The sequence below is a fragment of the Haloferax namakaokahaiae genome, from assembly GCF_042663225.1.
GTDB classification, from domain to species: domain Archaea; phylum Halobacteriota; class Halobacteria; order Halobacteriales; family Haloferacaceae; genus Haloferax; species Haloferax namakaokahaiae.
In genome coordinates, this window is sequence record NZ_JBHTAA010000001.1 from 828736 (window position 1) to 885179 (window position 56444).

Annotated in this window: 56 protein-coding genes (2 of these 56 only partly in view); 34 read left to right on the forward strand and 22 right to left on the reverse strand. The window is 62.3% G+C overall.

Going from position 1 to position 56444, the window contains the following annotated elements; translation table 11 throughout:
- The 4 genes from ACFQJC_RS04445 to dgoD form a co-directional block, all read left to right on the forward strand.
- Positions 1-66, forward strand: partial view of a carbohydrate ABC transporter permease gene (locus ACFQJC_RS04445; RefSeq protein ID WP_390222044.1) — the final stretch only. 873 nt of this gene lie to the left of the window's left edge; the window shows 66 of its 939 coding nt (coding positions 874-939); its start codon lies off the left edge, out of view; it ends in the stop codon at positions 64-66.
- The gene (locus ACFQJC_RS04450; protein WP_390222045.1) at positions 66-944 is read left to right on the forward strand and encodes a carbohydrate ABC transporter permease; all 879 of its coding nucleotides are present in this window, start codon (positions 66-68) and stop codon (positions 942-944) included. Before ACFQJC_RS04445 ends, ACFQJC_RS04450 begins: the two co-directional genes overlap by 1 nt.
- Before the next feature lie 103 nt (positions 945-1047).
- Entirely contained in the window at positions 1048-2211 is a 1164-nt protein-coding gene (locus ACFQJC_RS04455) for an ABC transporter ATP-binding protein (RefSeq protein ID WP_390222046.1), read from the forward strand.
- A gap of 108 nt (positions 2212-2319) precedes the next feature.
- Positions 2320-3471, forward strand: a complete 1152-nt coding sequence (gene dgoD, locus ACFQJC_RS04460) for a galactonate dehydratase (RefSeq protein WP_390222047.1) — start codon at positions 2320-2322, stop codon at positions 3469-3471.
- A 346-nt stretch (positions 3472-3817) separates the two neighbouring features.
- Here the strand turns inward: dgoD and ACFQJC_RS04465 are convergent, their stop codons facing one another.
- The 6 genes from ACFQJC_RS04465 to ACFQJC_RS04490 all read right to left on the reverse strand — a co-directional run bounded on the left by ACFQJC_RS04465 (position 3818) and on the right by ACFQJC_RS04490 (position 9698).
- The gene (locus ACFQJC_RS04465) at positions 3818-4897 is read right to left on the reverse strand and encodes a TrmB family transcriptional regulator (protein ID WP_390222048.1); all 1080 of its coding nucleotides are present in this window, start codon (positions 4895-4897) and stop codon (positions 3818-3820) included.
- 85 nt (positions 4898-4982) lie between these two features.
- Complete coding sequence (locus ACFQJC_RS04470) at positions 4983-5183, reverse strand: hypothetical protein (RefSeq protein ID WP_390222049.1); 201 nt, start codon at positions 5181-5183, stop codon at positions 4983-4985.
- Between the two features lie 2 nt (positions 5184-5185).
- Positions 5186-6367, reverse strand: coding sequence for an ABC transporter ATP-binding protein (locus ACFQJC_RS04475; RefSeq protein WP_390222050.1), 1182 nt, complete (start codon positions 6365-6367; stop codon positions 5186-5188).
- A gap of 6 nt (positions 6368-6373) precedes the next feature.
- Complete coding sequence (locus tag ACFQJC_RS04480) at positions 6374-7303, reverse strand: carbohydrate ABC transporter permease (protein WP_390222051.1); 930 nt, start codon at positions 7301-7303, stop codon at positions 6374-6376.
- 1 nt (position 7304) lies between these two features.
- Positions 7305-8267: a carbohydrate ABC transporter permease gene (locus tag ACFQJC_RS04485; RefSeq protein ID WP_390222052.1), complete on the reverse strand. Its 963-nt coding sequence runs from the start codon at positions 8265-8267 to the stop codon at positions 7305-7307.
- A 9-nt stretch (positions 8268-8276) separates the two neighbouring features.
- Positions 8277-9698, reverse strand: coding sequence for an extracellular solute-binding protein (locus tag ACFQJC_RS04490; RefSeq protein ID WP_390222335.1), 1422 nt, complete (start codon positions 9696-9698; stop codon positions 8277-8279).
- A gap of 335 nt (positions 9699-10033) precedes the next feature.
- Between ACFQJC_RS04490 and ACFQJC_RS04495 the strand changes: the two genes are divergently transcribed.
- From ACFQJC_RS04495 to ddh, 3 genes are all read left to right on the forward strand, one after another.
- Positions 10034-11731: a glycoside hydrolase family 13 protein gene (locus tag ACFQJC_RS04495; protein WP_390222053.1), complete on the forward strand. Its 1698-nt coding sequence runs from the start codon at positions 10034-10036 to the stop codon at positions 11729-11731.
- 193 nt (positions 11732-11924) lie between these two features.
- Entirely contained in the window at positions 11925-12695 is a 771-nt protein-coding gene (locus tag ACFQJC_RS04500) for a DUF3179 domain-containing (seleno)protein (protein ID WP_390222054.1), read from the forward strand.
- Between the two features lie 89 nt (positions 12696-12784).
- Entirely contained in the window at positions 12785-13711 is a 927-nt protein-coding gene (gene ddh / locus ACFQJC_RS04505) for a D-2-hydroxyacid dehydrogenase (protein WP_390222055.1), read from the forward strand.
- Between the two features lie 16 nt (positions 13712-13727).
- On the opposite strand, the gene engB is transcribed toward ddh, so the two are convergent.
- On the reverse strand, positions 13728-14345 hold the full coding sequence (gene engB, locus ACFQJC_RS04510) for a GTP-binding protein EngB (protein ID WP_390222056.1): 618 nt from the start codon (positions 14343-14345) through the stop codon (positions 13728-13730).
- A 139-nt stretch (positions 14346-14484) separates the two neighbouring features.
- On the reverse strand, positions 14485-14871 hold the full coding sequence (locus ACFQJC_RS04515; protein WP_390222057.1) for an ArsR family transcriptional regulator: 387 nt from the start codon (positions 14869-14871) through the stop codon (positions 14485-14487).
- Positions 14872-15177: 306 nt separating this feature from the next.
- Here ACFQJC_RS04515 and ACFQJC_RS04520 point away from each other — a divergent pair, with 306 nt between their 5' ends.
- Positions 15178-15843 carry a helix-turn-helix domain-containing protein gene (locus ACFQJC_RS04520; protein WP_390222058.1) on the forward strand — a complete coding sequence of 222 codons (666 nt, stop codon included), beginning with the start codon at positions 15178-15180 and terminating at the stop codon, positions 15841-15843.
- Positions 15844-15849: 6 nt separating this feature from the next.
- Here ACFQJC_RS04520 and ACFQJC_RS04525 read toward each other — a convergent pair whose 3' ends face one another.
- Positions 15850-16338 carry a GNAT family N-acetyltransferase gene (locus tag ACFQJC_RS04525; protein ID WP_390222059.1) on the reverse strand — a complete coding sequence of 163 codons (489 nt, stop codon included), beginning with the start codon at positions 16336-16338 and terminating at the stop codon, positions 15850-15852.
- 84 nt (positions 16339-16422) lie between these two features.
- Between ACFQJC_RS04525 and ACFQJC_RS04530 the strand changes: the two genes are divergently transcribed.
- The 3 genes from ACFQJC_RS04530 to ACFQJC_RS04540 all read left to right on the forward strand — a co-directional run bounded on the left by ACFQJC_RS04530 (position 16423) and on the right by ACFQJC_RS04540 (position 19352).
- The gene (locus ACFQJC_RS04530; RefSeq protein ID WP_390222060.1) at positions 16423-17145 is read left to right on the forward strand and encodes a 5-formyltetrahydrofolate cyclo-ligase; all 723 of its coding nucleotides are present in this window, start codon (positions 16423-16425) and stop codon (positions 17143-17145) included.
- A 37-nt stretch (positions 17146-17182) separates the two neighbouring features.
- Positions 17183-18487: a TIGR00341 family protein gene (locus ACFQJC_RS04535; protein ID WP_390222061.1), complete on the forward strand. Its 1305-nt coding sequence runs from the start codon at positions 17183-17185 to the stop codon at positions 18485-18487.
- A 91-nt stretch (positions 18488-18578) separates the two neighbouring features.
- Positions 18579-19352, forward strand: a complete 774-nt coding sequence (locus ACFQJC_RS04540; RefSeq protein WP_390222062.1) for an SIMPL domain-containing protein — start codon at positions 18579-18581, stop codon at positions 19350-19352.
- Positions 19353-19379: 27 nt separating this feature from the next.
- Here the strand turns inward: ACFQJC_RS04540 and ACFQJC_RS04545 are convergent, their stop codons facing one another.
- A complete protein-coding gene (locus ACFQJC_RS04545; RefSeq protein ID WP_390222063.1) occupies positions 19380-21146 on the reverse strand; it encodes a hybrid sensor histidine kinase/response regulator in 1767 nt (588 codons plus the stop codon).
- A gap of 159 nt (positions 21147-21305) precedes the next feature.
- Positions 21306-22283 carry an NOG1 family protein gene (locus tag ACFQJC_RS04550; protein WP_390222064.1) on the reverse strand — a complete coding sequence of 326 codons (978 nt, stop codon included), beginning with the start codon at positions 22281-22283 and terminating at the stop codon, positions 21306-21308.
- Between the two features lie 144 nt (positions 22284-22427).
- Here ACFQJC_RS04550 and ACFQJC_RS04555 point away from each other — a divergent pair, with 144 nt between their 5' ends.
- On the forward strand, positions 22428-22790 hold the full coding sequence (locus ACFQJC_RS04555; protein WP_390222065.1) for a DUF5518 domain-containing protein: 363 nt from the start codon (positions 22428-22430) through the stop codon (positions 22788-22790).
- A 92-nt stretch (positions 22791-22882) separates the two neighbouring features.
- Here ACFQJC_RS04555 and ACFQJC_RS04560 read toward each other — a convergent pair whose 3' ends face one another.
- Together ACFQJC_RS04560 and ACFQJC_RS04565 are read right to left on the reverse strand one after the other, a co-directional pair.
- Positions 22883-23416, reverse strand: coding sequence for a type 1 glutamine amidotransferase domain-containing protein (locus ACFQJC_RS04560; protein WP_390222066.1), 534 nt, complete (start codon positions 23414-23416; stop codon positions 22883-22885).
- A 289-nt stretch (positions 23417-23705) separates the two neighbouring features.
- Complete coding sequence (locus ACFQJC_RS04565; protein WP_390222067.1) at positions 23706-24203, reverse strand: DUF367 family protein; 498 nt, start codon at positions 24201-24203, stop codon at positions 23706-23708.
- 81 nt (positions 24204-24284) lie between these two features.
- On the opposite strand from ACFQJC_RS04565, the gene ACFQJC_RS04570 reads away from it, so the two are divergent.
- Positions 24285-24653, forward strand: coding sequence for a nuclear transport factor 2 family protein (locus tag ACFQJC_RS04570; protein ID WP_390222068.1), 369 nt, complete (start codon positions 24285-24287; stop codon positions 24651-24653).
- Positions 24654-24671: 18 nt separating this feature from the next.
- On the opposite strand, the gene serS is transcribed toward ACFQJC_RS04570, so the two are convergent.
- The gene (serS, locus tag ACFQJC_RS04575) at positions 24672-26051 is read right to left on the reverse strand and encodes a serine--tRNA ligase (RefSeq protein ID WP_390222069.1); all 1380 of its coding nucleotides are present in this window, start codon (positions 26049-26051) and stop codon (positions 24672-24674) included.
- A gap of 99 nt (positions 26052-26150) precedes the next feature.
- Between serS and ACFQJC_RS04580 the strand changes: the two genes are divergently transcribed.
- The 5 genes from ACFQJC_RS04580 (at position 26151) to ACFQJC_RS04600 (ending at position 34226) form a co-directional block, all read left to right on the forward strand.
- On the forward strand, positions 26151-27062 hold the full coding sequence (locus tag ACFQJC_RS04580) for an MBL fold metallo-hydrolase (protein WP_390222070.1): 912 nt from the start codon (positions 26151-26153) through the stop codon (positions 27060-27062).
- Positions 27063-27167: 105 nt separating this feature from the next.
- Positions 27168-29171 (forward strand): AMP-dependent synthetase/ligase, encoded by a 2004-nt coding sequence (locus tag ACFQJC_RS04585; protein ID WP_390222071.1) that lies wholly within the window; start codon positions 27168-27170, stop codon positions 29169-29171.
- Positions 29172-29294: 123 nt separating this feature from the next.
- Positions 29295-31202, forward strand: a complete 1908-nt coding sequence (locus ACFQJC_RS04590; RefSeq protein WP_390222072.1) for a cation:proton antiporter domain-containing protein — start codon at positions 29295-29297, stop codon at positions 31200-31202.
- Positions 31203-31378: 176 nt separating this feature from the next.
- Complete coding sequence (locus ACFQJC_RS04595) at positions 31379-33073, forward strand: aldehyde ferredoxin oxidoreductase family protein (RefSeq protein WP_390222073.1); 1695 nt, start codon at positions 31379-31381, stop codon at positions 33071-33073.
- Positions 33074-33569: 496 nt separating this feature from the next.
- Positions 33570-34226 carry a hypothetical protein gene (locus tag ACFQJC_RS04600; RefSeq protein ID WP_390222074.1) on the forward strand — a complete coding sequence of 219 codons (657 nt, stop codon included), beginning with the start codon at positions 33570-33572 and terminating at the stop codon, positions 34224-34226.
- A gap of 27 nt (positions 34227-34253) precedes the next feature.
- On the opposite strand, the gene ACFQJC_RS04605 is transcribed toward ACFQJC_RS04600, so the two are convergent.
- The 5 genes from ACFQJC_RS04605 to nasA all read right to left on the reverse strand — a co-directional run bounded on the left by ACFQJC_RS04605 (position 34254) and on the right by nasA (position 41651).
- Complete coding sequence (locus ACFQJC_RS04605) at positions 34254-35387, reverse strand: thiolase family protein (protein ID WP_390222075.1); 1134 nt, start codon at positions 35385-35387, stop codon at positions 34254-34256.
- 194 nt (positions 35388-35581) lie between these two features.
- Positions 35582-37345 carry a nitrite/sulfite reductase gene (locus tag ACFQJC_RS04610; RefSeq protein ID WP_390222076.1) on the reverse strand — a complete coding sequence of 588 codons (1764 nt, stop codon included), beginning with the start codon at positions 37343-37345 and terminating at the stop codon, positions 35582-35584.
- A gap of 263 nt (positions 37346-37608) precedes the next feature.
- Complete coding sequence (locus tag ACFQJC_RS04615) at positions 37609-38241, reverse strand: molybdenum cofactor guanylyltransferase (RefSeq protein WP_390222077.1); 633 nt, start codon at positions 38239-38241, stop codon at positions 37609-37611.
- A gap of 3 nt (positions 38242-38244) precedes the next feature.
- Positions 38245-39546 (reverse strand): MFS transporter, encoded by a 1302-nt coding sequence (locus ACFQJC_RS04620; protein ID WP_390222336.1) that lies wholly within the window; start codon positions 39544-39546, stop codon positions 38245-38247.
- A 14-nt stretch (positions 39547-39560) separates the two neighbouring features.
- On the reverse strand, positions 39561-41651 hold the full coding sequence (gene nasA, locus ACFQJC_RS04625) for an assimilatory nitrate reductase NasA (protein WP_390222078.1): 2091 nt from the start codon (positions 41649-41651) through the stop codon (positions 39561-39563).
- 352 nt (positions 41652-42003) lie between these two features.
- On the opposite strand from nasA, the gene ACFQJC_RS04630 reads away from it, so the two are divergent.
- From ACFQJC_RS04630 to ACFQJC_RS04640, 3 genes are read left to right on the forward strand one after another with little or no spacing between them, the layout of a single operon-like run.
- On the forward strand, positions 42004-43422 hold the full coding sequence (locus ACFQJC_RS04630) for an ATP-binding protein (protein WP_390222079.1): 1419 nt from the start codon (positions 42004-42006) through the stop codon (positions 43420-43422).
- Positions 43423-43474: 52 nt separating this feature from the next.
- Positions 43475-44299, forward strand: coding sequence for an MBL fold metallo-hydrolase (locus ACFQJC_RS04635; RefSeq protein WP_390222080.1), 825 nt, complete (start codon positions 43475-43477; stop codon positions 44297-44299).
- Positions 44296-44481 (forward strand): hypothetical protein, encoded by a 186-nt coding sequence (locus ACFQJC_RS04640; protein WP_390222081.1) that lies wholly within the window; start codon positions 44296-44298, stop codon positions 44479-44481. The genes ACFQJC_RS04635 and ACFQJC_RS04640 overlap by 4 nt, the downstream gene beginning before the upstream one ends.
- On the opposite strand, the gene ACFQJC_RS04645 is transcribed toward ACFQJC_RS04640, so the two are convergent.
- Positions 44482-45465: a DUF5787 family protein gene (locus ACFQJC_RS04645; protein ID WP_390222082.1), complete on the reverse strand. Its 984-nt coding sequence runs from the start codon at positions 45463-45465 to the stop codon at positions 44482-44484. It lies immediately after the preceding gene.
- A gap of 108 nt (positions 45466-45573) precedes the next feature.
- On the opposite strand from ACFQJC_RS04645, the gene ACFQJC_RS04650 reads away from it, so the two are divergent.
- The 10 genes from ACFQJC_RS04650 to ACFQJC_RS04695 all read left to right on the forward strand — a co-directional run bounded on the left by ACFQJC_RS04650 (position 45574) and on the right by ACFQJC_RS04695 (position 52589).
- Positions 45574-46383 carry a DUF6517 family protein gene (locus tag ACFQJC_RS04650; protein ID WP_390222083.1) on the forward strand — a complete coding sequence of 270 codons (810 nt, stop codon included), beginning with the start codon at positions 45574-45576 and terminating at the stop codon, positions 46381-46383.
- A gap of 129 nt (positions 46384-46512) precedes the next feature.
- A complete protein-coding gene (locus ACFQJC_RS04655) occupies positions 46513-47745 on the forward strand; it encodes a translation initiation factor IF-2 subunit gamma (protein ID WP_390222084.1) in 1233 nt (410 codons plus the stop codon).
- 22 nt (positions 47746-47767) lie between these two features.
- The gene (locus tag ACFQJC_RS04660; RefSeq protein WP_390222085.1) at positions 47768-48136 is read left to right on the forward strand and encodes a DUF188 domain-containing protein; all 369 of its coding nucleotides are present in this window, start codon (positions 47768-47770) and stop codon (positions 48134-48136) included.
- 7 nt (positions 48137-48143) lie between these two features.
- Complete coding sequence (locus ACFQJC_RS04665) at positions 48144-48716, forward strand: DNA-directed RNA polymerase (RefSeq protein WP_390222086.1); 573 nt, start codon at positions 48144-48146, stop codon at positions 48714-48716.
- Positions 48716-48913 carry a transcription elongation factor subunit Spt4 gene (spt4, locus tag ACFQJC_RS04670; protein WP_390222087.1) on the forward strand — a complete coding sequence of 66 codons (198 nt, stop codon included), beginning with the start codon at positions 48716-48718 and terminating at the stop codon, positions 48911-48913. The genes ACFQJC_RS04665 and spt4 overlap by 1 nt, the downstream gene beginning before the upstream one ends.
- Before the next feature lies 1 nt (position 48914).
- The gene (locus ACFQJC_RS04675) at positions 48915-49454 is read left to right on the forward strand and encodes a GTP-dependent dephospho-CoA kinase family protein (RefSeq protein ID WP_390222088.1); all 540 of its coding nucleotides are present in this window, start codon (positions 48915-48917) and stop codon (positions 49452-49454) included.
- Positions 49455-49514: 60 nt separating this feature from the next.
- Positions 49515-49832, forward strand: a complete 318-nt coding sequence (locus ACFQJC_RS04680; RefSeq protein WP_390222089.1) for a 30S ribosomal protein S24e — start codon at positions 49515-49517, stop codon at positions 49830-49832.
- Positions 49833-49868: 36 nt separating this feature from the next.
- Positions 49869-51521 (forward strand): bifunctional N(6)-L-threonylcarbamoyladenine synthase/serine/threonine protein kinase, encoded by a 1653-nt coding sequence (locus ACFQJC_RS04685; protein WP_390222090.1) that lies wholly within the window; start codon positions 49869-49871, stop codon positions 51519-51521.
- Positions 51522-51623: 102 nt separating this feature from the next.
- Positions 51624-51902: a DUF5808 domain-containing protein gene (locus tag ACFQJC_RS04690; protein WP_390222091.1), complete on the forward strand. Its 279-nt coding sequence runs from the start codon at positions 51624-51626 to the stop codon at positions 51900-51902.
- A gap of 51 nt (positions 51903-51953) precedes the next feature.
- Positions 51954-52589: a non-canonical purine NTP pyrophosphatase gene (locus ACFQJC_RS04695; protein WP_390222092.1), complete on the forward strand. Its 636-nt coding sequence runs from the start codon at positions 51954-51956 to the stop codon at positions 52587-52589.
- A gap of 87 nt (positions 52590-52676) precedes the next feature.
- Here ACFQJC_RS04695 and ACFQJC_RS04700 read toward each other — a convergent pair whose 3' ends face one another.
- Positions 52677-53471, reverse strand: a complete 795-nt coding sequence (locus tag ACFQJC_RS04700) for an alpha/beta fold hydrolase (protein ID WP_390222093.1) — start codon at positions 53469-53471, stop codon at positions 52677-52679.
- Between the two features lie 110 nt (positions 53472-53581).
- On the opposite strand from ACFQJC_RS04700, the gene ACFQJC_RS04705 reads away from it, so the two are divergent.
- Positions 53582-53971, forward strand: a complete 390-nt coding sequence (locus ACFQJC_RS04705; RefSeq protein ID WP_390222094.1) for an ACT domain-containing protein — start codon at positions 53582-53584, stop codon at positions 53969-53971.
- Positions 53972-54011: 40 nt separating this feature from the next.
- Here the strand turns inward: ACFQJC_RS04705 and ACFQJC_RS04710 are convergent, their stop codons facing one another.
- Positions 54012-54488: a PIN domain-containing protein gene (locus ACFQJC_RS04710; RefSeq protein WP_390222095.1), complete on the reverse strand. Its 477-nt coding sequence runs from the start codon at positions 54486-54488 to the stop codon at positions 54012-54014.
- A gap of 245 nt (positions 54489-54733) precedes the next feature.
- Here ACFQJC_RS04710 and ACFQJC_RS04715 point away from each other — a divergent pair, with 245 nt between their 5' ends.
- Together ACFQJC_RS04715 and ACFQJC_RS04720 are read left to right on the forward strand one after the other, a co-directional pair.
- Entirely contained in the window at positions 54734-55750 is a 1017-nt protein-coding gene (locus tag ACFQJC_RS04715; RefSeq protein ID WP_390222096.1) for an ABC transporter substrate-binding protein, read from the forward strand.
- Between the two features lie 24 nt (positions 55751-55774).
- On the forward strand, positions 55775-56444 hold the 5' portion of the coding sequence (locus ACFQJC_RS04720) for an ABC transporter permease (RefSeq protein WP_390222097.1). Its footprint extends 23 nt past the window's final position; the window shows 670 of its 693 coding nt (coding positions 1-670); its start codon is at positions 55775-55777; the stop codon falls past the right edge of the window.

Here is a 56444-nt window from a genome sequence, read left to right on the forward strand (position 1 = left end):
GTCCTCGTCGTCGCGCTGTGTAACGTCATCATCGCCAAAGTCGGCTTCGAGGGGGTGTGGAACTGATGGCGACGCAGGATATCGACACCGCGACCGGGTCGCAGTGGCTCGACACGGAGACGCGCGAGACGGTCGTTCGGGTCGTCCGCCACGCCGTCTTGCTCCTGTGGTCGTTCGTCGTGTTGTTCCCCCTCTACTGGTTGGCGTCGATGTCGCTGAAACCCCCGGGAGAAGCGAACTCGCTGCCCCCGGACTGGGTGTTCCTGCCGACGGTGTACAACTACATCCAACTCGCACAGAGCGGCGAGTTCCTCGCGGCGTTCGCCAACAGCGTCGTCATGGTGTCGGCGTCCGTGATTCTCGTCCTGCTCATCGGCGTCCCCGCCGCGTACGTCCTCTCGCGGTACGACATCCCGATGCAACGCGACGTGCTCGTGTGGATACTCTCCTCGCGGATGCTCCCGCCGATCGCCGTCGTCATCCCCTTCTTCGTCATCTTCCGGTCGCTCAACCTGTTCGATACGCGACTCGGGATGGTGTTCATGTACGTCAGCATCAACCTCTCGCTGGTGGTGTGGGTGATGAAGGCGTTCTTCGACGGCATTCCGGAGACGCTGGAAGAGGCCGCCCGCGTCGATGGCGCGACCCGGTTTCAGTCGTTCCTGAAGGTCGTCCTCCCGGCGGCCAAACCCGGCATCTTCTCCGTTGCGATTATCAGCTTCATCTTCGCGTGGATCGAACTGCTGTTCGGTCTCGTCCTGACGAACTTCAAAGCGGTCCCCGTGACGCTGTTCGTCTACTCGTTTATCGGCTCTCGGTCTATCGAATGGGGGATGCTCGCGGCCGCCTCGACGGCGATGATCATCCCCATCGTCATCTTCCTGATTGCGGTGAACAAGTACCTCGCCGCTGGACTCAGCTTCGGTGTGGTGATCAAAGAATGAACTCGACTTCACATTGGCAGGACGCATCGTTCACGAAACACGCATCGTTCACGAAACAGCCTCACGCGGCGGGAGTACGCGGCCGCGAGACGGAGGAGCACTAATGGCCCGTATCACTCTCGACGACGTGACGAAACGGTTCGGAGACGATGGAGACGCCGTCGTCGCAGTTGACGACGTCTCACTCGATATTGCCGACGGCGAGTTCGTCGTCTTCGTCGGCCCCTCGGGCAGTGGAAAATCGACGCTGATGCGGACCGTCGCAGGTCTCGAAACGCAGTCCGAGGGCGATGTCTACATCGGCGACACCCTCGTGAATCAACTCGGCCCGCGTGCGCGAGACATCGCGATGGTGTTCCAGAACTACGCGCTGTACCCCAATATGACCGTCGAGGAGAACATGTCCTTCGGGCTGAAGATGTCTACGGACCTCTCGAAATCGGAGATTGCAGACCAAGTGGCGTCTGCCGCCGAGATGATGGGCATCGGGAAGTTGCTCGACAACAAACCCGGCGAACTCTCCGGCGGCCAACAACAGCGCGTCGCGCTGGGTCGGGCAATCGTCCGCGACCCGAACGTGTTCTTGATGGACGAACCGCTGTCGAACTTAGATGCGAAGCTTCGGGCGTCGATGCGGACCGAGATAAATCGCCTCCAGAACGAACTCGGCGTGACGACGCTGTACGTCACCCACGACCAGACGGAGGCGATGACGATGGGCGACCGACTCGTCGTGCTCAACTTCGGCGAACTCCAGCAAGTCGGGACGCCACTCGAATGCTTCTACCGCCCGGCGAACCGATTCGTCGCCGGGTTCATCGGGTCGCCGTCAATGAACTTCTTCGAAGGGACCGTCGGAAGCGGAACGCTCGTCGCCGACGGGTTCGAATACGAACTCTCCGAGTCGATGCGGTCGAGCGTCGGCGACCGAACGAAGGTGACACTGGGCGCTCGCCCAGAGGACTTCGACCTCTCGGAGGACTCCGTGTCGAACGGCTTCGAAGTGGCCGTGGACGTCGTCGAACCGATGGGGAGCATCTCCTACGTCTACGTCCGCCCGGTCGAGCAGTCCCACGACGAGACGTTCGTCGTCGAAGTCGATGGACAGCGACCCATCTCCGAGGGCGACCATCTGTACGCACGGGTGTCGCCGACCGACATCCACCTCTTCGATACCCAGTCGGGTGAGACGATTCACCAGCGAACACTCACGGACGAAGCCGAAGAAGTGCTCTCACGACGCCCCGAGAGCGCCGTCTCGAAGTGAACTGATGACCGTTGCGGGCGTACAGCAGCGTTGTTGCGAGCACACGGGCTTACAAGCTCGTTCCAATCTCTCCCCCGCATTGAAGTAGATAGTATCAGAGTAGCAACCATGCACGTCACCGACTACGAGTTGTTCGCCGTCCCCCCGCGGTGGCTGTTGCTCAAATTGGAGACGAGTGACGGACTCGTCGGCTGGGGCGAACCCATCGTCCAGGGCCGTCTCAGAACAGTTCGAGCGGCCGTTGAGGAACTCGTAGAGGTGTATCTCCTCGGGAAAGACCCGCTCCGAACCGGGTATCACTGGCGGAAGATGTACCAAGGCGGCTACTACCGGGGCGGACCAGTGCTCATGAGCGCCCTCGCCGGTATCGACCACGCGCTGTGGGACATCAAAGGAAAGCACTACGGCGCGCCGGTCTATGAGTTGCTCGGGGGCCACGTCCGCGACCAAGTGATGGTCCACCAGTGGGTCGGTGGCGACTCGCCCGGCGAAGTCGCAAGCGAGGCTATCGAACGCCGGAATCAGGGCTACAAGGCCATCAAGATGAACGCGACCGCCGAGTTCGCGCCGCTCGAACCACCGAGTGCGGTCGAAACCGCACGGAAGCGCGTCGCCGCGGTTCGCAAAGCCGTCGGCGACGACCTCCACGTCGGCGTCGATTTCCACGGGCGCGTCTCGAAGCCCATGGCGTCGCAACTCGTCGATGCGCTCGACCCCTACGGGCTGATGTTCATCGACCAACCCGTCTTACCCGAACATTCCGAACTCCTCGAATCGCTCGCCGAGCGAACGACGACGCCAATCGCCACTGGAGAGCGCTTCTACTCTCGGTACGACTTCAAACCACTCCTCACGAACGGTGCCGTCTCGGTCATCCAACCGGATGTCACCCACGTCGGCGGGATAACCGAACTTCGGAAAGTGGCGACGATGGCCGACGCGTTCGACGTCGCCGTCGTGCCGCACTGCCCGCTGAGTCCGGTCGCCTTCGCGGCGAGTCTTCAGGTCGTCTTCGCCTCGCACAACGCCGTCATGCAAGAACAAGACCTCGGTCTCGACGACCCCACAGAGAGCGTCGGTCTCCGATACCTTGACGACCCCGAAACCTTCGACTTCCGAGACGGGTACGTCGCTCGCCCGCCCGACCCCGGACTGGGTATCGAAGTCGATGAAGAATACGTCCGCGAACGGTCACAGGCAGAAGTCAACTGGTACAACCCCGTCTGGCATCACGAAGACGGGGGCATCGCCGAGTGGTAGCGGGCCTGCCAAAGCGTGAGGTTCTTTTGCCGTTGTCACCGACCGCTAGCCGGTGGCGATGAAGAAAGTTACCCCCTCTTAGCCCCTTGTGATGAGGACCTTTGGCCGAGCCACCATCTTACTGAAAACGTCGATAACATAGAGACAGGATAGCCTGAGATCTATCTGTCCTCCGAAGTTGTGGTGTTTCTACAGTCTTCGAAGACTATTCTGTCGCGTGCTTCACAACGACGGGTTCGAGCCTGAGTCGATCCTCGGGGGTGAATGTTCCACTTCTTGACGTTGGGTCTCCGGAAACAGTGAGATTCCCCTTTTGGAGTCTCATCGTAGCCCTCCCGAGGCCCAGTCAGTTGGTTCGGAGCGTTACAGTTCTCGCTTCGTAGTCTTCGAGAATCGCGTTCTGTCCGCCAACACTCACCTCACCATCGTCAGTCTCGAGGTACAGGCTTGTCTGTAGTGTGTACTCGTTGGTCGATGGTTCTACGAGTGCCTGACAGACCCGGGTCACCTTTCCAGAGATTGTCTCTCCATCCGTCGTTTCGACATCGGCCCAGAGGTCTGTTCCCGCTTTCTTGTGGAGCATTGCTTGAAAGACAGCCTGCCGGAACCAGTCGTACGTGGCCGGGAGGGGAGCAAGGTCAGTAATGAATATCTCTTCCCCAGCAGGCCAGTAGGCGCTGAAGAACATCCCGTGGATCGAACCTGCGAGGTGTCGCTCAGAAACCGCGACACCATCTCCAGTATCGTGTGTTCCGGACACCAAGAGAGCGTCTCCGACCAGTGCCGACTGGTGCGCCGTGGGTTTCGTTGACTGCGTATCTGTTGCAAACATAAATAAGATATTTTCGCTCCAGCAGCGAACGACATCCGCGACACCAACGTACCGCTCTGCTGCTTCTTCGACGTTCTCTACGTCTTGGACCAGAAGGAAAATCAGCAGGTCTCGCTCGGCTGCCGCCTCGAGTTCCGATTTGATTTCTGGATAGATGTCTTCTGGAATTGCAACGATAATCTCTCGCTGGGCTTTCGATATCGCTTCTCGAAGTCGTCTAATTGCAGTCTCCTGCGACTTTACCATCTTTAGTTCCGGCGTCTGCGGCTTCGTGTCGTTGAACCGATCTGTGAGGGCCGGTGTGATCGAGTCAATCCGGCTTGATAGGGCCGCCATCGACTCTTCTGGTGGAACAGCGCGGATCGTTTTGGGCGAAGCATGGTCGTTGACCCGAACGAGACCTCGGTCTTCGAGTCGGTCAGTAATGGTGTAGACAGCCTGCTGTGAAACATCAGCTTCTTCGGAGATAGTACTGGTAGTCGCTTCGCCGAGAGATAATAACGCGAGATATACCTCAACCTCTTTCTCTGAGAATCCGAAGTCGCCCAGTTCCCGCCTGAGCTCCGCCCCGTCTCGTTCTCGGTGTGGTGACATTATCTTGCTAGTTGGGTTCACTAATAATTTGATTGTTCATTCATCCACGGCCGTGGTGGTAGTCGGTCTGGGTGGTCTCTGTCCTTCAGAGAAGTTGTCGTTCGGACTCGTTGAGTTCCTGCTGCTCTTCTTCGGTCCGCTGCAGTCTCCACCCACGGACGGTCCGGCGAAATTTCGGGGCGTACGTGTTGCGGCAGTCGCGGGAAAACGCGTAGATTCCGTAGACCCAAAAGAAGAACAGCAGGGAGACTGCGCTCACATAGAACAGAGCAAGTGCATCGACCATGGTCAGTCCTCTGTCGTAGCACGCTCGCCTAACGTGCTTTTCGCTGGAGGAGAAACGAGAGAGTGACAGATTGCCTCACTGGTGTTCTGGTCGAACAGATGGAGGTTCGACCGGTCGAAAAAGACCTCCACGTGTTCTTCTTCGGAGATATCGATATCAGGATCGACGCTCATCAGCAACTGGTCGGACTTCTGTGGTCCTTCCTTCATCGAAGTGGTTTTCCGGTCACCATGTGCCAAATAGACGAATATCTCGTCACCCATCGGCTCCATGACATCGGTGGTCGTGTCGATTTGCGTTGTCGGGTGATCGACGCCGATGGTTTGGTCGGTGAGATAGACATCTTCGGGGCGAACCCCGAGAGTCACAGCTGACCCCACTGAAACGCCGAAGTCTGTGGGGTCAAACTCGACCGAAACAAACTCCGACGTGAATCCGCGTTCCGTAATCTCACCCTCGATGAAATTCATCGACGGCGACCCGATGAACCCGGCGACGAACTGGTTCGCTGGCTCGTTGTAACAGGTCAGTGGTGGTGCAATTTGTTGGAGCCGACCGTCGTTGAGAACTGCAATTCGGTCGGACATCGTCATCGCTTCCGCCTGATCGTGAGTGACGTAGATGATGGTCGTTCCCAGTTCCTTGTGGAGTCGCTGCAGTTCTGTCCGCATATGGACGCGAAGTTTCGCATCGAGATTCGCAAGCGGTTCGTCCATCAAGAATGCTTCTGGGTCACGGACGATTGCCCGACCAATGGCGACACGTTGGCGTTGGCCACCAGACAACTCTGACGGCTTGCGGTCCAACAGATCACCGATTTGGAGGATGTCTGCCGCCCGCTCGACTCGGCGGTCTATTTCTTCTTTCTCGAAGTTACGGAGCCGCAGTCCGAAACTTACGTTGTCGTACACATCCATGTGGGGGAACAGTGCGATGTTTTGGAAGACCATCGCAATCCCCCGGTCTTTTGGGGGAAGGTTCGTGACATCCTTTCCACCGATAGTCACCTCACCTCCAGTGGGTAATGTGAGCCCGGCGATTGTCTCCATCGTCGTTGACTTGCCACAGCCAGATGGCCCGACGAGACAGACGAACTCGCCGTCCTGGATGTCTAGGTTCATGTCCTTAACTGCCGTTACGTCGTCGTATTCCTTCGTCACGCGTTTGAGTGTAACATTTCCCATGGTTGGTTACTCCTTGACCGCACCTGCGGTGAGACCGCTCACGATTTTCTCCTGTGCGACGACCACGATGAGAGCGACGGGGAGTATTCCGACGAGGCTCGCGGCCGCCATGTAGTTGTACAGACTGGTGTATTGGCTCTGGAACGCCAGAATCCCCCAGACGAGTGGGGCACCGTTCTCAGGCTGTCCTGTCGTCATCAAGAACGAGAAGAAGAACTCGTTGTAGACGGCGATGAACGTCAGAATTCCGGCAGTCGAGAGTCCAGGTGCAGAGAGCGGCATTATCACCCGAAACAGTGCACCGAGTCGAGTCGTCCCCTCGACACGTGCTGCATCTTCGAGTCCATCCGGAATCTGACTGTAGAACGTCGTCAGGATGAACACCGAGAGCGGCAAGAACAATCCACTGAAGGGGACGATAATCGCACCCACCGTGTTGAACAGGTCAGGACTTGGAACCCCGAAGACCACCATGTTCCCGGTGAACAGCTTAAACAGGGGGAGCACGAACGCCGCCGGTGGGAAAAACGAGATAATCAACAAGAGTAGAAGTAACCCACCCTTCCCGCGGAACTCGAGTCGTCCGAACGCATATCCTGCGAGACTCGAGACGATCAGTACGTACGCGGTCGTCGTCACGGCGATGACGAAACTATTCATCATGTACAGGTGTAGCGGGACCGTTTCCCACATCTCGACGAACACGGAGATGTTGAATCCGCGCGGGAAGATTCCCATGTTCACGATGAGGTCGTTTGGTGTGAGTGCCAACACCACGAGCCAGTAGATGGGGAACAGCGTCGTGAACATGAAAAAGATGAGCGCGACGTAAAACATCGCTCTGTGTACCTTCCCTGGGTTCTCGATGGCACTTTTGACCCAGTTAGTGAGCAGACCGCCTTCGCTTTGCGCGTCGGAATCGTGTGCGGTTGCCATTTCAGACGCTCCCTCCGATTCCGCGCAGACTATCGACGAACTTCACAAGGTACACCACGATGAACGCGCTGATTACCAGCGCTGTGAGGAACGCCAGCGTTGCGGACGTTCCGTACCGGTTCGATCGGAAAGCAGAGATGACGAGACAGGTCATCGAAGGCACTGTCCGACAGCTAGAGAGCACCTCGATGACGCCGTACACCTTCAGCGCACCTAACGTTCGAAACAGCATCCCGACGAGTACTGCGGGCAGCACGAGCGGGAAGGTGATTAGCCTGAACCGCTGCCACGCAGTTGCACCCGCAACCTTACTGACATCGTAGAGGCTTCGGTCGATGCTCTGCATCCCTGCGAGGATTATCAACGCCATGAATGCACTCGTCTTCCACGCGTCGGTGAGGGTGACGAGTATCAACGAGTCTTGGGTGTTCGCCAGCGGTGTGGACGAGAAGATTCCAATGTCCTGCAGCGGGGCGACGAGAAATCCGATGCTCGGTTCGAACAGGAGATAAAACATCATCCCCTGTACGACAACCGGCACAGCCCATGGGAGGATAATTGCCATCCGAACCCACGCACGGCCGCGGAATTCTTGATCGAGAAGGAGTGCCTGTGCGAGCCCGATAATCGTTTCGAGGGTGACGCTCCCGAGCGTGAAGACGACGGTGAGGCCGACGGCGTACCAGAACGACCCTGGAAGCACCGCGTTGCGCTGGCCGGTGAGAACCGCGGCGTAGTTCTCGGTACCGACGAAGTCACCGACGCTGACGCCCGACAGTGCGTCTGCGTGGAGCGACATGGCGAACGTGTCCACGAGTGGCCAGAGCGCGACCACACCGACCATCAAGAACGCTGGGACGACGAGCAGATACGCATACAGCTCTTCGGGCAACGTCTCGATCTTGTTGGCGAGGGCGTAATCCGGACGCGGGAGAGTCCTCGATTGTTTGTGTTCGGTTGCCATTGGACTCGATTAGACCGACTGCTCCTCGATGTCTTTCAGCTTCGACGCGAGCGCGTCCATCGCTTCTTGCGGCGATTGGCTGCTCCCTTCCTGAAGCGCCTTGTTCACCGCACTGGCGATGGCACCCGACTGGTCGGGCCACGCAGTCGTCACCGGACGTGGAATTGCGTTGCTCCCAGCAGTTTGCAGGGCATCCATATACCGACCCATAACCGGGACGTTTCGTGCTTCATCAGAGTTGAAAACCGATGGCTTTGGCGGCAGGAGGCCGAGATTCTCGAACTGCCACAGCATGAAGTCCTCGGACATCTTCGCTTTCAGGACTTCGACAACCACGTCTTTCTTCTGCGAGTTCGGGTTCACCACAGAGTTCCACCCGCCGAGTGCGGATGCAGAGCCACCGGTGCCACTGAATTGAGCGTCATCAGTCGAAACACCGTACGGGAGCGGCATCACGCCGAGTTTTTCGCCGAGTTCCTCTTCGGCTCCGTTTATCGCAATCGAGTACGGCCAATTGCGGTGCATGACCGCATTGCCGTTGGTGAATGGCTTCCGTGAGGTTTCTTCGGTCCAGCCGAGGGTCGCGGCAGGGGAGATGCCACCAGTGATGTCCATCCCGTGCTTGTCGTCGTTCCCGTGGATGAACGACCGAACCATTCTGATAGCCTCGACAGCACCTTCTTCGTTGACTGTGACCGGGCGCTCGTTGACCGGCCCAAAGAGGTTTTCCGCACCGCCGAAGTACGCACCACCCCACGTCGTCATCCACTCGTTGAAGTCACAGCACGACAGACCCCCGTAGCTGTCCGCTTGGAAGGTATACCCGTACTCGACGTCGTTTTGCGCCATCACGTCGGCGGTGATTTCAGCGAACCGTTCCCAAGATATCGGTTCAGTTTGCCACCCTTCAGTGTCGTAGCCAGCGGCCTCGACGAGGTCTTTGCGATACTGTATCGTCGGGAAATCCGGGAACTCTGGGATTCCGTACAGCGTGCCATCAAGTGAACTTGCCGAGGCCACGCTCGCCGAGAAGTAGTCGTTCTTGACGGTACTGAGCGTGCTGTCGTCTAAGAGTTCTTCGAGGTTCTGAACTTGACCCCGCTGAATGAACGGAATCGTCCAGCCGGAATCCATGCTGAAGATATCGGGTTCTTCTCGCCCTGCTGACAGCCACGTCCGGTACTGATTGAGTAACTGGTCCGTCGTCGAGGGCCCGTCAACAATCTCGACGTAGATGTCTTCGGACAACCCCGCGTTCCAGAGTTGTTCTCGAATTTGGTCTTTGACCGCTGGTGGTTCGTTGGACCCGACGCCAGAATACTGCCGAACGACCGTTTGACCAGACTCTGCGTTCTCGGGCTTGTCTCCGCCTCCACTGCCGACACATCCAGCGATACCTGCCACGCCGCTCGTCGCGCCGACTGCTTTGATGAATCGTCGGCGGGTGACTGCTGACCGCCTTCGAGTGCCATTGCGATTGTCTCTCATAACTCATCTACAATTGTGACATACCTCGTAATAAAAATTCTAAATCAAGCAGTTGATTAAGATTCTGAATAATTTTAAGTACGATACTCTCTTCTGCTCTAATAGGCGGTATCAGTACTGCTCCCCGGCAAATTCAGCACCATGAATGCATTACCAATCAGTCGAAAACTGCAGACGAGTCCCCATTTTGGACTCACGTGGAATGTGACATCAACGGCATCGTACACTGATTTCGAGGATATTGAGCTACACACTTGCACCAGACCAGGTGATAGGTGATGAGCCGCACGGAGGTTCTCGAACAGCCAGACGGGTCGTGGTGGAAAGAAGCGGTCGTCTATCAAATTTACCCACGCAGTTTCAACGATAGCAACAGTGACGGTATCGGCGACATCCCCGGAATCACCGAGAAAGTAGGGTATCTCGACTCGCTAGGTATCGACGTCGTGTGGCTCTGTCCGGTGTACGATTCACCGAACCACGACAACGGCTACGACATCCGAGACTATCGGTCGATAATGAGCGAGTTCGGGACGATGGCCGACTGGGACGCCTTGCTCGACGCGCTGCATGCGCGGGGCATTCGGTTGATTATGGACCTCGTAGTCAACCACACCTCGAACGAACACGAGTGGTTCCAGCGCTCACGACAGCGTGACGGGAAATACGAGGACTACTACTACTGGCGCGATGGGTCACAAGACGAACCACCGAACAACTGGGAATCAATCTTCGGTGGGCCAGCGTGGACGTACGACGAAAAACGCGGGCAGTGGTATCTCCATCTTTTCGACGAGAACCAACCCGACCTTAACTGGCGCAATTCGGATGTCCGTGAAGACATCAAAGAGATGGTCACGTGGTGGTTGGAGAAAGGCATCGACGGGTTCCGAATGGACGCCATCAACTACATCTCGAAAGTCGAAGGTCTCCCGGATGGCGACCGAAGCGAGCGGCTCGTTGGTCACCAGCACTACGCTCACGGACCACGTATCCACGAATATCTCCAAGAGCTCTACGACGACACACTCTCGAACTACGACGTGATGACCGTCGGCGAGATGGGCGGGACGAGTATCGACCAAACAGCGGAGTATCTCGTCGAAGGTAGGAGTGGGTTGGATATGATTTTCCAGTTCAACCACCTCGGCGTCGATGACGGCCCGAACGGTCCATGGAGCCCCGACGGTTGGGGCGAGTGGGACCTCTCAGAGTTCAAGCAAATCGTCTCTCACGCGCAGGAAGAACTCGCCGCGGAGTTCTGGGACTCGATATTCCTCGGAAACCACGACGTCCCTCGAATCGTCTCTCGTTTTGGCGACGACGAAGTGTACCGCGAAGAAAGTGCAACACTCATCGCTACCTTCCTGCTGACGCTTCGAGGAACTCCCTACATATATCAGGGAGAGGAATTCGGTATGACGAACGTCGAATTCGACGCCCTCGAAGAACTCGACGACGTGATGACTATCGGAAAGGTCGAAGAGCTATTCGAGACGGGAAGCATCGACTCGTTCGAGGAGGCTCGTGGTCTCGTCAACTACTGGAGTCGGGACCATGCACGGACGCCGATGCAGTGGTCGGACGCAGCCAATTCTGGCTTTACCGACGGCGAACCGTGGTTCGATGTCAACGACAACTATCGCTTCATCAATGCTGAAGTTGCCCTCAGTAATGGAGATTCCATCTGGCACCACTATCGGTCGCTCATCGACCTTAGACACGAGATTGACACGCTCGTGTATGGCGAATACGAACTCCTACTGCCAGATAACGAACAACTGTACGCGTACACTCGAACGCTGGATGAAGAGCAATTGCTGGTGGTCCTCAACTGGTCGGACGAACCTGCGATATTCACGACTGAAATGGACGCGAGCGATGCCGAGGTACTACTCAGCAACTACGAGAACTCGCCATCTCGGCAATTGGAACGTGAGTTCCAGCCATATGAGGCAGTAATCTATCGACTCTAAGCGGGCAGAGCAAAGTGGACCAGCCTTCTGTCTATTAGTAGAGACGGTGTCTGCCCCACGTATCCCTTTGTGATGAGGGCTTTCGACCGAGCCACCGACTTACAGACAGCGGGCAGCCGCGCTGTTTCTGCCCGGTTTCGAAGACTGAGAGATGACCCGCTGACTATTTGCGACTCCACCACCTGACAACGACATGAACAGAAGGGCCACGTTACGGGTCCTCGGCGCGGCCATCGGTTCGCTCGCAGGGTGTACCGCGTCGAACGTCCGCCCACCGGTTGCAAACCAACCAGCGCCCGGAAACCCCGACCCCATCGTGGGCGCCGGATTTCCGACGACGGTCTGCAACGCGCCGGCGAATCCGGACATCGGGAGTAAGGCCATCGTCACGCCCGCGGCGGGTCCGAATTGGGATGGGCTGACCGTAGACGAGCGGTATCGGTTACGCGGCGAGGGCGAGGCGAAACTCACCGACGAGACGTTCGTCATCGGCGTCGAACGAAACGGTACGGCGCGCGCCTATCCGGTGTCGATTCTGTGGTGGCACCAAATCGTCAACGACACCCTCGACGGCGACCCCCTCATCGTCACCTACTGCCCGCTCTGTCAGACCGGGATGGTCGCACGCCGGATCGTTTCTGGGAATCCGACGACCTTCCGAAACACGGGGCAGTTTTGGCGACCACCGGACCTCTACGTCGGCGCGAGTTTGCAGGAGGGCCGGGCGTTCGCCGCGTCGCCGTATGTTGACGATGCCGAAGTGATATTCGATGGAAATCTCGTCTTGATGGACGACCTGACTGGGAGTTACTGGAGCCAGGTGCTCGCGCGCGGAATCTGTGGGCGACGAGCGGGAACACGGTTGTGGACGCTGACGCCGGACGTGATGACGTGGGGCGAGTGGCGGACAGCAAACACCAACACGGACGTGTTACTGCCGCCGCCGTTGTCGCGTACAGGGTAGCTCGGAGCGCGAACTGCTTCGTCGCTGGAGAAGGCGACGGCATCGCCGCCGACGGAAGGTCCATTGCGTGTGAAACCAAGGGCTGAGGCATGAACATCGAACGAGTCGCCGTAGACGACTCAGTCGCGCTCAGTTTTCCGCCGGCTCTGCTCGTCGAAGCCCTCTCGGACCTCGACGTTCCGGTCGAACTCGTCGATGAGACCGAGTCGTACGGTGCAGGCGACGTCGTCGCATCGTTCGGCCACCGCGACTCGTTTCTCGATGCCGACTGGGTGCACTGCGTCCGGGCGGGATACGACGAGTTCCCGGTCGGCGTCTACGAGGAGGCGGGGACGCGTCTCACCAACAGCACGGGCATCCACGGAACCGCAGTCGGCGAGACGGTCGTGGGCTACATGCTCACCTTCGCCCGACGGTTGCACGCCTACCGCGACAGTCAAACGGCCCGCGAGTGGCGACCGCCTCGCCACGAGGAACCGTTCACCCTCGCCGGAGAACGACTGTGCATCGTCGGTCTCGGCACGCTCGGGCGCGGCATCGCCGAGCGGGCGGCCGCACTCGGCATGGAAGTCGTGGGCGTCCGTCGGTCCGGAGCGTCGGTGGCGAACGTCGAGACGGTGTACACGCCCGACGACCTTTTGGAGGCGATTTCGGACGCGCGATTCGTCGCCCTCGCCACGCCATTGACCCCCGAGACGGAGGGAATGGTCGGGAAGGCGGAGTTCGAAGCGATGCGCGAGGACGCCTATCTCATCAACGTCGCACGGGGGCCAGTCGTCGCGGAGTCGGCGCTCATCGACGCACTCGAAGCCGAGTCGGTCGCGGGCGCGGCACTGGACGTGTTCGACGAGGAACCGCTTCCGGCGGAATCGCCGCTGTGGGAGTTCGAGACTGCCCTCGTCTCTCCGCATTCGAGCGCCGCGACGAACCAGCATCACGAGCGGATTGCTGGGCTCGTCCGTGAGAACGTGGCAAATTTGGAAGCCGGTACAGCACTCCGGAATCGCGTGATTTGACCCGAGGTGCGGGCGCTCAGAGGAACTTGAACAGGTCGTCGCGCTGCTGGTCGTGCAGGTGCGTTCGAAGCGCCTCGGTGAGATTCGAGATGTCGCCGCGTTTGGCCGTTATCGGAGCGATGGTCTCTCGCCACTGCTTCCACGGTGGGAACAGGCCGAGACGGTCACACAGGTCGTTGAGACGTTCGTCTCTGTCACCTACTTTGTCCATCTTGTTGACGGCGACGACGGTGGGGATGTCGAGTTCGTCGAGGAAGTAGAACATCTCCACGTCGTGGGGGATGGAGTCTTCGGTGGTGTGGCGGTCGATGATGTCGATGACGCTCTTGCCATCGACGACGAGGACGGCCGCGAGGATGTCGTCGGCGTTCTCCTCGATGTACCGGACGATGTCGGTCTGGATGGCGTCTTGGGTGTGCGATTCGACGCCGGACATGAACCCGAATCCCGGCAGGTCGGTGAACATGAAGCTCTCGGGTGCCCAGTCGAAGTGATTGGGCGAGCGAGTCACACCGGGTTTCTTGCCAGTCGTGAACTTCGTGTGGCCGGTGAGTTCTCGCATCAACGTGGACTTTCCGACGTTCGACCGCCCGACGAGGACGATTTCGTCGCGGTCCGGTCGGTCTTCGAACATACGCGGGGTTCGGGGCGACGACAGATAAGCGGGGCGAAACTGACGGAAAACGAACTGAGATGGAAGCGGATGGAAGACGAAGGCGGACGGGAGATGAAAATCGGGGAGTTGGCTGGTTTAGGCGCTCCAGACCCGGGACTCAGTCGCTCGGCAGTTGGTCTGTGTTGTCGAGCAAGAGCTGTAACATGGGTTCGATTTCGTGGAAGCGCGGGCCGCGTTCGAGCGCCCACGTCTCACGATTCCAGTAGATGTAGCCCGCCGTGTCGAGTTTGGGCAGGTGGATGTGATACAGTTCCGTTCTGAGTTGTTGTGGATGTTTCCTGCTCCCATTCAGGTCCCGAACCATCCAATCGATTCCTTCTGTGGGACCGAGGAGGACCGCGAGCAGAATCTGTCTCCGGTAGCCATTTGCGAGGCAGGAAAACGTCTCATCGAGACGCACAGAGGGAATCATCTCCATCGTCGCGGCCCCCTGCGGGATTCGAATCGCCTCATCAGTTGCTCGAAAGACGCCGAAGTCGAGCACCGAGGCAGACTCGAACCGCTCGCCCGCGACCGTGAACGGCCGGTTGCCACCACCGTCAACCGACGCTGAATTCGTTGCGAGGTCATCGAGACGGACGCACGCACTGGCATCGGTGCGACGTCTCTCTGGGCCGAAGTTGTTGTTCGATGGCTGTGGGCAGTCACAACGATTCCCTCGCTATTAGTAGCTAGCAGAGGAACCTTGCCGTTCTGCTTTCACACTACTGCTATTCAAAAGCAAATGGCGCACGTGGCTAGCAAATGACACGGCAATTCATTACAGCGGACGACCAACGCTAGGCGAAGGATGGCCGTCATAATCGAATTAACAGTTGATGCCGCCGATTTCGACCTCGGGCAGGTGACAGCGTACGGCGAAAAGGTCGCCATCGAGTTAGAACGGGTCGTTCCAACTGGGGGCGAGGTCATGCCATTCTTTTGGGTGTCTGGTATCGACTTCGACGAGTTTGAACAGACGGTCCGCGCACGCGAACTCGTCGAAGACCTGACACCAATCGCACACATCGGCGACCGTGTGCTCTACCACGTCTCGTGGGGGAGTTCGGTGTCGAGTCTCACCCGTATCCTCATCGAAAGCGAATCGACGATTCTCGAAGCGACGGGGACGACACCGTGGATGTTCCGACTCCGGTTTTCGGACCACACCAACGTCCGAAAGTTCTACTCGCAGTGCCAAGACTCGGGCATCGATATCCACGTCAACCGCGTCTACACGCTCACCGACGAGGACACGAACGTCTATCAGTTCAACATCACGAGCCACCAGCACGAGGCGCTCGTCGCCGCTATCTCGGAGGGGTACTTCAAGGTCCCGCGTGGGACGACGCTCCGAGAAGTCGCCGACCAACTCGAAATCAGTCCGCAGGCCGCCTCAGAGCGGGTCCGTCGTGGGGCCGACAAAGTGCTCCGAAGCGTCCTTCTGAGTGGGTCTGCGATGCATTATTCCGACTGAAGTTCGTCAAACCGACCTGACGAACCGAACCGTCTCGACCGAGGTGCCGTCGTGTGAGCGGCGCGTCGCCACGTCGAATCCGTGCTCCGAGTAGAACGACAGTGCCGAGTCGTCGCCATCGACACAGGAGGCCCACTGCTCGCGTGCGCCATCGACGACCTGTTGTGCGGTCATCGTCTGGAGCAACGCGGTTCGCGCACCCGAACCGAACCACTCGGGATGGACGAACAGCGAGTACACCTCACCGGCGGCCGAATCGGTCATTCCGCCACCGCCCGCTGCGACGATTTCGTCGTCTTCGACGGCGACGACCCACCCGTGCCAGTCGTCCGGGAACCGGACCTCTTTGCGAATCGTGCGCTCGTCGAAGCGGTCGGCGACCACTGCCTCGACGGGGTCCGCTCCGATATCGTGTTCTGACACCCCCTGCCAGTGTTCGGTGCAAATGGTGGCGATAGCAGGTACGTCCGTCTCTCGGGCAGTACGCACGAACATACATGAACATTTGTGAAAGTTCGGTAAAATCGTTTCGTGTGGGACGACCACAGCACAGTAGTTCGCCCGCAGCGAGTGCCGGATATGGAGAAACAAGCCATCCGGGAGCGCGTGTGGGACGCCCTCGAATCGTCGGGCGAGGCGCGCTTTCCGTTCCCGCCTCACGGCCGGATTCCGAACTTCGCCGACGCGCGAGTCGCCGCCGACCGCCTCGCCGAGACGCCCGAGTGGGAGTCGGCGACCACAATCAAAGCGAATCCTGATGCCCCCCAGCTCCCCATTCGACGGCGGGCGCTCCGAGAGGGGAAGACGGTCTACATGGCAGTCCCTCGCCTCCGCGACGAGAACTGTTTCTACGAACTCGACCCCGCGGCACTCGACGACGACGAACTCGACAGCGCACCGACTGTCTCGCACGTCGCCACCTACGCCGAGCAGGTCGGCCCGGACCGACTGCCCGACATCGACCTCGTCGTCTCCGGGTCTGTCGCCGTCACCGAGCGAGGCGCGCGAATCGGAAAAGGCGAGGGCTTTAGCGACCTCGAATACGCAATTCTCGACGGTATCGGTGCCGTCTCCGACGAGACGACGATAGCGACGACGGTCCACGAGTTGCAAGTGTGCGACGACGCACCCGACCCCGACGCGCACGACGTACCGATGGACCTCGTCGTCACCCCCGAACGAACGGTTCGAACAGAGACGCCGTATTCCCGGCCCCACGGCATCGACTGGGACGTGCTGTCGGACGAACAGGTCGAAGAGATGCCCGTCCTCCAGCGACTCTCCGAGACGCGAACCCAGTAGCCCGGGTTTATTTCACACGGGCGAGAGACCACTCTCTGTGCGACTCGTCCAGGTGTTGGTGCCCACCGGCAAGCGAAACGCCGTCGTAGAGACACTCGAAGCCGAGGGTATCGACTACGCAATCTCCGAAGAGACCTCGGGTCGCGGCTTCGCCGCCGTCGTGACGTTCCCGCTCCCAAAGGTGGCCGTCGAACCCGTCTTAGAACACTTGCGAGAGGCTGGTATCGAGCGCGACGCCTACACCGTCGTGACGAACGCCGAGACGGTCGTCTCCAAACGATTCGACGAGTTACAGGAGAAGTACGACGAGTCGGACCGAAACGGCGACCGAATCGCCCGCGAGGAGTTGGCCTCGGCCGCCGACGACCTCGCGCCGTCGATGCGGACGTTCCTCACGATGACGATAATCTCGGTGCTCGTCGCCACCGCAGGACTCCTCCTCGATTCGCCCGCCGTCGTCGTGGGGTCGATGGTCATCGCGCCGCTCATGGGTCCGGCGATGGCCGCCAGCGTCGGCACCGTCGTTGACGACGACAAACTGTTCGTCCGCGGCGTCAAACTGCAGGCCACCGGTGGGTTCGTCGCCGTCTCGGCCGCGACTCTGTTCGCGCTCTTGCTCAAGACGACCGGAGCGGTGCCGTTGTCGGGGGCAGAAGTGTTCGCCATCCCCGAAATCAGCGAGCGACTCTCTCCCGACGTGCTCGCGCTCGTTATCGCCCTCGGCGCGGGTGCCGCGGGCGCGCTGTCGCTCTCGTCCGGAGTCTCGACGGCGCTCGTCGGCGTCATGATCGCCGCGGCGCTGGTGCCGCCGACGGCCGTCGTCGGCATCGGTCTCGCGTGGGGGTCACCCGAGTCCGTCGTCGGGTCGGCGATTCTCGTCCTCGTCAACTTCCTGTCTATCAACTTCGTCGCCATCGCCGTCCTCTGGCAACAGGGCTACCGCCCGGAGCGCTTGTTTCGACGGTCGAACGCGCAGCGGACGACGCTCATTCGGATTACCGCACTCGGGGTCGGCCTGCTCGTCCTCTCGTCGTTCCTCGGCGCGGTGACCTACTCGACCTACCAGAACGCCGGGTTTCAGGCGGACGCACAGGATGTCGTGAGCGACGCGCTCGCCGAGGAGAACGCGCGGTTGCTCTCGATGGACGTGACCTACGGCACCGGCCCGTTGCAGGAACCGGCCGAAGTCGTCGTGACTATCGGCTACGACCCGTGGACCGACCCGCCGCGGGTGACCGACGAGTTGCGAACCAAAATCAACGAGGTTGCGCCGCGCTCGATGACGCCGTGGGACGACGACGAAATCGAGGTCGAAGTGCGGTACGTCGCCGTCTCGACGTGAGAGACGGAACGCCGTAGAGAGCGGCACGAAGGGTACAATCGCTCTTTGTCTCTACACTGTGTTGATTATCTCATCCGTCGTTGACTGTAGCATGAAACGACAGTTCATCGCACCGCTCCTTCTCGCAGGGCTGGTTCTCATGGCGGGATGCCTCTCCGCACCCCTCCAGAGCACGCCCGGCGCGAGCACCGACGGCGACACCACCCCGACTATCACCACCTCCGGCGTCGGCGAAGTCACGACCGAGGCCGACCTCGCGGTCATCTATCTCAGCGTGACCGCCACCGCTGAATCCGCGGACGACGCCCGCGGGATGGTCGCCGAAGACGTCGCCGCCGTTCGCTCGGCACTCACCGACGCGGGCGTCGCTGACGAAGACATTCAGACGACCGGCTTCAACATCTGGCCCGAGTACCGCTACGGCGAACGCCAGGAACTCGTCGGCTACCGCGCCACCCACACGATGAAAGTCGAAGTCGCCCCCGACCAGGCCGGTGAGGTCATCGACCTCGCCGTCGGCGCAGGCTCGACCAGCACCGCTGGCGAGCAGTTCACCCGCGCGATTCAGGTCCAGAACGTCCAGTTCACGCTGACCGAGGAACGCCGCGACGAACTCCGCTCGGAAGCCCTGCAGAACGCCGTTGCGAACGCCCGCGCTGACGCCGACAGCATCGCCGACGCGGCGAACGTCCAAATCACGGGCGTCCAGCAGGCATCGACCGCCAACGGCTACGCTCCTTCGCCGTACTACCAAGTCGAGTTCGCCGAGGACGCCGCCGCTCGGAGCGGCGGTGCACCGACCGAACTCTCACCCGGTCCCGTGACGGTTCGCGCAACCGTCAACATGGTGTACACTATCGAGTGAACCGCGGCCGACACGGCGAACGGTCGCTCAACACCCACTGAACTCGAACCGCGCGCCGCCGTTGACGCTGGCCGATACGTCGATAGACCAACCGTGGGCGGACGCGATTTCGCGGACGATGCTCAGACCAAGACCGGTCCCCTCGGTGGAGGTCGTATAGCCCGCATCGAACAGGTTTTCGCGGTCGCCCTCCGGAATCCCAGTCCCGTCGTCGGCGACACAGAACCCGTGGTCGGTGTCTGAGACGGTGATGGTCACCTCGTCACCGCCGTGCTGAATCGCGTTTCGAAAGAGGTTCTCGAAGAGTTGTTGAAGCCGAGTGAAGTCCGCTTCGACGATGCGCTCTGTCGAGACGTCGATATCTGCGTCCTCTCTCGCCACGTTGTTCCACGTTCGTTCGACGACGTCGGCGAGTTCGATTCGCTCTCTACTTCCGATTTCGTTGCCGTTGCGTGCCAGCGTCAGCAGGTCGTCGATGAGTATCGAAATTCGGTCGTGGGCGCGCTCGACGGCGTGGAGGTGGTCACACTCGTACGACTCCATCGCCAGTTCGAGGTGCCCCGTCGCAACCGCCAGCGGGCTTTGTAAGTCGTGGCTCACGACGCTCGCAAACTCGTCGAGCAAGTCTCGCTCGTTGCGGAGGTTCTCGACGCGACTCACCCGGTCGGTGATATCCCGAAGAACGCCCGCAGTCCCTCGGAATTCCTCCTCGAATGGGAGGAGTGACATGTGATTTTCACAGAGGACCTCGTCACCGCTTGCGGTCTCGAGCGCCAACTCGAACTTGCCGTGTTCCGCATCGGACGACAGGAGGTGCTTGACGAGTCGTTCTCCCTCTTCGACGTTGTTCACTCCCATGACTTTCGAGACGTGCGAGCCGAGAATCGACTCCTCGTCGTACCCCATCAACTCGACGAACGCGGTGTTGACGCTGGTGAAGCGCCCGAATTTGTCCAGCGTGTAAATCGGGTCGCCGGAGGCTTCGACCATCGTCTCGTAGCGCTCCAATCGGCGCTTGTCGGCCCGCATCTCGGTGATGTCTCTGGCGAATCCGACGATGCGGCGCACCTCACCGTCTTCGTCGAACACGGGTTGTCCCTGAACCCACACCCGTCGTGAGAACTCCTCTTCGGCGTTGACGCGATATTCGGTGTCGGTCGGTTCGCCGCTGGCGAGTCGGGCCATCGCCTCGCGTACCTTGTCTCGGTCGTTGGGATGTATTCCCTCCATGAAGGACTCAGAGTTGGCGTAGAGTTCGGAGATTTCTCGCCCCCAGACCTCCTGGTACGGCGAGTTGATGAAGAGGAGTTCGGACCAGTCGCCGGTGAACATCCAGAGGATATCGTTCGTGTTCTCGGCGAGCAATTGGAGTTGGCGCTCGGTCTCTGCGGCCCGCTGGGTCGCACGGTACTGTTCGACGACGTTGACGATACGGTTTGCCAGAATTTCGTACTGGCTCGTCCCAGAGTCCTTTTGCAGATAGTCGGTCACGCCGGCGGTGATAGCCTTGCTTGCGACTTCCTCCGACCCCTTTCCGGTAAAGAGAATAAACGGAATCGAAGGGAACGACTGTCGAACCCCCTTGAGGAACTCGATTCCGTCGGTATCGGGCATCTCGTAGTCCGAAACGATACAGTGAAACACCTCGTCTTGCAGTCGCTCCAGCCCCTCAGTAGCCGTCGAAACGGCTTCGACGTCGAGGACGGCGTCCTCGCGTTCCAGAAACGTCGCAGTCAGTTCTGCGAACGCCGGGTCGTCGTCCAGATGGAGGACCCGTATCTCGTCGAGCACCATCAGCCTACCCGACGGTGGTGGTAGAATAATACATAAACGTTTCTTCCCAATTATTGCTGGCGAATCCCAAGCCGGAGTGGTCGCCAAAAGAACAATCGAGGAGGGTTCTGACAGATACCTCAGCAAATGCCGAATCCACGAGTGGGGGTGCCGACCCGGTTACTCGTTCCGCGACGGCGGCAAGTCCGTCTCGAATTCGACGGCGTCGGCGAGTGCATCGAGCACTTCCTCGACGTTCTCGCCCGTCTCGACGCTCATATAGAGGTCGGCCTCTACGTCGGTCGAGCGGTCGCTCTTGTTACAGACCGTGATGACCGGAATGTCGCGCTGTTCGAAGCGAGCCTTGACGGCGTCCCGGAGTTCGAGTTGCGCGTCGATTGGGTAGCCGCACTCCCCGCTCGCGTCCACGACGAACAGGACGCCGTCGGCGAGGTGTTCGATCGCGCTGACGGCCTGCTTCTCGATGTCGTTGCGCTCGTCTTCGGGTCGGTCGAGCAGCCCCGGCGTGTCGATAATCTGGTAGCGAATCCGGTCGCGCTCGAAGTGGCCAATTTGGACGCCCTTCGTCGTGAACGGATAGCGAGCGATTTCGTTCGAGGCGCGGGTCACGTCGTTGACGAACGACGACTTGCCGACGTTCGGGTAGCCGGCGACGACGAGTGCGGGTTCGTCGGGGCGAATATCAGGGAGGTCCTTGAGCGCGTCGCGGGCGGCACCGATTTCGAGCAGGTCGTCTTCGACCTGTTCGACGATGTTCGCCATGCGGGCAAAGGCCTGCTTTCGGTGTTTTCGCGCGGTGTCGGCGTCCGTGCGGCGGAGCTTCGACTGGTACTCGCGGGCGACGTTGTCGATGGTCCGCGAGGCCCACATCACCTGCGAGAGGGCCTGTCGAAGCGAGTCCACGTCCACGATGGCGTCGGCGAGTTCGTAGTAGAACGGGTCTACGAGTTCGAAGTCGGGCCACTCGACGACGACGTTTTCGAGGTTGTCCGAGAGGATGTTCGACGCCGTCTGGAGCATCGACTGCTGAGCCTCCAGTTTGTCCTGTTTCGCTCGCCCCGAGCGCGCGGCCCGCGAGAAGGCCTTGTCGATGAGTTCGTCCGACCGGGGCGTGGTCGGGAGAGACTCGAAAATCATTGTACACGGATACTCGACCGAACCGTAAAAGCCCGTTCGTTTGGTTCTCGGCGTTTCGTGCCCCGGTTTACCACGGTTCCGCTTCGCCACGACACGGTCCCGCTTCGCCACGAAACTCATACGTCGCGGCGACGTACGACGGGTATGGTAGATTGGAAAGCAGTCGCTGTCGGCTTCGTCGTCATCGTCGTCGCCGGTATCGTCGGGTTCTCGGTGCCCATCTTAGGCCACGCCGTCGCCGGACTCGTCGGTGGATTCGCGGCGGGCTATCTCGCCGGTGGCTCGCTCGAAAACGGTGCGTGGAACGGTCTCATCGCCGGGTCGATTTCGGGCGTCATCGTGACGCTCATCGCCGCGCTCATCGGCGGCGCACTCGGTCTCGCTGCCGGCCCACTCGGGAGCCTCGTCGGCGGGTTCGGCGTGCTCGCTATCGGCATCTTCCTGACTCTCATTTTCGCGCTCGACAGCGCGCTTGGGGGTGCGGTTGGGGCGTGGGCGAAAGCGTGAACGTGACGGTTTGGTGGAGTGCTGTTCTCGGTTAGTGATAGTTTGTGAAGGGCACGCCGAATACGGCGTGCATAGTTCGGTGGGAACGGTTCCTAAGCGGGGTGCTCGGCCAGTGCGTCCACCAGGACACGGCAGTAATCGGGGATGTCCTCGACGACGCGTCCCCAGACGATGTTGCCGTCGCGGAACGCCGGTTTATCGACCCAGGTCGCGCCGGCGTTTATCAGGTCGTCCTTGATGCCCAGCGAACCCGTCGCGTTCGAGCCTTCGACGATGCCGGCGGAGATGCCGACCAGCCCGGCGTGACAGATCAACCCGACGATTTTGTCGTCCTCGTAGACGTCCCGGACGAGGTCGAGCACCGACTGGTCGCGGCGAATCTTGTCTGGCGTCCAGCCGCCGGGGACGAGGACCGCGTCTACCGCCGCCGGGTCGATCTCCTCGGCCGCGAGTTCGGTCTCGGCGGTGAGTCCACCGCTCTTTCCCGTGTACTCCACACCGGCGTCCATGCCGACGACGTCGATCTGTGCCCCTTCCTCTTTCATGCGCATGTAGACGGCCCAGAACTCCAGGTCCTCGAAACCGGGTCCGACCAACATGGCGATTCGTTTGTCTTCCAGTTTCATGTCGGATCACCGTTGGGAGTAGAACCAGACGCGCCGGACGTGCACCGCCCACGTCGGCCCCGTCCGGTCGATGCCCAACCGTACGTCGGAATAGGCCGCATTTCGGCATAGTCTTTTTTCAGCCTGACGAGAGAATACGCCGGCGCTGTCACGCTTTCGTCTCGTAGCTACGGACCGATGAATGGCCGTTTGCTGAACACAGCCGCTCCACTCGGCACGACGTACCCGTCAAAATAAGAGAATTCCAACAGCGCCAGAAGGAATTCCAACAACGCCAGCAGACCGTACTTCACTCCGCGCGGTCCAGATACTCCTGTTGAATCTCGATAATCTCGGTCGAATCCTCGCACTCCGAGTAGCGCCGCAGCGGTTCCTCGTTGAGTTCGAGGAAGGTGTGGCCCCAGTTGAATTTGGACAGGATTTCCTCTGCGTGCTCCTTCGCGCCGAAGATCACCAGCGCCGCGGCCAGCGCCTCCACGGTCGTGAGTTGCATCGGCCGTCCGAAATTCACGGGGTTGGCGGCGACGAGATACGGGAGCGCCCGGTGCTCGCCGGGAAGCGAGAACATGGCTTCGCCCGCCGATTCCCACGAGCAGTCGAGGGCGACGAGCGCCCCCGAATCCTTGTCGGCGGGCGAGAGCGCCTTCTCCGCGTGGGGGTTGAGGACGACGCCGTAGGGTGTCGCACGGTCCGACCGGTGGAGCGCCGCGAGGTCGAATCGGTCGAGTTTCTTCGCGGTACACTTTTTCGGGTCGTCGTCGCCCTCGTATCGAACGTGCAGGTCCACGGCCGAGATATGGGTGTCCGAGCAAAAAGCGTCCCGAACGGTGGGCACGAGATTCTTGGCGCTTCGGTTCGCAGTCCGTGTGTGGACTCCGAGTTGACCGACCTCGCTCGACGCTACTACGAGGCAATCGACGACAAGCGGTACGACGACTTGCGCGCCGTACTCGCACCCGAGTTCGTCCAGTATCGCGGCGACATGACCTTGGACGGGCGCGACGAGTTCGTCTCGTTCATGCGCGAGGACCGCCCGAACAAAGAGACGAGTCACGTCCTCGACGGAATCGAGACGACGAGTGGAACCAAAGGCGACGAAGGCGAGACCGAAGTCGTCGTCGAAGGGCGCTTGCTCGATGCCGATGGAGAGGTGATGTTCGGCTTTCGGGACCGGTTCCGAGTCGAACACGGTCAGCTTGCGGAGTTGAAGACGGTCGCGCGGCCGGTCGAGAACTGAGAAAAACGAAGTCGAGAGTTATTCTTTCTTGCCAGCGCCGACGGCGGCCTCGCCGACCGGTTCGTGGCCCTCGATGACTTCCAGACCGCCCATGTACGGCTGGAGGACTTCGGGTACGTCCACCGTACCGTCCTCGTTCTGGTAGTATTCGAGGAGGGCGACCATGATGCGACCCACGGCGGTGCCCGACGCGTTGAGCGTGTGGAGGTACTCGGCCGACTCGTGGCGCTCGGGGCGGTAGCGAAGGCCGGCGCGGCGGGCCTGGAAGTCCTCGAAGTTCGAGGCCGACGAGACTTCGAGCCACCGGCCACCTTGCTCTGGCGCGTTGTCCGACTCGGTGCCGGGTGCCCAGACTTCGAGGTCGTACGTCTTCGCCGAGGCGAACGTCAGGTCGCCCGTGCAGAGCGAGAGAACGCGGTACGGGAGTCCGAGTCGGTCGAGGACTTCGGCGGCCTCGTCGAGGAGCGCTTCGAGGCGGTCGTAGCTGTCTTCGGGTTCGACGAAGTTGACGAGTTCGACCTTGTTGAACTGGTGGACGCGGACGATGCCGCGGGTTTCGGTGCCGTGTTCGCCCGCTTCGCGGCGGAAGTTCGGCGTGTACGCCTGATGCTTGAGCGGCAGGTCCTCTTTGAGGAGGATGTCGTCGGCGTACATGTTCGTGACCGGCACTTCGGCGGTGGGACAGAGCCACAGGTCGTCGTCCTCGTAGCCCTCGGTCTCCGAGCCACCGATTCGGTAGGCGTCTTCCGCGAACTTCGGGAGTTGGCCGGTGCCGACCATCGAGGTGGTCTTGACGGGGACCGGCGGGAAGATATCGACGTAGTCCTGTTCGCGGTGCACGTCGAGCATGAACTGAATCAGGGCGTGTTCGAGCATCGCGCCCTCGCCTTTCAGGAAGTAGAAGCCCGACCCCGTGGTCTTCGCGCCGCGTGCCTCGTCGATGATGTCGAGGCGCTCGCCGAGTTCGTAGTGGGGCGTGACCTCGTCGGGGAGTTCCCGCAGGTCGTCGAAGCCGACGCGTCGGACCTCCTCGTTGTCCGATTCGTCAGCGCCGACCGGGACCGACTCGTTCGGGATGTTGGGGAGTTCGAGCAGGCGCTCGTCGAGTTCCGCTTCGAGTTGGTCGGCGCGGGTTTCGAGTTCCTGTAACTCCTCTTTGAGTTCGCTCGACCGGTCGATAGCGGCCTGCGCTTCCTCGTCTTTGCCCTCCTGCTTCAGGGTTCCAATCTTCTGGCTGACCTCGTTGCGCTCGTGGCGCAGGTCGTCGCCCGTCGCCTTCAGCGAGCGCCACTCGTCGTAGACGTCGATGAGATGGTCGAGGTCCACGTCGGCACCGCGCGCATCCAGCGCGTCACGGAGTCGCTCCGGTTCGTCGCGGAGCAGTTTCCTGTCAATCATTGCTCCGTGCTACAAGGGAAAGCGGGAAAATCGTATCGCATCGCCCCGTCGATTCGAATCCGACCGAACGCTTTTGTCGTCGGCAAACCGCCGTCTACCATGGCGATTGGCGACGTCGAACGTCTTCCGGGGAGCACGGACATCTACTACGTGGATACGGGCATGTACGAGGTCGAAAAGTACGGCTCGGTCTACCTCATCGACGCCGAGAGACCGGCGCTCATCGACACCGGCATCGCGGCCGACCGCGAGCACGTCTTCGGCATGCTCGACGAAGTCGGCATCGACGACCTGGCGTACATCCTGCCGACGCACATCCACCTCGACCACGCCGGCGGGGCGGGCTATCTCGCGGAGGAGTTCCCCGACGCGACGGTCATGGTCCACGAAATCGGTGCGCCGCACCTCGTTGACCCGACGCGACTCGTCGAAGGAACGAAGGCCGCCGTCGAGGACCAGTGGCGGTTCTACGACGAACCCATCCCAATCGACGAATCGCGTATCGAGTCACTCACCGGCGGCGAGGAGATCGACCTCGGCGACCGAACGCTCTCGGTCCACCACGCCCCCGGCCACGCCCCGCATCAGGTGATGTACCACGACGACGGCGACGACGTGCTGTTCGTCGGCGACGCGATGGGTATCTGGGAACCGAAGACCGAGACGATTCGACAGACCTCACCGCCTTCGCAGTTCCACTTGCAGAAGGCACTCGACGACGTGCGAACCGTCGAGGAAATCGACCCCGAGGTGGTCTGTTTCGGTCACTTCGGGCCGAAGGAGTACACCGAGGAAGTCGCGGCCGAGTACAAACGCGTCCTCGTGGAGTGGGTCGAAGCGATTCGCCAGAAGCGCGAGGAACTCGGTGGCGACGACGAGGCCGTCATCCAGCACTTCGTCGAGCACACGAACATGGACGAGGTCTGGGGGTCGAGAAAGGCCAGCGACGAGGAGCGTCTGAACACCCGCGGCGTCCTCGGCTATCTGGACTACATCTCGCGCGACGAGTAGTCAGGAACTCGAATCGGCACTCGAATCGCGTTCTGTCCCCCGAATTCTCCATTTGAACCTTCCCAACGTACATAGTTTTAAATGTTGAATTAGAACTAACAGGTCATGGATTGGCGGGACGCGGAGGCGACGTTCGAAGACCCGGTTCTCGAACGAACGACGCTTCCACAGATGTTCGAACAGAGCGCAGACCGAAACGCCGAGCGAAGTGCACAGCGATACAAAGGGGGAATCTACGACCGCTCGCTCGTCAGTGCGGGCATCCTGCCCGCCGCACCGAGTGGGGACTACGCCGAGATTACGTACGAACAGATGCAGCGTATCGTCCGTAACCTCGCCGCTGGCTTCCGCGACCTCGGCGTGGGTGCCGGCGACCGCGTGGGAATCTTCGCCCACACGCGCATGGAATGGGCACAGACCGATTTCGCCCTGCTCGCCGCCGGCGGGGTCGTCACGACCGTCTACACGTCGTCGTCGGAACGACAGGTGCAGTATCTTCTCTCCGACCCCGACGCCAGTGGGGTCGTCGTCGAGAATCAGGAACTGCTGGACCGAACCGTCGCGGTCGAAGGCGACCTCGACCTCGAATTCATCGTCGTGATGGACGACTACGAGGGCTACGACGACCGCGACGACGTTCTGAGTCTGGGCGAACTCCACGAACGCGGGAAGGAAATCTTCGACCTCGACACCTACGAGTCGTGGCTCGAATCGCGCGACGTGGACGACCTCGCCAGCCTCATCTACACGTCCGGGACGACGGGCCAACCGAAGGGCGTCCAACTCACGCACTGGAACTTCCGGTCGAACGTGAACGAGAGCTATCGACGCTTCGGCCCGCGCCCCGACAAGACCGGCGTGCCAATCATCGACCACGATACGGTGGCGCTGTCGTTCCTGCCGCTCGCACACGTCTTCGAGCGTATGGCAGGCCACTTCATGATGTTCGCCGCGGGCGCGACGGTCGCCTACGCGGAGAGTCCGGACACGCTCCGAGAGGACTTCCAACTCGTTCGACCGACCTCCTGTACGAGCGTCCCGCGGGTCTACGAGAAACTCTACGACGCGATTCGAACGCAGGCGAGCGAATCACCGGTGAAAAAGCGAATCTTCCAGTGGGCCGTCGGCGTCGGCCAAGCGTATCACACGACCGATTCGCCGGGCGTCCTGCTCGAAGCGAAGCGCGCAGTCGCCGACCGCCTCGTCTTCCAACAAGTTCGTGAGGCAATCGGCGGGAACATCGAGTTCTTCCTCAGCGGTGGCGGCAGTCTCTCGGCCGAGTTGTGCGCGCTCTATCACGGGATGGACCTGCCGATTTTGGAGGGGTACGGCCTGACCGAAACCTCCCCGGTCATCTCCGTGAACCCACCCGAAGAACCGAAGGTCGGGACGATTGGCTACCCGCTCCGCGACGTGGAACTCGAACTCGATACGACCGTCGTCGGCGACGAACTCGGCGCGGCGGGCGGCGACGTGGGCGAACTCCTCGTTCGTGGCCCGAACGTGACACAGGGGTACTGGAACAGACCCGACGAGACGGAGGCCGCGTTCGTCACGGACGACGAGGGAACGCGCTGGTTCCGAACCGGCGACGTGGTGGAACTCCGGCCCGACGGCTACATCACCTTCCGCGAGCGTGCGAAGCAGATTCTCGTCCTCTCGACGGGTAAGAACGTCGCACCCGGTCCCATCGAGGACGCCTACGCCTCGTCGGAGGTCGTCGAGCAGTGTATGGTGCTCGGCGACGGACGGCGCTTCATCTCGGCGCTCATCGTCCCGAGTTTCGAGGGCATCCGCTCGTGGGCCGAGAGCGAGGGAATCGACCTCCCGGACGAACCGAAAGCGATCTGCCGCGACGAACGCGTCCGCGAGCGAATTCAGGCAGAGATCGACCGTGCGAACGAGAACTTCGAGTCCTACGAGCAGATCAAACAGTTCCGCCTCCTGCCCGAGGAGTTCAACGAGAACAACGACCTGATGACGCCGACGATGAAGAAGAAACGCCGGAACATCCTCGACCGCTACGCCGACGAGGTGAACCTCATCTACGACGAAGAGGCGGCCGCCGAGAAAGAGCGAACTCGCGGCGGCGCTGCGGCCCCGCAGTAGAAGCGTGTATGAGACCCCTTTCGAGGGAGCGAACCACGGATTCCTCTCGTACGGGACCCGCGTCCGAAGTGTCTGCTTTTATCTTCTATGGACTCATGGCCAGAAACAATGGAGGCGAGATAAGTGGCCGCCGCTGGAGGAGCGAACCTCATCCCGCTCGTGGCTGCGATTATCGGCATCGGCGTCATCGCGCAGGTGCTCTCGGACCGATTCCAGGTCCCGAGCGTCGTATTTCTCATCGCGTTCGGGATTCTTCTCGGACCGGAAGTTCTCGGTGTCATCTCACCGGACTCGTTCGGGAACGCACTACAGGCAATCGTCGGTCTCTCGGTGGCGATTATCGTGTTCGAGGGTGCGTTCCACCTGCGTATTGGAAAGCTTCGGGAAGCACCGGCGGCGACGCTCCGACTCGTAACCGTCGGGGCGGTCATCGCCTTCGTCGGAACGGGTATCGCCGTCCACTTCGCACTCGGCGCGTCGTGGGCGGTGTCGTTCCTCGTCGGCGCACTGCTCGTCGCCACGGGACCGACCGTCATCGCACCGATTCTCGAAGTCGTCCCCGTACGTGACCGCGTCGGGGCCGCCCTCGACACGGAAGGTATCGTCAACGACGTGACCGCGGCAATCGTCGCCGTCGTCATCTTCGAGGCCATCCTCGAAGGCGTCAGCAGTCCCAACGCGCTCGTGACGCTGTTCGCCGAACGCCTCGGCGTCGGCGTCATCGTTGGCGCAATCGTCGCCGGGTTCCTGTACTACTCGCTCCGGTACGTTGACCTCTCACCCGGCAACGCGCCGCAGAACGCCCGCTTACTCGTTCTCGCCGGGGCACTCGTGGCGTACGGAGCGGCCGACTTCATCGCCGCCGAAGCGGGTGTCGCCGCCGTCGCAACCGCCGGGATTCTCCTCGGCAACGCCGACGTTCCCTACGAAGAGGAGATTTCGGCGTTCAAAGGCGACATCACGTTGCTCGTCCTCTCCTTCGTCTTCATCGCCCTCGCGGCGCTGTTGGACTTCGAGAACCTCCTCGCGCTCGGCGCTGGCGGTCTGTTGGTCGTCGCCGCCGTCGCGCTGGTCATCCGCCCGCTGCTCGTGTTCATCTCGACGCGCGGCGACCGCTTTACTCGCGGTGAGAAACTCTTCATGAGCTTCGTCGGCCCGCGCGGGATTATCCCCGCCTCGGTTGCGACGTTGTTCGCCATCGCGTTCCGCGAGCGCGCCTCGGAACTCGCCGCCGAAGGTCTCACGCAGCAAGCCGCCGCCCTCAATCAGAGCGCCTCGATAGTCGTCGGAACGGTGTTCCTCGTCATCCTCATCACCGTCGTCTTCGAGGCCGGTCTCGCCCGCAGAATAGCAGAATACCTCGACGTCATCCCCATGCGTGTACTCATCATCGGAGGCGGAAAGGTGGGCCGAACGCTCGCCGAACGCCTCGCCGACCGCGGAGAAAACGTGGTCCTCATCGAGCAGGACCAAGAAGTCGTACAGACAGCCAGAAATCAAGGGTTCACCGTCCACCACGGCGACGGCACCGACACGGACGTACTCAGGTCCGCCGGGGCCGCGAACGCGAAAGTCGTCGTCGCCGCCACCGGTGACGACGACGTGAACCTCCTCGTGGCGCAACTCGCCAGTTCGAAGTTCGACCCCGAGAGCGTCCTCGCGCGGGCGAACAACCCCGACAACGTGGACGCCTTCGAGGACCTCGGTGTCCGCACCATCTCCTCGACTATCGCCACCGCACAGGCGATGGACAACTACATCGAGCGCCCCTCGATGTCCAACTGGATGGGCGAAATCGGCCGCACCGGCGACGTACAGGAGATAGAGGTCACCTCCGAGAGCCTCGCCGGCAAGCAGATTCGTGAAGTCGGCCCGGAACTCCCCGACGGATGTCTCATCACCCTTGTCTCCCGCAACGGCGATACGAGCGTTCCGAGCGCGGACTTCACCCTCCAGAAGGGAGACCGAATCACCATCATCGGCGAGCGCGACGCCGTCCGGAAGGCCGAAAAACTCGTCTGCGAAGAGTAGAGCGAACCTCGACCATCTCGCGCACATCCGCGTCGCTGACTGCGTCGGCGCGTGAATCGGGGGACTCTGTCGTCATACGCGTACTCTCGAACGAACGTGTAGAAGTGTTGTGGTGACGACGTGTTCGGGGGCACGCGAACACTAATCATTATTCGGTCGGTTCCCGAAGGACACCTATGCGCCACGCAGCGGGTCCCTTGTGTTCGGTCGATCTCTCGACACAGACTGCCGGGGAAGACGACATCGACGACGTACTCGAATCGTTCATCGGCGGCCGCGGCGTCGGGACGAAACTCGTCCACGACCGCGTCCCGTTCGATGCGGACCCTCTCGGACCGGATAACCGACTCGTACTCGCCGCCGGTCCGATGCAACAATCGCGGATGAGCTTCACGGGGCGAGCGAGTCTCACCGGCGTCTCGCCGCTCACCGACGGACTCGTCTCCTCGAACGCCGGCGGCTTTCTCTCGCGGCACCTCGTCGGCACGGGCTACGGGGCTATCGAGTTCACCGGCGCGGCCGACGAACTGCTCGCAGTCCACGTCCGACCCGACGGCGTGGAGTTCGAACCCGTTCCAAACCTCGAAAAAGCAGAAGTCCCGGAGGTCACCGACTACGCCGACGAACGGTGGGGTCTGGACCCCGAGCAACTCATCTGCATCGGGCCAGCGGGCGAGAACGAAGTGCGGTTTGCCAGCGTGATGACGACCGAGTCGCGGGCGTTCGGCCGCGGCGGTCTCGGCGCGGTGATGGGCGCGAAGAACCTCAAAGTCGTCACCTTCGAGGGCGACGCCGCTCCCGACGTGGAAATCGAGTTCCCCGCCGACGCGATGGACGTACACCGCGAGGCGGCCACCTCGGACCACGTGATGAAGCGCCAAGGAACCACTGCTGGAACCGACTACGCCAACGCCGTCGAGGCGTTCCCGACGCGCTACTTCTCCGAACGCGAGTTCGAGGGCGTCGAAGGCATCAACGGCGACGCGGTAGAGTCGAAGAAGTACAAGAAAGGCACCTGCTCGCAGTGCGCGTTCGCCTGTAAACTGCCCACCAAAGACGAGGAACGCGGCGTCGAAACCGAAGGACCGGAGTTCGAGACGGTGATGGCTTTCGGGTCGAACTGCGCCGTAGACGACATCGTGGACGTGATGAAGTCCAACGAGTTGTGCGACCGCTACGGCGTCGATACCATCTCCTGCGGCGACACCATCGCGGCCTACCTCATGGCCAACGACGAGTTCGGCAACGTCGAACTGATTCACGAACTCGTGGAGAAAATCGCCTTCCGCGAGGGCGTCGGCGACCTCCTTGCAGAAGGAACCCACCGCGCCCACGGAGAGTTGGGCGTCCACGACTGGACGGTCAAGGGCATGGAGTTCCCGGCCCACGACGGTCGCCACCTCCACGGCCAAGGCCTGAGCTTCGCCACCTCGAACCGCGGAGCGGACCACATGTACTCGTCGTTCTACGCCGTCGAGTACCCCTACGTGGACAAGTCGAAAGCGATGGACGCGAACGGACTCGGCGGAAAACCCGAGCGCTTGGTCGAAAAAGAGAACCACAACGCCGTCCTCGACAGCGGCGTCGTCTGCAAGTTCTCTCGGGACTTCATCGACGAGGAGACGCTCGCCTCCTTGCTCGATACGGACTACGACCACCTCCAGCAGATTGGCAACGATATCGTCACGCTCGAACGCCACTTCAACAACCAGCGCGGGTTCGACCGGGGGGACGACACGCTCCCGTACGACATTCCGGGATTCCCGAGCGCGCTCTCGGAGTACTACGGACTCCGCGGCTGGAGCGAAGACGGTGTCGTTCCGGCATCGGCAGTCGGCGGCGGCGAAGAGACGACACCCGCGGACGACTGACTGTCCAGAACACTGTTCGATGGCGTTTCGCTTCCGTTGACGGAAGGTGCCGGATTGCGGCCGCTGAAGTATCCTCGAAACTCTCGCTCCGAGAACTCGAAGACACAGCGGTGTGAGCTAGCACCCGACGCACGAATGGTGGCTATGTTTCAGCTCTCGTGAGTGCGGCGGGCGGTCTCGTCGAGCGCGTTCGAGAGAGCGACTACCCGATATATTGGGCAACGAGTTGAACCCTCTCGTGGCCATTGCATCGATGCCGGAGTGCCTCTGACAAGACCCCGGCCCTCGCCTGACCGGCGTTGCCCGACCCGGTCGAGGCGTTTCGTGAATCTCCCGTGCCGTTCACCGAGGAAACCGGAAGGAAGTGACCCGATTTTGCCCTCCTCGTTCGACCCTCCTCGATGGGTGAATGGCACTCTACGTCGCGCTAGTCTCTGAGACAGAGTTTTCTCCAACCAGACAGAAGAGCTATCGTCGAATATTTCAAACTAGAATCATGAATCGCCGCAACGTTCTCCTTGCGGGCGGTGCCACGCTGTCGTTCCTCTTCTTGAGTGGGTGCGTTTCCGATGTCCCGAAGGAAGCAGCGCAGGCCGTCGGGGACGGCGACCCACGCACGAAAACGGTCCCCGAGGAAAACGCGATGGGCCCCACGCGCGGCGAGAGCGACGCGGCAGTAACGGTACGAGAAGTCGAAGACCGAGAGTACGTCGAATATCTCCCCGAGCACGATGTCGTCCGTCACGTCGCCGAGTGGCGACACACCGACTACGAGACGCTTGCCCCCGGAGAGAATCCCGATGCCGGTGAGTACGAAACGATTCCATTTGGACACTGGGCCACCCGACGATGCGCGTTCGCGGCCGCCGGTGCCGCCGCCGAACACGTCCGGGCCGAGTTAGGTGTCACAGAGAAAGGCGCGGTGACTGGTGGAGTGTCGAGTAGCATCGCCGACGAACAGATAGCTGCCGTCGTCGAGACGGTCGAGACCTACGACCGTGACGGAGACCTCCTCTACGAAACGGATGTCGAGTTCGAGACACTCGTCGAAGCCACGCCCCGGACGGTGACTGCGACGTACGTCCTCGACGGCCGAGAGAGAACGGTAGACGTTCCGATATACGCGCGGCACACGGTGTTGCAACAGTCCTAAAAAGAAATGCGGGGCCGAAACGGGTGCTTACCGACTGAACTCGATTGCTGCTCCTTGTCCGAAGCCGACACAGAGCGAAGCGAGTCCGCGCTCGGAGTCGCGCTTTATCATCTCGTGGATGAGCGTCACGGGGAGGCGTGCGCCAGAGGCACCCAGCGGGTGCCCGAGGGCGATTGCGCCGCCGTTGACGTTCAGGCTGTCCGCGTCGATGCCGAGTTCGCGGCGGGAGTACTCGCACTGGCTGGCGAACGCCTCGTTGATTTCGAAGAGGTCGTAGTCCGAGATGTCGCGGCCGGCACGTTCGAGCAGGCCTTCAGTTGCGGGGATGGGACCGATACCCATCACGGTGGGGTCCACGCCCGCGACGTGGTTCGTGCCGACGGAGGCGAGCACGTCGAGACCGTGTTCCTCGGCGAATTCGCGGCTGGTGACGAGCACGGCGGCCGCGCCGTCGGTGATTTGCGAGGAGTTGCCGGCCGTGACAGAGCCGTCGCCGGTGAACGCGGGCGAGAGACCCGCGAGCGCTTCGACGGAGGTGTCGCGGCGAATCCCTTCGTCCTCGGTGACGACTCCTTCGTCGGTCTGGATGGGAACGATTTCGTCGTCGAAGCGGCCCGAGTCGGTCGCCTCGGCGGCGCGCTGGTGGCTTCGGACGGCGAACTCGTCCTGGGCCTCGCGCGAAACGTCGTGCTCGGCGGCGACCTTCTCGGCGGTCATCCCCATCTGGAGTTGGAAGAGGTTGTACTGCTCGCTCAGTTCGGAGTGGAGGTGCTGGTAGGAGTCGCCGTCCATCGGGACGCGCGACATGCTCTCGACGCCGCCCGCGATGATACAGTCGCGGTTGCCCGCGGCGATTGCGTCGGAGGCGGAGATAATCGACTGCATGGAGGAGGCACACCAGCGGTTGATGGTCGTCGCCGGCGTTCCCTCGCCGAGTTGGGAGAGGAGGGCGATGACGCGCGCGACGTTGTTGTCCTGTTCGGTGCGCTGCTGAGCGACGCCCCACATCAGGTCCTCTACGTCGTCGGCGTCGATGTCGTGCTCGTCGAGGATGTGGTCGATGAGGGCGACAGAGAGGTCCTCGCTTCGAACGTCGGCGAAGACGCCACCCGCCTTTCCGAACGGCGTTCGATACGCGGCCGCGATGACTGGTTCAGGCATGCTACAGCATCAGTCTTCGAACACCATAAATAGTTTAGAACTCGCAAACCTTCGAAACGAGTTTTTTGTTTATTAGCTCGTGAGTTCGTCCTCGCCCGTCGCAGTCGTCGGGTCGTCGCCGAGGCTCAAGAATAGCTCGGGGGCGACGTCTGCCGAGGTGTGCTCGCGGACGTGCTGGGATGACTCCGTCATCGTCAGTCACCCGTGAGCGGTTGTTCTGCGTTTGCTGGCGGTTCTTCCGACTCTGCAAACGGGTACCACGACTGTTTGGCGTCGTGCATGTACGGCGCTTCGAAGTCCGTCTCCGCAGGTTCGCAGTACTCTCCTACGGATTCCGGTCCCTCGGCTTCGACCCACTCGCGGAAGGTCTGTCCGTCCTCCCGGCGCTCGGCGAACGCCTCGACGAGCGAGGCGATTGCGGCGGGGACTTCGTCGGCGGGGACGCGCTGTTGAATCCACTCGACGAACGACGGTTCTTCGCCAATCCCACCACCGACGCCGATGTCCATCGCCTCGACCATCTCACCGTCTTTGCGTGCGCGCATGCCGAACAGCCCGATATCGGCGGTGTTGGCCTGTCCGCAGTCGGCCGTACACCCCGAGTAATGAATCTTCAACTGGTGAACGTCGGCTGGCACATCGACGTTGTCGCGCAACCAGCGAAGCATTCGCGCGGTCCGGGCTTTCGTCTCGGTGAGCGCGAGCGAGCAGAACTCGGTTCCGGTACAGGCGACGGCACCGCGCTGGAACGGATTCGGCTCCGGCGTGTGTTTCGACAGCAACGGCGCGTCGAGCAACTCGTCGAGCGCGTCTTCGGGAACGTCCATGATGAGCGGGTTCTGTCGCCGGGTGAGCCGAATCTCTCCGGAGCCGTACTCGTCGGCGAGGTCCGCCAGTTCTATCGCATCGCACGCGGTCAACCGGCCGACTGCGACGCTCAAGCCGACGTAGTAGCGACCGTCGTTCTGTTCGTGGACGCCGATGTGGTCGGATTTTCCCGCCGACGGGGAACGGCCGGCGTTGTACGTGTACTCCTCGCGGATGTTCTCACCGGCAGGTTGCAGGTCGAAATCGACGTACTCCGCTTGGAGTCGGTCGCGGATTTTGTCCGTTCCCCACTCATCGACGAAGAACCGACTCCGAGCGCGGGCGCGAACGTCGCGGTTTCCGTGGTCGTAGTAGAGTTGGACGAAGCCCTTCACGACCTCGTAGGCGCGCTCTTCGTCGGCGACGAAGATGTCGAGGTCGCGGGCGACGCGCGGTTTTCGGGAACCGAGGCCCCCGCCGACGCGAACGTTGAACCCGACCACTTCCTCGCCGTCGATAACTTTGCGAGCGGGTTCGAGTCCCACGTCGTTTATCGAATCCTGTGCACAGCCTTCTTTGCACCCGGTGACGCTGATGTTGAACTTCCGTGGCATGTTCGACAGGGCGTCGTCGCCGCGGAGTTCCGACTGGAACCTGTCGAGGAGCGGTTTCGAAGCGACGAGTTCGTGAGAGTCTTTGCCGGCGACCGGACACCCGGTGATGTTCCGCATCGTATCGCCGCCCGCAGAGCGGGAGGAGACGCCGACCGCTTCGAGTTTCTCCCACACTTCGGGGATGTCTTCGAGTTCGAGCCAGTGGAGCTGAATCGACTGCCGGGTGGTCAAATCGAGCCAGCCGTTTCCGAACTCGGGGTTCTCTACCGGGCCGGTCGCGTAGTCGCGTGCGACCTCCGCAATCGCGCGGAGTTGGTCGGGTTCGAGCACGCCGTTCGAGTTCGTCAGTCGCATCATGAAGTACGACTCTTGGCCGGTCCGTTGCTGGAAGACGCCCCAGAATTTGAATCGAGTGAACCACTCGTCGCGTTCGTCCTCCGGAATCGACTCGAATCCCTCTTCGGCGAAGGCTTCGAGCTTCTCGCGGACGGCGTCGCCGTAGAGTTCCTCCTTCCACTGTTCTTTCTTACTTGCCACAGCGAATCACCAGCAGACGTGCGTCCACTCTCTCGTGAGCAGTCGTTTCGAGCTTGGTCATGGTACGGGGTAACACATCATTGCCTGATACATAACGTTAGCCGTTGAAAATATGAAAATAATCAACCCATTTTGCGAATTCGTACAGGTTATAACCAAATATTCCGAATATAAGGTTGTATTTTGTCCACATTTAGCCGGCATTTGTGAGATACCCACACCAACCCTCACGAAAGAACATGTGGAATTGGCCGTCAGTCGGCTCAGAGGCGAGCGGCCACCGCGCGCAACTCGTCGCGGGTGTTCACGTTGTGAAATGCGCGGACGCCGGCGTGTGCGCACACTTCGCGCTCGGCGAGCGTCGCAGCCTCCAGCGTTGACAACACGTCTGTAAGCCGGTTGCTCCCGGCACGAATCGTCTCGGTACACGCGACGATACCTGCGCGGCGGTGAACGACAGACGGGAACGGGCACCGAACGCCGTCGTGACACGGGACGAGTCCCGGCCTGCCGCCGACTCGGCCGAAGAGGTGGTCGAGAAAGACAGACGGAACGAGTGGCATATCGCACGGCAGTACGGCGACGTACTCGGCAGTCGTCCCCAGTAAGGCGGTTCTGAGTCCGAACACTGGCCCGCACCCGGGGCAGTCGTCTTCGGCGAATCGGACTTCGAACGCCGAGAGGGCCTCGGCAAAAGACGCGCGTTGGTCTGCTCGGCAGTTGACGACGAGTTCGTCCACGACTGGGTCGAGCGCCGAAGCGACCCGGTGAATCATCGGTTCGCCGTCGATGAGCGCCGTCGCCTTGTCGGTCCCTTCGAACCGTCTGGAGCGTCCGCCGGCCAGGATGACCCCGGCGCGGCCCGAATCGAGCGTTCGTCGGCTCGCGTCCTCCATTACTCAGTCGTCACTTTCACTGAAGCCGAAACTCCGGCCGTCGAAGAAGCCGTCGAGGTGTGCGCGGCGGGCGATTTTCGGGCGGGCGACGAACGCGTTGAGCAGGACGATTGGAATCATGATGGCGGCGACGATGGCGTAGCCGGTGTGAATCATCCCCTCCGTCGCGGCGAACGAGAAGACGAGCGGGAAGCCGATACCGCCGAAGGTGCCGATGCCGCCGACGATGCCTGCCGCCGCACCCGAGCGGTTCGGGAACATCGCCGGCACCTGCGCGAATATCGCACCCTCGGTGAACGCGCACGCCGTGCCGACGAGGAAGCCGGCGGCGACGGTGAGCAAGACGCTCCCCGTCTGCCCGGCGAGGGTCAGGCCGACCATCGCCGTGACGATGAACACCATACAGAGGAGCGTCCACTGTTCGCGGTAGCGTCCCGTGAAGACCGGCAAGATGTCGCGTTGATTCCGCACGAGACGGTCAGAGATGTAGCCGCCGATGGGACGGAGCAGGCCCGCAGCGAGCGAGAACGTCGCCGCGAACGTGCTGGCGATGACGAGGTTCGACCCGAATCCTTCGCGGAAGTACGTGGGCAACCACCCGTTCATCGAGATTTCGAGACCGAAGCTCATGACGTAGCCGAGCGCGAGGGCGACGACGCCGTACCGAGTGGCGGTGTGCAGCCACGTCGAGAGCGTCGCCGACTCGCGGTTCGATTCGGCGCGTTCTTCGGTGACGGCGTCCTGCCCGATGAGGACGTAGACGACGGCCATCACGAGCGCGACGACGCCGGTGTAGAAGAACGCCGCGCGCCATCCGGTCGAGAAGAGCGGTCCGCTCCACTCACCACCGAACACGCGCGGGAGGATGAGCGCCCCGCCAGCGGCACCGGCGTTGCCGATGCCGGCGTAGATGCCCTCTGCGGTCCCGAGTTCCTCTTCGGGGAACCACTGGGCGACATGCTGGATGCCGACGACGAACGTGATGCCCGCCGAGGCGACGACGAGGCGCTCGATGAAGAACACCTCGTAGGAGGTGGCGAAGGCACTCGCCATGCTGAACACGCCGACGTAGGCGAGGACGATACCGAACACCGTCGAGGCCCCGAAGCGGTCAGAGAGCCACCCGGTCAGGATGCGACCCGGCGGGGCGGTCCAGATGGCCGCACTGGCGAGGATGCCGAGGTCGGTGAGCGAGAGTCCGAACTCGTCGGCGATTGGTCCCGTGAAGGGGGCGAACGAGAACCAGATGAGAAACGAGAGGTTGAACGCCGCGGTTGCGAGGACGAGCGTACGGAACCGCGTCATCTTGATGAGCCCCATCAGTCGTTCACCTCGGCGGCGACGCGGGCAGTGGTCTGTGGGCGTTCAGGCCGGACGAGGCGGACTGCACACTGTTTGAAGTTCGGTTCGTTCGACTGCGGGTCCACCGCAGGGATGGTCAGGTAGTTCGTCATGGGATGGTGTATCGATAACCAGATGAGTCCCGGTGGGACGGCGTCGTCCGCGTCGAGCGTCACGGGAACGGACGCCCGGCGAGAGACGACGGTGGTACGGCGGTCACTCTCGGTGTCGGAGTCGATGACCGCGTGGCTGTACGAGTCGATGGTTTCGGGGTTGACGCGAGCGACCGGCGTCTCGGGCGTGTCGGGCCGCGAGCGAACGCCGGTGTTGTAGCCGTCCGACTCTCGCCCGGTCGTGAGCGTGAGCGGGTAGTCGTCGGCGGCGGGTTCCGGGAGGTCCGACCCGCGGAGGGTGCTGAACCGCGCCTTCCCCGACGGTGTCGGGAACGACCACTCGCCTTCGGCGTCGTAGTAGCGATAGCCAGCCTCGCTTTTCGGGTCGGGAGCGGGCCAGCGGACCGCTCGCTCGCCATCGAGACGAGTGTGCGAGATGCCGGAACAGTCGGCCTTCGTGCCCTCGGTGAGGGCCGCGAACTCGGCGAATACCTCTGCCGGGTCCACCGGCGGTTTCGGTAACAGTCCCGGCGAGACCCGCGCGGCGATGTCGGCGATGATGTCGATGTCCTGCCGGACGCCGGACGGCGTCTCCGTGGCGGCGCGAACCCGCGAGACGGTCCGCTCCATGTTCATCGTCGTGCCCTCGGATTCGCCCCACGTCGCGGCGGGGAGGACGACGTCGGCGAGTTCCGCCGTCTCAGAGCGGAACGCGTCCTGCACCACGAGGAACGAGTCCTCCAGTGCCGATTCCGCGGCCGTCGCGTCCGGGAACCCAGCGAGCGGGTTCGTCGCAACCGTCCAGACGACCGCGGGCGAGGATTCGAGGATGCCGACGGGTCCCGGACCGCTGTCGGCCGGGAGTTTCGAGACGGGGACGCCCCACGCGTCGGCGACGACCTGACGGTGGTCGGGATGTTCGAACGGTCGATGACCGGGCCACGACCCCTTCGACGAGCAGACGCGCGTCCCCATCGAGTTCGCCTGTCCCGTCAGCGAGAACGGACCCGTTCCCGGACCGAGGTTGCCCGAGGCGAGACAGAGGTTGATGAGCGCACCGGCGGTCGCGGTGCCGCGGACGCTCTGATTGACGCCCATCCCCCAGTAGACGAGCGTCTTCGATTCGAGCAACGTAGCGAGTTCCGCCACGGTTTCGACCGAGACGCCAGCGTTCGAGGCGGCCTGTTCGACCGAGGGAAGTTCGGCGACGACGTCGTCGAAGCCAGTCGTGTGCTCGCGGACGAACGAGCGGTCGATTCGGTCGGTGTCACAGAGGTATCGGAGTATCGCACGCGCCAGCGCGAGGTCACCGCCGGGGGCGAGCGACACGTGGGTGTCGGCCAAGCCCGCCGTCTTCGTCTCGACGGGGTCCACGACGACGAGTCGGCCGTCGGCCGCAGACTGGCGAATCCAGCGGAACATGACGGGATGGGCAACCGCGGGGTTCGCCCCCCAGACGATGTGCGTCTCGGCCTCGGGGATGTCGTCGTAGGTCGGCGGCGGCGCGTCGCTTCCGAACGCCTGATAGTAGGCTTTCACCGCGCTCGCCATGCAGAGCGTCGTGTTGGCGTCGTAGTGTCGGGTGCCGACGCCGCCGCGGGCGAGTTTACCGAGGGCGTACGCGGCCTCGTTCGTCTGTTGGCCGCTCCCTAAGATGGCGACTTCGTCGGGGTCCGTGTCCATGGCCGACCGGATAGCCGTCGCAACTTCGGAGAGTGCCGCCGACCACGACGTTTGGATGAGTTCGCCGTCCTCGCGGACGAGCGGTCGGGTGAGCCAGTCGCCGTCCGGGTTCGCGGACTCACGGATACCGCGGCCACACGCCAACCCTTGGTTGACTGGGTGCGCCGGGTCGCCGCGAACGGTTTCGAGACCGTACGAATTCGTCGAGCCGAGGTGAACGTGACCACACCCCACAGCACAGCGCATACAGGTCGTTGGGACTTGTTTGGCCACCGTGGCTACCTCCAGAATCGTACCGGCATCGAACCACGTTTGTGCACCGTTTCACCGAATTCTGTGTACATCATTTTGCTATCTTGCCCAATACTGGCGGAATGAGAGCACAAAATGCTAATCGTTTAATAAATAAAATTAAGCGAGATAATTTGGCCGATTCAACCAGTATAAAAACGCATTAAAAGAATATAGTCACGTAATTCCACAGTTTTGGAAAATATTTTTTCATTATTTCTATGCAATTATCTCTGGGCGGTGTCTCGCCGCTCTCCTCGTCCGGTCGGTGTGCGCGTCAGGCGAGAGACGCGCTCCGACGCTCTTATGCGTCTTGCCCGGCAATTCTGCCGGGATGAGTGAACGGGCGCTCGAAGTTATCGAGTTTCTGCTGACGGCCCACCTATATAGCAAGGACCGGACGCTAGACGAAAACGACCTTCCACCGCGGTATCGCCGCGTATTTTGGGCGACGCCGGACGACGAGGAAGAAGCAACCACAGGGGGAATCGAACGACCGCTCGTCGTGACCGATTCCATCGCGCGCAAGGCGACGGGTGTCGAACACCCGTGGGACGCCATCTCCGACCTCATGTTCACCCAACGCGAGGACTTCTCGGGGCGACTGTCGCTGACGCAACCCGAGATGGCCATCGAGTGGTTCGTCAAGCGCGCCGACCGCGACCAACTGGTGACGAACCCGACGATTGCCAAAACCGTCGAGGACCGCGACGACGTGGACGTGACCCACGCCGAAGCGCGCGACCAGACGCGACCGATTCACGCCGACCGCGTGTGGATAGACAGCCTGCTGGACGAGTACTTCGACGACGAGGACGACGCCGAGATGCTCGACCTCGTGCACGTCCGCGCACCCGAGGAAATCGAGATGACCCTCGACGACCTCGTGTTGACGACGGACCAAGAAGGCGAGATTCACAAGCTCATGAAGGCCATCGAGCACCGCGAGTACCTCGCCCAAATCGGTCTCCGCGAAATCGGGAAGATTCTCTTCGTCGGTCCGCCGGGAACCGGGAAGACCACCGTCTCGCGTGCGCTCGCGCACGAACTCGGCCTTCCCTTCGTCGAGGTCAAACTCTCGATGATCACGAGTCAGTACCTCGGTGAGACGGCCAAGAACGTCGAGAAGACGTTCGAGGTCGCAAAGCGACTCTCGCCGTGTATCCTCTTTATCGACGAGTTCGACTCCGTGGCGAAGACGCGCCGGTCGGACGAACACGCCGCGCTCAAGCGCGCCGTCAACACGCTTCTCAAGAGCATCGACGACATCTCGCTGATTCGAGACGAGGTCATCCTCATCGGGGCGACGAACCACCCCGACCAACTCGACTCGGCCGCGTGGCGTCGTTTCGACGAAATCGTCAACTTCCCCAAACCCGACCGCGGCATGCGCTCGGACATCCTGCAGGTCATCACCAACCGGATGGACATCGCGGAGTTCGACCCCGGTGCCATCGCCGACGTGACCGAGGGTCTCACCGGGTCCGACCTCCGACTCGTCCTCCGCGAAGCAGTCCTCGAAGCGCTCACCGAAGAGCGCATGGAACTGACTCAAGAGGACCTCTTGGAGGCCGTCGCGGACTTCGAAGAGCGCGACAACCTCAAGAATCTGGACATGATGTCCGACTCGTCGGAGTTGGTCGCAGGGGCGGGCGACGGTGACGGGCACGACCACGACCACGACCACGACGACCACAGCCACGCCGACGAACACGAAGGCGCGAAGCAGAAAGACGCCGGCGCGGCGCAGTAATCCTACCCCAGTCGGCCACGTTTAAGCCCCGGCACTTCCCACTTCCAATCCAATGCGCGTGACCCTCCTCGGCACCGGGGATACGACCGGAACACCGACCGTCGGGTGCGACTGCGACACCTGTCTCGAAGCACGAGAGCGGGGCATCGAGCGCAGTCGCTTTTCGGTCCACGTCGAGAACGAGCGAACCGGCGAGTCGTTGCTCGTGGATTTCAGCCCCGACTTCCGACACCAGTTTCTCACGCAGGACGTGCCGATTCCCGACGCGGCCATCGTCTCGCACATCCACTTCGACCACATCGACGGTCTCGGCAACGTCTATCGCCTGCTCGACCACCTCGACGTGCACGCCGCGGACGAAACCGACCCCGCCACGGGAGAGAGCGTCGCCGACACGGTTCGCTCGAAGTTCGACTACCTCGACCGAATCGACGTGCACGACCAGACGCCGTTCGAGACGTTCCGCACCTGTGGACTGGACGTGACGCTCGTCCCCGTCGTCCACCCGCCGCTGCTCTGTTACGGACTCGCCATCGAGGACCCCGAGACGGGCGCGAAACTCTCGATTTCGGGCGATTCGACCTACGCGATTTCCGAGGAGTCGCGGGCGGTGCTCGCCGACCCCGACCTCCTCCTCGCCGAGGCAATCGTCCCGGCGTCGGTCTGCGAGTACCACCCCATCGGCGGCGACGACTACGACGAGGACGGAGTGCCGCGGACGTTCGGCACGAAGCACATGACCCGCGAGGGGGCGATTGCCCTCGGCGAGGATTTAGCGGCCGACATCACGCGTCTCGTTCACGTCGCCCACTACTACCCCGCCGAAGAGGCGTTCGAAGAGCCGCTGGCGGTCGATGGCGAGGTGTACGAACTATGAACGAGGATGTCGTCTCCGCACTCCGCTATTCTCTCCCCATGGCGCTCGTCGCCGGCACCGTCTGGTACCTCGTCTCGTCGCTGACGCGCGAACCCGACTTCGTCGATGGCGCGGTGTTCATGGTCGTCTTCGGCGTCGTCGTCACGCTCGGGTGGTTCTATTCGAGCGACCGGAAGAACTGATTACAAGAAGCGGTCCAGCCCCGACTGCCGCTTGGTGACGCCACTGGGGTCCGAGACCCATCGCGTCCGCGACTCGCGGAGTTCGTCGCGGTCGAGTTCCGGGGGGTCTGCCGGGTCGAACGCGGCACACGACGGGGCGCACTCCGCACCGGGGTCGATGACGCGCCCAAAGTGGTCGCACACGGGGCGGCCGACCGAATCAACCTCAGCGTGGGCGCACGCGGGAAGGTCGTACTGACGCCAGCCTTTGCCGTAGGCCCGCTCGGCGAGTCGAACTCTGGCGCTTCGTTTTTCGGCGGGCGAGACGAGCGCGACGTCGGTGTGGAGCGAGTGGTACTCGACGGGTTCGACGCCGGTTTCGTCGGTCGGTAGTCGAGTCGCCTCGCGGACGACTTCTTTCTCGCCCGTATCGGGGTCGAATCGCCAGACGCCGACTTCCTCGGGGATGCGGTTGAGGTGGGCACCCGTCACGTAGCTCTCGGTGGCGAGGACGACTTGGTCGAAGAGCGCGAGACTCACGTCGAGACGGAGTTGCCGGAGCAAGTCGCCGGGCGTGCCGAGGTCGGGTTTGTTCTCGATACCGACGAGTTTCGAGAACCAGTCGTGGGGGTAGCGCGCGGCGCGGCGGACGTACTCGCGTCCGCGACGGAACTCCGATTCGAAGAAGCCGACTTCGACGGCGCGGTCCGTCGCGCGCCGGGCCTGTGCGGGGTGGCAGTCGAACGCGTCGCGCCAGAAGACGGACTTGCCGGCACCGACCGAACTCGCCACCGCGCGTGCGGGGATATCCCGTTCGGTGATGGCGGTTCGCGCGTCGAACCCGGGGCCGGGGGCCACCGCGCACACGTCGATGATTCGGCTGCCGGGCGCGGCGACGGCGGCACCGAGTTGCCGGGCGGGAAGCCAGTCGGTCGTCTCTTCGAGGTGCGCACACAGCGCCAACTCGAAGGCGAACTCCGACGGCGACGACACCGGCGTAGACACACCGGAGATGCGAAGTGCGGGAACAAAAGCCTCGCTCTCGAAACCCGTCCAATCGGCTGATTGTCACGATGGTTAAACTATTTCAGTGATGCCGAATCAGGTCGCACAATGCCGGGCAGAGATGGACCATCCGACCGTGTCGGACGACGAACCTACTTAGGACTGGCCGCGAGCGCAGGGATAGCTGGACTGGCCGGGTGCAGTTCGGGGGGAACTGCGAGCGCCGCGCGTGGCCCGCCGACGGTTCCCGAAGACCAACTCGCCGAGGGAGGCTGGGAGAAGATAGACGAACAGACGATGGACCCGCTGTTCGAACAATCGTTCGGTCCCGTCGAGGTGACCGCGGCGATGCGGACGTACGTCTACGAGGACGTCGAACTGAAAGAGGAGTTGAAAGCGAAGACGCTCGGGCAGGCAGAAGGGCAGTTCTCGATGTTCTTCGCCTCGCGCGTGAGTCTCGACCCAAGTATGGGCAACATCCCGGACGCCGTCAGCGACCCGGTCATCGACCAGACCGAGGGGCAGGCGCGCGAGCAGTTCGAAGCCCAACTCGAAGACGCCGGACTCGTCGATATCCAACAGACATCGACCGGGACGATCGAGGTCGAGACGGGTGAAACCGCGCGGCTCACCGAGTACAGTGCGGGCTTCCCGTTCCCGGGCATCGAGTTCCCGGTGAACGACGAGCGCACGCTCTCGTTCGAGGGCGAGACGATCGGCGTCACCGGCCTGCTGGCCGTCTGGGAGCACCGAGGCTCGATTCTCATCGCAGGGGGTGCACACCCCGGTGAGAACCTCGATATGGAACTCTCGAAAGCGCCGACCGACGCGATAGAGGTCACCGTCGATATCGACCTCGGCCTCACTCCCGAGGCGTACCTCGAAGAGCTTCGTTCGCTCATCACCGCCGTGGAGTAACCGGTCGGACAACCACCGTGCGGTGGTCACTTCCGGCCCTCGCTCGGAGCGACGAGCGAACGCTTCGAGAACAGCACCTTTATCAAGCGCTCGGGGCGAATTTCACGCAAGATTACTCTCAGGAGGTCAATGGTGACTCAAAACCCACAACAACCGGAGGTGAACATCGGACTCGTCGGTCACGTCGATCACGGAAAGACGACGCTCGTCCAAGCGTTGTCCGGCTCGTGGACTGACCAGCACTCCGAGGAGATGAAACGCGGCATCTCCATTCGCCTCGGCTACGCAGACGCGACGTTCCGGAAGGTTCCGGGCGAAGACGCCCCTGCGTGTTATACCGTCGAAGAACAGACCGAAGATGGAACCGAGACAGACGTGCTTCGCACCGTCTCGTTCGTTGACGCCCCGGGTCACGAGACCCTGATGGCGACGATGCTGTCGGGTGCCGCCCTCATGGACGGCGCGATTCTTCTCGTCAGCGCCACCGAGGAAGTGCCACAGGCCCAGACCGCAGAACACCTGATGGCACTCGATATCATCGGCATCGAGAACATCGTCATCGCTCAGAACAAGGTCGATCTCGTTGACCGCGAGCAGGCGATGCGCAACTACGAGCAAATCAAGGAGTTCACGAAGGGAACGGTCGCAGAAGACGCGCCCATCGTCCCCATCAGTGCACAACAGGAAGTCAACCTCGACGTGCTCATCGACGCCATCGAGGAAGAGATTCCGACGCCCGACCGCGACGAGAGCGAAGACAGTCGCATGTTCGTCGCACGCAGCTTCGACATCAACCGTCCCGGGACGAAGTGGGACGGGCTGATGGGCGGCGTCGTCGGCGGCAGCGTCGTCGCCGGAAAGCTCGACGAAGGCGACGAAATCGAGCTTCGCCCCGGCCGCGAAGTCGAGGAAGAAGGCCAGACCGAGTGGCGGCCGATCACGACCGACATCCGCTCGCTCCAAGCCGGCGGCAACATGGTCGATGAGGTCCGCCCCGGCGGTCTCTGCGGTGTCGGGACGGGTCTCGACCCGAGCCTGACGAAAGGCGACGCGCTCGCCGGCCAGGTCGCTGGCAAGCCCGGCACCCTCCCGCCGACCCGCGAGGAGTTCACGATGGACGTGGACCTGCTCGAACGCGTCGTCGGTGACGAGGACGAGTCCGTCGAAGAGATTTCGACCGGTGAGCCGCTCATGCTCACCGTCGGAACGGCGACGACGGTCGGTGCGGTCACGAGCGCGCGCAGCGGCGAAGCCGAAGTGAAACTCAAGCGCCCGGTCTGTGCGGCCGAAGGTGCGAAGATAGCCATCAACCGTCGCGTCGGTGCTCGCTGGCGTCTCATCGGTATCGGGACGCTCAAGTGACGTGAGCACCACCGTCGTTGTCATGGACACGAACGCACTCATGATGCCGGTCGAACTCGACGTTCGCGTGTTCGACGAACTCGACCGGCTCTTCGCGGCAGACGTGGACCTCGTCGTCCCCACGGCCGTCCTCGACGAGCTATCGAAGCTCTCAGAGGGCGCGGGGAAAGAGGCCGTCGCCGCGAGCGTGGGTGCGGACCTGGCAACGCGGTGTCGCGCGGTCGAAACGAACGAATCATACGCGGACGACGCGATCGTCGAACTCGCCGAAACGGGCGAGTACGATTACGTCGTGACGAACGACAAGCCCCTCCGTGACAGGGTGCTCGACTGCGGACTTCCCGTGGTCGGCGTCCGGGGGCACGCCACACTGGCGGTCACGGAACCATAAGCAAACAATGTACAAACGGGTACGACTCAAGGATACGGTCGAAGTTCCCCCGCGCCATCTGGGCGATGTGACGCCCGAGCGGGTCAAGCGACTGTTACAGGACAAACTGGAAGGACGGATGGACGAGGACGTTGGGAGCGTCGTGAGCGTCGTGGAGGTCCGCGACATCGGCGAGGGCACCGTACTGCCCAACCGCCCCGGCGTCTACTACGAAGCCGAGTTCGACGCCATCTCCTACGACCCCGAGATGCAGGAAGTCGTCGATGGCATCGTGGTCGAAGTCGTCGAGTTCGGTGCCTTCGTCGGCATCGGTCCGGTGGACGGACTCCTCCACGTCTCGCAAATCTCCGACGAATACCTCGCCTACGACGGCGAGAACCAGCAACTCGCTTCGACGGAATCGAACCAGACGCTCGCCGTGGACGACGAGGTGCGCGCACGCATCGTCACCAAGAGCATCGACGAGCGCAACCCGCGCGACTCCAAGATTGGGCTCACGGCCAAACAGCCCGGTCTGGGCAAGCACGGGTGGCTCAAGGAAAAGCGCCAGCAGAACGAGGCCTCAGCGGAGGGTAACTGATGGCGAGAAAGCGCCTCGCGTGCCGTGAGTGCCACTTCGTCAACGACCCCGACTCGCAGACCTGCGACAACTGTGGTTCGACCAGCCTCACCGAGGACTGGGCGGGCTACGTCGTCATCACCCACCCCGAGCGAAGCGAAATCGCCCAGGAGATGAACGTCTCCGAACCCGGTGGCTACGCCCTCAAGGTCCGCTGAGATGCTCACCCTGCCGACGGCGCTTCGTGGCGCGTTCAAAGAGCCGTTTGGTCCCGTCTACACCGACCCAGAGGAACTCCTCTCGGACGCGTCGAGCGAAGCGACCGGCGCGCCGCTGGTCGCCGTCGGCGACGTCGTGACCTACCATCTCCGTCGCGCGGGCAGACCGCCTTCGGTCGCCGTTATCGACGGGAAGACCAAGCGCGAAGCCGTCGGCGACGAGATTCGAGACGCTATCGAGACCGGCCACGTGGTCGAAGTCGCAAACGAACCGGGCACGATTTCGCGCGACCTCGTGGCCGCGCTCGTGGATGCACTCGCGCGCGACGGGCCGACGACGCTCCTCGTCGCGGGCGAAGAAGACCTCGCAACACTTCCTGCGGCGCTCGCCGCACCCCTCGGTTCGACCGTCGTCTACGGCCAACCGGACGAGGGAATGGTCCGAATCGAGGTCACAGACGCCGTCAAAACCCGGATGCGCGACTTACTCGACCAGTTCGAGGGTGACGGTGCCGACGTGTTAGCACCTCTCGAAGCGTAACCGTCCTTCCCCTTCGAAATCCTTTTACTTGCTTCGCGGGCAATTACAGGTAACTGAACCATGGATATCGAAATCATCTCCGAAGAGGAGAACCCCATGTTGCACCGAACGGACGTTCGGTTCGAGATCGTTCACGAGGACGCGACCCCCTCTCGTCTGTCGGTTCGTGACTCCCTCGCGGCGAAACTGAACAAGGACTCCGACGAAGTCGTCGTCCACGAACTCAACACGAAGTTCGGCATGCGCAAGACCGCAGGCTACGCGAAGGTCTACGCGAGTCCCGAGTTCGCCCGCGACGTCGAACAGGAGCACATGCTCGAACGGAACAAGATCACTGCCGAAGACGCCGAAGCCGACGCCGAAGCCGAAGAGGCATAACTCGGCACTAATTCGCCGTTTTCGACCAGTTCTCGAATGCGTATTCTAGGAATCGAAGGAACAGCGTGGGCCGCGAGCGCAGCGGTTTTCGAGACGGACGACCCCGACGCTCTCCGCTCCGGAACCGACCGCGCGCCCGACCCTGCTTCCGACCACGTCTTCATCGAATCGAACCCCTACCAACCCGACAGCGGCGGCATCCACCCGCGCGAGGCGGCCGAGCACATGTCGAACGCCATCCCCGAGGTGGTCGAAACCGCGCTCGCACACGCCGCCGAGCGACACGACGGCGACGGTCCCATCGTCGATGGTGTCGCCTTCTCGCAGGGACCGGGTCTCGGCCCGTGTCTCCGTATCGTCGGCACCGCGGCGCGGTCTGTCGCCCAGACGCTCGACGTGCCGCTCTTGGGCACGAACCACATGGTCGCCCACCTCGAAATCGGGCGCTACCAGTCAGGCTTCGAATCGCCCGTCTGTCTGAACGCCTCGGGCGCGAACGCGCACCTCCTCGGCTACCACAACGGGCGCTACCGCGTCCTCGGCGAGACGATGGACACCGGCGTCGGCAACTCCATCGACAAGTTCACGCGCCACGTCGGGTGGACTCACCCCGGCGGCCCGAAGGTCGAGCAGGCCGCCAAAGACGGCTCGTACATCGACATGCCGTACGTCGTCAAGGGGATGGACTTCTCCTTCTCGGGCATCATGAGCGCCGCGAAGGACGAGGCGGACGACGGAACGCCCGTCGAAGACATCTGTGTCGGCCTGCAAGAGACCATCTTCGGCATGCTCACCGAAGTCGCCGAGCGCGCCCTCTCACTGACGGGGACGGACGAACTCGTCCTTGGGGGAGGTGTCGGCCAGAACGCCCGCCTCCGCGAGATGCTCGCCGAGATGTGCGAGCAACGCGGCGCGAAGTTCCACGCGCCCGAACCGCGCTTCCTCCGCGACAACGCGGGGATGATTGCGGTCCTCGGCGCGCGGATGCTCGCCGCGGGCGACACCCTGCCCGTCTCGGAGTCGCAGGTGAACCCGAACTTCCGACCCGACCAAGTCGAGGTCACGTGGCGCGGCGCACGCGAATCGGTCGCCCGCGCGCACACCGACGACGGCGCGATTCGCGGCGCAGAGGCGACGGTCGATATCGGCCCCGAATCGGTCGTCAAGCGGCGCGTTCCCAAGACCTACCGCCACGCCGAACTCGACGAGCGACTCCGCCGTGAGCGAACCAAGGCCGAAGCGCGACTGACGAGCGACGCCCGCCGCGCGGGTGTTCGAACGCCAGTCGTCCGCGACATCGACCCCGTCGAGGGCGTGATTACCTTCGAGGCGGTCGGCGACTGCGACTTGGCCGAGTGCTTGGATAGTGAGTCGGTGCGCGTCGTCGGCGAGTACCTCGCGCGACTCCACCGGGCAGGAATCGTCCACGGCGACCCGACGACGCGGAACGTCCGCGTCGAGTTGGATGGCGAAAAGCGCGTCTCGCTCATCGACTTCGGACTCGGTTACCACACCCAACACGTCGAGGACCACGCGATGGACCTCCACGTCTTCGCCCAGAGCATCGAGGGAACGGCCGACGACGCCGAACCGCTCTTGGACGCGTTCGAATCGGGCTACGAGGAGTATGGCTCCCAAGAAGTGCTGGACCGCCTGCGAGAAGTCGAGTCTCGTGGACGATATCGGTAGTTTCGACACACATACCAGTCGCTTCACTCCGGTCGTTCGATTCAGTCTGGAACTGGACAGCAGGCCAAAATGATTTATCGTCAGCAGGCGTATCTGTCTCGTATGGTAGATAAACCGCAAAGCGGTACGCTCTTCGGCATCCCCTACAACTTCGAGCGCCCGAGTGCTGGCCGAATGCTCTCTTCGTACTGGCAACCCGGCAAGGGCATGCTCGTCGAGAAACCGTTCGGTATCGGCTACACGCTCAACCTCGCAAGCTGGCGCTCGTGGATTGTTCTCCTCGTCGCGGGCGGACTCCTCTGGAACGAGCGCCAGAAGAGCAAGGCGAACGCAGACGAAGCGGAAGCCGACGACGGACCCGTCGAAGTCATCGTCGATTAAGCACGCACAGACACCGACGACTTTTCACACCCCGCCCGCAGAGTGGCGGATATGCTCCGATACGTCACCACCAACGAGGGCAAGGTCCGCGAGGCGCTCTCGTACCTCGACGACGACGTGACGCAACTCGACTTCGATTACACCGAACTGCAGGCACCCGAACTCGGCCCCATCGCGGCCCACGGTGCCCGCGAAGCCTTCCGCTACGCGGACGAGCCGGTGCTCGTGGACGACGCCGGGCTGTTCATCGAGGGGTTCGAGGGCTTCCCCGGTCCGTACTCGGCCTACGTCGAAGACACCCTCGGCGTGGAAACGGTCTATCGACTCGCCGCCGCCGAACTCGACGAACCCCGACGCGCCTCGTTCCGATGCATCCTCGCCTACTGCGACGGCGAACCCTTCGAAGCCAGCCCGGACCCGGTGGACCGCGACGACCGAACCCTCGCGGCGGCCCGCGGTGCGGAACAGGACGACGAAGAGACGCAAGCACTGCCGGTGAAACTCTTCGAGGGCGTCGTCAACGGTCGAATCGTGCCGCCGCGTGGTGACGACGGCTTCGGCTACGACCCGATTTTCGAACACGACGGGCTGACGTTCGCGGAGATGACGCCCGAAGAGAAGAACGGTATCTCGCATCGCGGGCGGGCGTTGGCGAAGTTTGGTGAGTGGTACGCCGAACGTCAGTGAGGTGTACGTTGAAAATCTCTGATTTTCAGAAGTTCAGCGAGCGTCAGCGAGGTGAAAGAGAGCGAGAAAAAATATCGCCCACCGCTCTCAGACGCTCACTTCCTCGTCGAACGTGAGCACCGCGTCGATGACGAGTTCTGGGGCGGTGTTCATCGCGGCGTGGGCTTGCCCCTCTAAGAGCACAACCCGACTGTTTTCGAGTACATCGCCGAGCGCGTCAGCCGCCGCTGCGTGGAGTGGGGCAGTCTCAGTGCCGACCAACAACAGCGTCGGCGTCTGCAACTCGGCGAACCGGGCGGGGTCGAACTCGTACTCCGTCCGTGCTCGCTCCTCGCGGATGACGGTGTGGGCCGCCTCGACGCGAGCGGGCCAGTTCGGGGCCGACCGAAGCGCGTCGAGTTCGAACGGCGGTAGCTCGGCGATATCGCGCAAGAACCGGACGAGCGCCTCCTTGTTCTCACCGCGCTCGTGGAGCACGGTGATTTCGGCGAGGGTCTCCTCGCTGTCCGGTTCGAACCCCGCGACGGGTATCGGCGGTTCGTACAGGACGAGCGCGCGAAGCGTGGGGAGTCGCCGGGCGGCCTCCAGCGCGCACATCGCCCCGTAGGAGTGGCCGAGGAGCGTCACGGGGTCGGCAATCGACTCCACGACCGCGACGACGTCTTCGACCTCTCGTTCCATCTCGTACGCCGGGGTATCACCGCTCGCACCACGGCCGCGCCGGTCGAGCGCGTAGACCGTGAATCGCTCCTCGAAGGCGGGGAGAACGGGGTCCCACCGCGTGTGGTCCGCGGTGCTTCCGTGGACGAGGACGAGCGGCGGCCCCGCCCCTGTTCGCTCGAACGCAATCGGTGTGCCATCCGTCGATTCGACTGTCTCCATCGTTACTCAATCGTCCTAGTAGGCGGCCGAAGTATGTCACAATGTTGCACGCCCATCGCCTGTCGCACGCCAACTTCGGGAGTTTTCACCGCCCGCGATGAGGATAGCGCATGAACCCACGGGACTTCTTCGAGGACGGCACGGTGACCGTCTCTGCGGCGACGTACACCGTCTACAAGACGACGCAACCGGACCCGGCCGCGTTCGCGTCGATACAGGACGACGAGGAGATAACGGTCGTCGCAGAGGGCGGCACGGTAGACGAATCGACCGTCCTCGAAGCCGAACCCGGGTGGAAGCGACTCACCTTCGAGATGGTACTGCCGTTCGAACTCGTCGGCTTCTTGGCCGTCGTCGCCGCCGAACTCGCCGACGAAGGGGTCTCGATTTTCGCGCTCTCCGCGTATTCGACCGACCACGTGCTGGTGAAAGAAGGAGACGTTGCGGCCGCGACGAAGAGACTCGAAGCGCTCGGGTGCCGAATCCAGAACGAGGGGTGAGAGAAATCTGGGAAGTAGGGAAGCCGAAAGATGACCGACGCTACGTCCGCGGGTCGCGGTCGGGACCCAGATACTCGCCGGATTCGACCTCCAGATACAGACTCTCGGGGGCGAAGAGCGTCGCAAAGGCCTGCGGGTGTCGGATGCTAACCGGGAATCGACCGCCGAGTGCGGCCCCGGCGCGGGCGGACTGCAGGCGCTCGTCGAACGTCAAGACGTGCATCGCGCCGCCCCGGTAGGCCGACGCGAGCGCCGGGTGGTCGTGTTCCGGGTGCGAGACGAGTTCCACCCACGTCTCGATTTTCTCGCGCCAGTCGGCCGCGAGTTCGGCGTCGGCGAAGTCGGCGACGAGCGCCTCCGCATCGTCGAGGAGGGTCTCACTGGCGACGAGGGCCGTCCACGAGTGTTCGCGGAGGTGGTCCAGCGCGTCACGAGCAGGCCCGCCGACGAGCACGTCCGCGGCGAGCACGTCCGCGTCCGCGACGACGCGCGCCGGGGAGGGTTCTGTCTCACTCATCGTCCGCTCTGCGCGCACGAAGCGCCGCAGAAATCGCTTCTTCGGTCGTCTCGTACGCCGTGGCGCGTTCGAACAGCGACTCCCACGTCATGGCGAGACCGACGCGAGCGGGAGAGATGAATCTGTGGAAGTACGAGCGACGAAACCGAATGTTGTCCCGATTCAGTTACTAATTCTAAAAATGAAACCAATCGAAGTTGCATCAATTGAGAAACAGTTAATGGCCGTTCGGCGTACCACAACACATGACGATTCAACGACGGCGCTTCCTTCAAGCGGCGGGCGTCGGTGCGATTCTCGGACTGAGCGGTTGTACCGGAACGACGGGTGCGCCGCAGGCCGGCGGCAGCCAGGATTCGACCAACGACGAACAGACGAGCGGCGGGTCACGGGAGTTGACACTGGCGACGACGACGAGTACGTACGACACGGGACTCCTCGACGCGCTCAACCCCGAGTTCGAATCGCAGTTCGGCGCGACGGTGAAGACGATTCCGCAGGGGACCGGCGCGGCCATCGAAACCGCCCGCAACGGCGACGCCGACGTGATTCTCGTCCACGCACGCGGCGCTGAAGACGAGTTCGTAGAGGAGGGCTACGGCGTCAACCGCCGCGACGTGATGTTCAACGACTTCGTCGTCGTCGGTCCCGCGGACGACCCCGCCGGGATCGAGGGGATGGAGAGTGCGACCGATGCGTTCGCAACGATTGCCGAGGCGCAATCGACGTTCGTCTCCCGCGGCGACGACTCGGGGACGAACAAGAAGGAGTTGCTCATCTGGGAGGCCGCGGGCGTCGAACCCTCAGGCCAGTGGTATCAGGAGATTGGCAAAGGCATGGGCGATACGCTCGTGCAGGCCGACCAAACCGGCGCGTACACGCTCGCCGACCGCGGGACGTACCTCGCCACGCAGTCGAACATCGACCTCGAAATCCTCGTCCAAGGGCCGCTCGAGGGCGGGCCTACGATTCTGAAGAACCCCTACGGCGTGATTGCGGTCAATCCCGCCGTCTATCCCGGCGTGAACTACTCACTGGCGATGGCGTACATCGGCTTTCTCACCGGGCCGCAGGGCCAGACCATCATCGACGAGTACACCGCCAACGGGTCGCAGTTGTTCTTCCCGAACGCGCTCTCGGAGTCGCCGAACTTCGGGCAGTACGTCCCCGAGAACTACAACGAGAGCGGGTCGAACTCGAATTCGGTCGCCGACGCCCAGTTCGAGCAGTGGGTGGCAGACCGCGTGCCCGAGGACTTTTAGTCCGGCCGGTTCGCATCTCCGTCCGTGTTTGGCCTCGGCGACCTGAATCTCACCTACCTCGTGAGCATCACGCTCGTCTCACTGTACGTGAGCACCCTCGCCGTCGTCGTGAGTTCGGTCATCGGCCTTCCAATCGCGCTCGTGGTGAGCTTTCGTGAGTTCCGCGGGAAGTCCGCGGTCACCTCGCTTTTCTCGACGGGGATGGGCTTTCCGAGCGTCGTCGTCGGTCTCGTCGTCCTCCTCGCGCTCTCTCGGTCGGGGCCGCTCGGGACGTTCGAACTTCTGTTCACGCCGGAGGCCATGATCATCTCGCAGACGATTCTCGCGCTTCCGGTGCTCGTGAGCGTCTCGCTCTCGGCGGTGCAGTCGGTCCCGCAGGACCTCCGCGACGCCGCGTTCGCCACGGGCGGCACCTCGACGGACGTCGCCCTGCTCGTGATTCGTGAGGCCCGCTACGGCATCGTGACGGCGCTCTTGGCCGCCTACGGCCGCGCAATCAGCGAGGTCGGGTCGGTGCTCATCGTCGGCGGCAACATCGTCCTGACGGGCGACCGGTCGTTCACGCGGACGCTCACGACGGCGATTACCGTCGAAGCGCGGAAAGGAAACATCGAGACGGGTATCGCACTCGGCGCAATCTTACTCGCGCTCGTGCTGTTCGTCAACGCACTCGGCGCGCGATTCCGCGACCGAA

What these genes read in the sequence shown, in the direction of transcription:
- ACFQJC_RS04470 (WP_390222049.1), bottom strand. Translation starts at nt 5,183, where the DNA reads ATGGTCGATGCACTTGCTCTGTTCTATGTGAGCGCAGTCTCCCTGCTG.
- ACFQJC_RS04685 (WP_390222090.1), top strand. Translation starts at nt 49,869, where the DNA reads ATGCGTATTCTAGGAATCGAAGGAACAGCGTGGGCCGCGAGCGCAGCG.
- ACFQJC_RS04690 (WP_390222091.1), top strand. Translation starts at nt 51,624, where the DNA reads ATGGTAGATAAACCGCAAAGCGGTACGCTCTTCGGCATCCCCTACAAC.
- ACFQJC_RS04710 (WP_390222095.1), bottom strand. Translation starts at nt 54,488, where the DNA reads ATGAGTGAGACAGAACCCTCCCCGGCGCGCGTCGTCGCGGACGCGGAC.
- ACFQJC_RS04640 (WP_390222081.1), top strand. Translation starts at nt 44,296, where the DNA reads ATGAACGAGGATGTCGTCTCCGCACTCCGCTATTCTCTCCCCATGGCG.
- ACFQJC_RS04475 (WP_390222050.1), bottom strand. Translation starts at nt 6,367, where the DNA reads ATGGGAAATGTTACACTCAAACGCGTGACGAAGGAATACGACGACGTA.
- engB (WP_390222056.1), bottom strand. Translation starts at nt 14,345, where the DNA reads ATGTTCGAAGACCGACCGGACCGCGACGAAATCGTCCTCGTCGGGCGG.
- ACFQJC_RS04675 (WP_390222088.1), top strand. Translation starts at nt 48,915, where the DNA reads ATGCTCACCCTGCCGACGGCGCTTCGTGGCGCGTTCAAAGAGCCGTTT.
- ACFQJC_RS04630 (WP_390222079.1), top strand. Translation starts at nt 42,004, where the DNA reads ATGAGTGAACGGGCGCTCGAAGTTATCGAGTTTCTGCTGACGGCCCAC.
- ACFQJC_RS04555 (WP_390222065.1), top strand. Translation starts at nt 22,428, where the DNA reads ATGGTAGATTGGAAAGCAGTCGCTGTCGGCTTCGTCGTCATCGTCGTC.
- ACFQJC_RS04485 (WP_390222052.1), bottom strand. Translation starts at nt 8,267, where the DNA reads ATGGCAACCGAACACAAACAATCGAGGACTCTCCCGCGTCCGGATTAC.
- ACFQJC_RS04605 (WP_390222075.1), bottom strand. Translation starts at nt 35,387, where the DNA reads ATGCCTGAACCAGTCATCGCGGCCGCGTATCGAACGCCGTTCGGAAAG.
- ACFQJC_RS04580 (WP_390222070.1), top strand. Translation starts at nt 26,151, where the DNA reads ATGGCGATTGGCGACGTCGAACGTCTTCCGGGGAGCACGGACATCTAC.
- ACFQJC_RS04495 (WP_390222053.1), top strand. Translation starts at nt 10,034, where the DNA reads ATGAGCCGCACGGAGGTTCTCGAACAGCCAGACGGGTCGTGGTGGAAA.
- ACFQJC_RS04480 (WP_390222051.1), bottom strand. Translation starts at nt 7,303, where the DNA reads ATGGCAACCGCACACGATTCCGACGCGCAAAGCGAAGGCGGTCTGCTC.
- ACFQJC_RS04650 (WP_390222083.1), top strand. Translation starts at nt 45,574, where the DNA reads ATGCCGGGCAGAGATGGACCATCCGACCGTGTCGGACGACGAACCTAC.
- ACFQJC_RS04450 (WP_390222045.1), top strand. Translation starts at nt 66, where the DNA reads ATGGCGACGCAGGATATCGACACCGCGACCGGGTCGCAGTGGCTCGAC.
- ACFQJC_RS04540 (WP_390222062.1), top strand. Translation starts at nt 18,579, where the DNA reads ATGAAACGACAGTTCATCGCACCGCTCCTTCTCGCAGGGCTGGTTCTC.
- ACFQJC_RS04705 (WP_390222094.1), top strand. Translation starts at nt 53,582, where the DNA reads ATGAACCCACGGGACTTCTTCGAGGACGGCACGGTGACCGTCTCTGCG.
- ACFQJC_RS04465 (WP_390222048.1), bottom strand. Translation starts at nt 4,897, where the DNA reads ATGTCACCACACCGAGAACGAGACGGGGCGGAGCTCAGGCGGGAACTG.
- ACFQJC_RS04545 (WP_390222063.1), bottom strand. Translation starts at nt 21,146, where the DNA reads ATGGTGCTCGACGAGATACGGGTCCTCCATCTGGACGACGACCCGGCG.
- ACFQJC_RS04525 (WP_390222059.1), bottom strand. Translation starts at nt 16,338, where the DNA reads ATGTTCGTGCGTACTGCCCGAGAGACGGACGTACCTGCTATCGCCACC.
- ACFQJC_RS04635 (WP_390222080.1), top strand. Translation starts at nt 43,475, where the DNA reads ATGCGCGTGACCCTCCTCGGCACCGGGGATACGACCGGAACACCGACC.
- ACFQJC_RS04530 (WP_390222060.1), top strand. Translation starts at nt 16,423, where the DNA reads ATGGAGAAACAAGCCATCCGGGAGCGCGTGTGGGACGCCCTCGAATCG.
- ACFQJC_RS04700 (WP_390222093.1), bottom strand. Translation starts at nt 53,471, where the DNA reads ATGGAGACAGTCGAATCGACGGATGGCACACCGATTGCGTTCGAGCGA.
- ACFQJC_RS04680 (WP_390222089.1), top strand. Translation starts at nt 49,515, where the DNA reads ATGGATATCGAAATCATCTCCGAAGAGGAGAACCCCATGTTGCACCGA.
- ACFQJC_RS04600 (WP_390222074.1), top strand. Translation starts at nt 33,570, where the DNA reads ATGAATCGCCGCAACGTTCTCCTTGCGGGCGGTGCCACGCTGTCGTTC.
- ACFQJC_RS04455 (WP_390222046.1), top strand. Translation starts at nt 1,048, where the DNA reads ATGGCCCGTATCACTCTCGACGACGTGACGAAACGGTTCGGAGACGAT.
- ACFQJC_RS04620 (WP_390222336.1), bottom strand. Translation starts at nt 39,546, where the DNA reads ATGACGCGGTTCCGTACGCTCGTCCTCGCAACCGCGGCGTTCAACCTC.
- dgoD (WP_390222047.1), top strand. Translation starts at nt 2,320, where the DNA reads ATGCACGTCACCGACTACGAGTTGTTCGCCGTCCCCCCGCGGTGGCTG.
- ACFQJC_RS04660 (WP_390222085.1), top strand. Translation starts at nt 47,768, where the DNA reads ATGGACACGAACGCACTCATGATGCCGGTCGAACTCGACGTTCGCGTG.
- serS (WP_390222069.1), bottom strand. Translation starts at nt 26,051, where the DNA reads ATGATTGACAGGAAACTGCTCCGCGACGAACCGGAGCGACTCCGTGAC.
- ACFQJC_RS04500 (WP_390222054.1), top strand. Translation starts at nt 11,925, where the DNA reads ATGAACAGAAGGGCCACGTTACGGGTCCTCGGCGCGGCCATCGGTTCG.
- ACFQJC_RS04550 (WP_390222064.1), bottom strand. Translation starts at nt 22,283, where the DNA reads ATGATTTTCGAGTCTCTCCCGACCACGCCCCGGTCGGACGAACTCATC.
- ACFQJC_RS04595 (WP_390222073.1), top strand. Translation starts at nt 31,379, where the DNA reads ATGCGCCACGCAGCGGGTCCCTTGTGTTCGGTCGATCTCTCGACACAG.
- ACFQJC_RS04520 (WP_390222058.1), top strand. Translation starts at nt 15,178, where the DNA reads ATGGCCGTCATAATCGAATTAACAGTTGATGCCGCCGATTTCGACCTC.
- ACFQJC_RS04560 (WP_390222066.1), bottom strand. Translation starts at nt 23,416, where the DNA reads ATGAAACTGGAAGACAAACGAATCGCCATGTTGGTCGGACCCGGTTTC.
- spt4 (WP_390222087.1), top strand. Translation starts at nt 48,716, where the DNA reads ATGGCGAGAAAGCGCCTCGCGTGCCGTGAGTGCCACTTCGTCAACGAC.
- ACFQJC_RS04715 (WP_390222096.1), top strand. Translation starts at nt 54,734, where the DNA reads ATGACGATTCAACGACGGCGCTTCCTTCAAGCGGCGGGCGTCGGTGCG.
- ACFQJC_RS04585 (WP_390222071.1), top strand. Translation starts at nt 27,168, where the DNA reads ATGGATTGGCGGGACGCGGAGGCGACGTTCGAAGACCCGGTTCTCGAA.
- ACFQJC_RS04655 (WP_390222084.1), top strand. Translation starts at nt 46,513, where the DNA reads ATGGTGACTCAAAACCCACAACAACCGGAGGTGAACATCGGACTCGTC.
- ACFQJC_RS04695 (WP_390222092.1), top strand. Translation starts at nt 51,954, where the DNA reads ATGCTCCGATACGTCACCACCAACGAGGGCAAGGTCCGCGAGGCGCTC.
- ACFQJC_RS04665 (WP_390222086.1), top strand. Translation starts at nt 48,144, where the DNA reads ATGTACAAACGGGTACGACTCAAGGATACGGTCGAAGTTCCCCCGCGC.
- ACFQJC_RS04615 (WP_390222077.1), bottom strand. Translation starts at nt 38,241, where the DNA reads ATGGAGGACGCGAGCCGACGAACGCTCGATTCGGGCCGCGCCGGGGTC.
- ddh (WP_390222055.1), top strand. Translation starts at nt 12,785, where the DNA reads ATGAACATCGAACGAGTCGCCGTAGACGACTCAGTCGCGCTCAGTTTT.